Origin of the sequence: Paenibacillus sp. EKM301P (genome assembly GCF_011800295.1) — a bacterium.
GTDB lineage: Bacteria > Bacillota > Bacilli > Paenibacillales > Paenibacillaceae > Paenibacillus > Paenibacillus polymyxa.
Map to the genome: position 1 here is coordinate 1 of NZ_JAALFM010000011.1, position 57,671 is coordinate 57,671.

At 45.0% G+C, this 57,671-nt stretch carries 47 protein-coding genes (1 of these 47 running past the window's edge); 33 read left to right on the plus strand and 14 right to left on the minus strand.

Annotated features, from left to right (window positions below):
* On the plus strand, positions 1-456 hold a 456-nt coding region (locus tag HFD99_RS20400), incomplete at its 5' end, for a condensation domain-containing protein (RefSeq protein ID WP_238797249.1).
* Positions 457-621: 165 nt separating this feature from the next.
* A complete protein-coding gene (locus HFD99_RS20405; RefSeq protein WP_025364772.1) occupies positions 622-11,802 on the plus strand; it encodes a non-ribosomal peptide synthetase in 11,181 nt (3,726 codons plus the stop codon).
* Positions 11,803-11,824: 22 nt separating this feature from the next.
* Here HFD99_RS20405 and HFD99_RS20410 read toward each other — a convergent pair whose 3' ends face one another.
* Positions 11,825-11,965 carry a hypothetical protein gene (locus HFD99_RS20410; protein WP_016818937.1) on the minus strand — a complete coding sequence of 47 codons (141 nt, stop codon included), beginning with the start codon at positions 11,963-11,965 and terminating at the stop codon, positions 11,825-11,827.
* Positions 11,966-12,067: 102 nt separating this feature from the next.
* Between HFD99_RS20410 and HFD99_RS20415 the strand changes: the two genes are divergently transcribed.
* Positions 12,068-13,969: a serine hydrolase domain-containing protein gene (locus tag HFD99_RS20415; protein WP_039277231.1), complete on the plus strand. Its 1,902-nt coding sequence runs from the start codon at positions 12,068-12,070 to the stop codon at positions 13,967-13,969.
* A gap of 101 nt (positions 13,970-14,070) precedes the next feature.
* Complete coding sequence (locus tag HFD99_RS20420) at positions 14,071-17,106, plus strand: chitinase N-terminal domain-containing protein (RefSeq protein WP_039277232.1); 3,036 nt, start codon at positions 14,071-14,073, stop codon at positions 17,104-17,106.
* A 231-nt stretch (positions 17,107-17,337) separates the two neighbouring features.
* Here HFD99_RS20420 and HFD99_RS20425 read toward each other — a convergent pair whose 3' ends face one another.
* Entirely contained in the window at positions 17,338-17,685 is a 348-nt protein-coding gene (locus tag HFD99_RS20425) for a hypothetical protein (RefSeq protein WP_025364774.1), read from the minus strand.
* 369 nt (positions 17,686-18,054) lie between these two features.
* On the opposite strand from HFD99_RS20425, the gene greA reads away from it, so the two are divergent.
* Positions 18,055-18,534, plus strand: a complete 480-nt coding sequence (greA, locus tag HFD99_RS20430) for a transcription elongation factor GreA (RefSeq protein WP_016818942.1) — start codon at positions 18,055-18,057, stop codon at positions 18,532-18,534.
* Positions 18,535-18,664: 130 nt separating this feature from the next.
* Here greA and HFD99_RS20435 read toward each other — a convergent pair whose 3' ends face one another.
* Together HFD99_RS20435 and HFD99_RS20440 are read right to left on the minus strand one after the other, a co-directional pair.
* Entirely contained in the window at positions 18,665-19,204 is a 540-nt protein-coding gene (locus tag HFD99_RS20435) for a transcription repressor NadR (protein WP_016818943.1), read from the minus strand.
* The gene (locus HFD99_RS20440) at positions 19,201-20,355 is read right to left on the minus strand and encodes an IscS subfamily cysteine desulfurase (protein ID WP_025364775.1); all 1,155 of its coding nucleotides are present in this window, start codon (positions 20,353-20,355) and stop codon (positions 19,201-19,203) included. Before HFD99_RS20440 ends, HFD99_RS20435 begins: the two co-directional genes overlap by 4 nt.
* A gap of 167 nt (positions 20,356-20,522) precedes the next feature.
* Here HFD99_RS20440 and nadA point away from each other — a divergent pair, with 167 nt between their 5' ends.
* From nadA to HFD99_RS20465, 5 genes are all read left to right on the plus strand, one after another.
* Positions 20,523-21,629 carry a quinolinate synthase NadA gene (gene nadA, locus HFD99_RS20445; RefSeq protein ID WP_025364776.1) on the plus strand — a complete coding sequence of 369 codons (1,107 nt, stop codon included), beginning with the start codon at positions 20,523-20,525 and terminating at the stop codon, positions 21,627-21,629.
* Positions 21,630-21,741: 112 nt separating this feature from the next.
* Entirely contained in the window at positions 21,742-22,071 is a 330-nt protein-coding gene (locus HFD99_RS20450; RefSeq protein WP_225164879.1) for a hypothetical protein, read from the plus strand.
* Complete coding sequence (gene yidC, locus HFD99_RS20455) at positions 22,037-22,870, plus strand: membrane protein insertase YidC (RefSeq protein ID WP_016818947.1); 834 nt, start codon at positions 22,037-22,039, stop codon at positions 22,868-22,870. Before HFD99_RS20450 ends, yidC begins: the two co-directional genes overlap by 35 nt.
* A 189-nt stretch (positions 22,871-23,059) precedes the next feature.
* Positions 23,060-23,836, plus strand: coding sequence for a GNAT family N-acetyltransferase (locus HFD99_RS20460; RefSeq protein ID WP_025364778.1), 777 nt, complete (start codon positions 23,060-23,062; stop codon positions 23,834-23,836).
* A 108-nt stretch (positions 23,837-23,944) separates the two neighbouring features.
* Complete coding sequence (locus HFD99_RS20465; protein WP_016818950.1) at positions 23,945-24,616, plus strand: phosphatase PAP2 family protein; 672 nt, start codon at positions 23,945-23,947, stop codon at positions 24,614-24,616.
* A 38-nt stretch (positions 24,617-24,654) separates the two neighbouring features.
* Here the strand turns inward: HFD99_RS20465 and HFD99_RS20470 are convergent, their stop codons facing one another.
* Entirely contained in the window at positions 24,655-25,305 is a 651-nt protein-coding gene (locus tag HFD99_RS20470; protein WP_025364779.1) for an undecaprenyl-diphosphatase, read from the minus strand.
* A 147-nt stretch (positions 25,306-25,452) separates the two neighbouring features.
* Between HFD99_RS20470 and HFD99_RS20475 the strand changes: the two genes are divergently transcribed.
* Both HFD99_RS20475 and HFD99_RS20480 read left to right on the plus strand, forming a co-directional pair.
* The gene (locus tag HFD99_RS20475; protein WP_025364780.1) at positions 25,453-26,166 is read left to right on the plus strand and encodes a response regulator transcription factor; all 714 of its coding nucleotides are present in this window, start codon (positions 25,453-25,455) and stop codon (positions 26,164-26,166) included.
* Positions 26,163-27,539 carry a sensor histidine kinase gene (locus HFD99_RS20480; protein ID WP_025364781.1) on the plus strand — a complete coding sequence of 459 codons (1,377 nt, stop codon included), beginning with the start codon at positions 26,163-26,165 and terminating at the stop codon, positions 27,537-27,539. Before HFD99_RS20475 ends, HFD99_RS20480 begins: the two co-directional genes overlap by 4 nt.
* Positions 27,540-27,621: 82 nt before the next feature.
* Here HFD99_RS20480 and HFD99_RS20485 read toward each other — a convergent pair whose 3' ends face one another.
* Positions 27,622-28,095: a C40 family peptidase gene (locus HFD99_RS20485; RefSeq protein WP_017428497.1), complete on the minus strand. Its 474-nt coding sequence runs from the start codon at positions 28,093-28,095 to the stop codon at positions 27,622-27,624.
* A 353-nt stretch (positions 28,096-28,448) separates the two neighbouring features.
* Between HFD99_RS20485 and HFD99_RS20490 the strand changes: the two genes are divergently transcribed.
* Both HFD99_RS20490 and HFD99_RS20495 read left to right on the plus strand, forming a co-directional pair.
* The gene (locus tag HFD99_RS20490; RefSeq protein ID WP_025364782.1) at positions 28,449-29,483 is read left to right on the plus strand and encodes a glycosyltransferase family 4 protein; all 1,035 of its coding nucleotides are present in this window, start codon (positions 28,449-28,451) and stop codon (positions 29,481-29,483) included.
* 5 nt (positions 29,484-29,488) lie between these two features.
* Positions 29,489-30,214 carry a succinylglutamate desuccinylase/aspartoacylase family protein gene (locus HFD99_RS20495; protein ID WP_025364783.1) on the plus strand — a complete coding sequence of 242 codons (726 nt, stop codon included), beginning with the start codon at positions 29,489-29,491 and terminating at the stop codon, positions 30,212-30,214.
* Positions 30,215-30,327: 113 nt separating this feature from the next.
* Here the strand turns inward: HFD99_RS20495 and HFD99_RS20500 are convergent, their stop codons facing one another.
* Positions 30,328-31,686 (minus strand): sugar phosphate nucleotidyltransferase, encoded by a 1,359-nt coding sequence (locus HFD99_RS20500; protein WP_025364784.1) that lies wholly within the window; start codon positions 31,684-31,686, stop codon positions 30,328-30,330.
* A gap of 69 nt (positions 31,687-31,755) precedes the next feature.
* Positions 31,756-32,592, minus strand: a complete 837-nt coding sequence (locus HFD99_RS20505; protein WP_025364785.1) for a DUF6492 family protein — start codon at positions 32,590-32,592, stop codon at positions 31,756-31,758.
* Between the two features lie 209 nt (positions 32,593-32,801).
* On the opposite strand from HFD99_RS20505, the gene HFD99_RS20510 reads away from it, so the two are divergent.
* The 3 genes from HFD99_RS20510 to HFD99_RS20520 all read left to right on the plus strand — a co-directional run bounded on the left by HFD99_RS20510 (position 32,802) and on the right by HFD99_RS20520 (position 35,926).
* Positions 32,802-33,683: a YheC/YheD family protein gene (locus tag HFD99_RS20510; protein ID WP_025364786.1), complete on the plus strand. Its 882-nt coding sequence runs from the start codon at positions 32,802-32,804 to the stop codon at positions 33,681-33,683.
* A gap of 193 nt (positions 33,684-33,876) precedes the next feature.
* Complete coding sequence (locus HFD99_RS20515) at positions 33,877-34,902, plus strand: cupin domain-containing protein (RefSeq protein ID WP_025364787.1); 1,026 nt, start codon at positions 33,877-33,879, stop codon at positions 34,900-34,902.
* 244 nt (positions 34,903-35,146) lie between these two features.
* Positions 35,147-35,926 carry an ABC transporter ATP-binding protein gene (locus HFD99_RS20520; RefSeq protein ID WP_167440993.1) on the plus strand — a complete coding sequence of 260 codons (780 nt, stop codon included), beginning with the start codon at positions 35,147-35,149 and terminating at the stop codon, positions 35,924-35,926.
* A gap of 16 nt (positions 35,927-35,942) precedes the next feature.
* Here HFD99_RS20520 and HFD99_RS20525 read toward each other — a convergent pair whose 3' ends face one another.
* Both HFD99_RS20525 and trhO read right to left on the minus strand, forming a co-directional pair.
* Positions 35,943-36,869: an AEC family transporter gene (locus tag HFD99_RS20525; protein WP_025364789.1), complete on the minus strand. Its 927-nt coding sequence runs from the start codon at positions 36,867-36,869 to the stop codon at positions 35,943-35,945.
* A 207-nt stretch (positions 36,870-37,076) separates the two neighbouring features.
* Positions 37,077-37,970: an oxygen-dependent tRNA uridine(34) hydroxylase TrhO gene (trhO, locus tag HFD99_RS20530; protein ID WP_025364790.1), complete on the minus strand. Its 894-nt coding sequence runs from the start codon at positions 37,968-37,970 to the stop codon at positions 37,077-37,079.
* 210 nt (positions 37,971-38,180) lie between these two features.
* On the opposite strand from trhO, the gene HFD99_RS20535 reads away from it, so the two are divergent.
* The 4 genes from HFD99_RS20535 to HFD99_RS20550 all read left to right on the plus strand — a co-directional run bounded on the left by HFD99_RS20535 (position 38,181) and on the right by HFD99_RS20550 (position 43,615).
* The gene (locus HFD99_RS20535) at positions 38,181-39,470 is read left to right on the plus strand and encodes a glycoside hydrolase family 27 protein (protein ID WP_025364791.1); all 1,290 of its coding nucleotides are present in this window, start codon (positions 38,181-38,183) and stop codon (positions 39,468-39,470) included.
* 238 nt (positions 39,471-39,708) lie between these two features.
* Entirely contained in the window at positions 39,709-40,752 is a 1,044-nt protein-coding gene (locus tag HFD99_RS20540) for a carbohydrate kinase family protein (protein ID WP_039277235.1), read from the plus strand.
* Positions 40,753-40,850: 98 nt separating this feature from the next.
* Positions 40,851-41,546 carry an adenylate kinase gene (locus HFD99_RS20545; protein ID WP_025364793.1) on the plus strand — a complete coding sequence of 232 codons (696 nt, stop codon included), beginning with the start codon at positions 40,851-40,853 and terminating at the stop codon, positions 41,544-41,546.
* A 323-nt stretch (positions 41,547-41,869) separates the two neighbouring features.
* Positions 41,870-43,615 carry a proline--tRNA ligase gene (locus HFD99_RS20550; RefSeq protein WP_123797173.1) on the plus strand — a complete coding sequence of 582 codons (1,746 nt, stop codon included), beginning with the start codon at positions 41,870-41,872 and terminating at the stop codon, positions 43,613-43,615.
* Here the strand turns inward: HFD99_RS20550 and HFD99_RS20555 are convergent.
* Entirely contained in the window at positions 43,612-44,376 is a 765-nt protein-coding gene (locus HFD99_RS20555; protein ID WP_017428510.1) for a spermidine synthase, read from the minus strand. The genes HFD99_RS20550 and HFD99_RS20555 overlap by 4 nt on opposite strands.
* Positions 44,377-44,565: 189 nt before the next feature.
* On the opposite strand from HFD99_RS20555, the gene HFD99_RS20560 reads away from it, so the two are divergent.
* From HFD99_RS20560 to HFD99_RS20575, 4 genes are all read left to right on the plus strand, one after another.
* Positions 44,566-45,285: a YebC/PmpR family DNA-binding transcriptional regulator gene (locus HFD99_RS20560; RefSeq protein ID WP_025364795.1), complete on the plus strand. Its 720-nt coding sequence runs from the start codon at positions 44,566-44,568 to the stop codon at positions 45,283-45,285.
* A gap of 187 nt (positions 45,286-45,472) precedes the next feature.
* Positions 45,473-46,057: a TetR/AcrR family transcriptional regulator gene (locus tag HFD99_RS20565; protein WP_017428512.1), complete on the plus strand. Its 585-nt coding sequence runs from the start codon at positions 45,473-45,475 to the stop codon at positions 46,055-46,057.
* Positions 46,058-46,220: 163 nt separating this feature from the next.
* Complete coding sequence (locus HFD99_RS20570) at positions 46,221-46,649, plus strand: nuclear transport factor 2 family protein (RefSeq protein WP_039277237.1); 429 nt, start codon at positions 46,221-46,223, stop codon at positions 46,647-46,649.
* A 74-nt stretch (positions 46,650-46,723) separates the two neighbouring features.
* Positions 46,724-47,584 carry an NmrA family NAD(P)-binding protein gene (locus HFD99_RS20575; RefSeq protein WP_039277239.1) on the plus strand — a complete coding sequence of 287 codons (861 nt, stop codon included), beginning with the start codon at positions 46,724-46,726 and terminating at the stop codon, positions 47,582-47,584.
* Positions 47,585-47,597: 13 nt separating this feature from the next.
* Here the strand turns inward: HFD99_RS20575 and HFD99_RS20580 are convergent, their stop codons facing one another.
* The 3 genes from HFD99_RS20580 to HFD99_RS20590 all read right to left on the minus strand — a co-directional run bounded on the left by HFD99_RS20580 (position 47,598) and on the right by HFD99_RS20590 (position 49,709).
* On the minus strand, positions 47,598-48,788 hold the full coding sequence (locus HFD99_RS20580) for an oxalate decarboxylase family bicupin (protein WP_029514310.1): 1,191 nt from the start codon (positions 48,786-48,788) through the stop codon (positions 47,598-47,600).
* Positions 48,789-48,877: 89 nt separating this feature from the next.
* Positions 48,878-49,357: a Cys-tRNA(Pro) deacylase gene (gene ybaK / locus HFD99_RS20585; RefSeq protein ID WP_039277241.1), complete on the minus strand. Its 480-nt coding sequence runs from the start codon at positions 49,355-49,357 to the stop codon at positions 48,878-48,880.
* Between the two features lie 16 nt (positions 49,358-49,373).
* Positions 49,374-49,709: a ribosomal protein L7/L12 gene (locus HFD99_RS20590; RefSeq protein ID WP_039277379.1), complete on the minus strand. Its 336-nt coding sequence runs from the start codon at positions 49,707-49,709 to the stop codon at positions 49,374-49,376.
* A 319-nt stretch (positions 49,710-50,028) separates the two neighbouring features.
* Between HFD99_RS20590 and HFD99_RS20595 the strand changes: the two genes are divergently transcribed.
* The 8 genes from HFD99_RS20595 to HFD99_RS20630 all read left to right on the plus strand — a co-directional run.
* Positions 50,029-50,937 carry an ROK family protein gene (locus HFD99_RS20595; RefSeq protein ID WP_031463469.1) on the plus strand — a complete coding sequence of 303 codons (909 nt, stop codon included), beginning with the start codon at positions 50,029-50,031 and terminating at the stop codon, positions 50,935-50,937.
* Positions 50,938-51,196: 259 nt separating this feature from the next.
* Positions 51,197-52,612 (plus strand): glycoside hydrolase family 1 protein, encoded by a 1,416-nt coding sequence (locus HFD99_RS20600; RefSeq protein ID WP_031463470.1) that lies wholly within the window; start codon positions 51,197-51,199, stop codon positions 52,610-52,612.
* Between the two features lie 155 nt (positions 52,613-52,767).
* Entirely contained in the window at positions 52,768-53,355 is a 588-nt protein-coding gene (locus HFD99_RS20605) for a sugar O-acetyltransferase (RefSeq protein WP_025364803.1), read from the plus strand.
* 166 nt (positions 53,356-53,521) lie between these two features.
* Complete coding sequence (gene yfcE / locus HFD99_RS20610) at positions 53,522-54,073, plus strand: phosphodiesterase (RefSeq protein WP_025364804.1); 552 nt, start codon at positions 53,522-53,524, stop codon at positions 54,071-54,073.
* Between the two features lie 116 nt (positions 54,074-54,189).
* On the plus strand, positions 54,190-55,221 hold the full coding sequence (locus HFD99_RS20615) for an agmatine deiminase family protein (RefSeq protein ID WP_123797174.1): 1,032 nt from the start codon (positions 54,190-54,192) through the stop codon (positions 55,219-55,221).
* A 29-nt stretch (positions 55,222-55,250) separates the two neighbouring features.
* Positions 55,251-56,126: an N-carbamoylputrescine amidase gene (gene aguB, locus HFD99_RS20620; protein ID WP_025364806.1), complete on the plus strand. Its 876-nt coding sequence runs from the start codon at positions 55,251-55,253 to the stop codon at positions 56,124-56,126.
* 140 nt (positions 56,127-56,266) lie between these two features.
* Positions 56,267-56,797 carry a hypothetical protein gene (locus tag HFD99_RS20625; protein WP_123797175.1) on the plus strand — a complete coding sequence of 177 codons (531 nt, stop codon included), beginning with the start codon at positions 56,267-56,269 and terminating at the stop codon, positions 56,795-56,797.
* A 288-nt stretch (positions 56,798-57,085) separates the two neighbouring features.
* A protein-coding gene (locus HFD99_RS20630; protein ID WP_123797176.1) for an oxidoreductase crosses the window boundary here: on the plus strand, positions 57,086-57,671 show its 5' end (the start). The gene runs 1,436 nt beyond the window's last position; 586 of the gene's 2,022 nt are visible here — the first part of the coding sequence; its start codon is at positions 57,086-57,088; the stop codon falls past the right edge of the window.

Here is a 57,671-nt window from a genome sequence, read left to right on the forward strand (position 1 = left end):
CAAACGTTCCACAGCTACCTGCTGGAAGCCCGAGAACGTACGCTGCAAGCCTTCGAGCATCAGGATTATCCGCTTGAGGAGTTGGTGGAAAAGCTGGATGTAGCGCGGGATGCAAGCCGTAATCCGTTGTTTGACACCATGTTTGTACTGCAAAATACGGAGTCACAGGAAGCGCAGCTTGAAACACTGTCCTTTAGTCCGTATGTTCAGGAACACAGGACCTCCAAATTCGATTTGACCTTGTCCGTGAGTGATGAAGACGGGCAGATCAAGGGTTCCTTCGAATATTGCACAAAGCTGTTTGGCGCAGATGCTATTGAACGATTAACCGGAGATTTGATAGCGATCCTGTCACAGGTTGGAGCCAATCCAGATTTGCTATTAAGCGAAATTCAGGTGAACTCGGACGAGCAGCCGGAAGGCTTCTCGCCAGATTCCATCGACTTTGTTTTCTAAATCAGTTTTCTAAAAAGAAATGATTTCACTTTGCATGCGCAGAGGGCGGCGGCTTGTCCGACTGCCCTTGCCTGCAAAGTATTAATTTTCCGACACATTGCTCAATTACGTAACAAAGCACCATTCCAACAGGGGTACAGACCCCATGAAGCAGGAGGGATGTCATTGAAAGCCTTATTTGAGAAGGAAAAAAACTACTGGAGTCATAAGCTGGAATCTGAGGATCATATCACTTGCTTGCCATACACCAATCATGTGTCCAAGGATACAGCTGCAACGAGTTCTAATTTTCTTACGTACACGCTCACATTTCCATCTGAAATTTCCCAAAGAATATTATCTATAACAGGTGGAGCTCCATGGGCCGTGTTTATGGTTCTGCTGGCTGGAGTTGAAAGCTTATTGTATAAATACACAGGTGAGGAAAGTGTGCTGCTGGGCATTCCAGTAGCCAAGTCTGGCAACAGTACTGCAAAGCCGATTAACCATCTGATTTTACTGAAAAACACGCTGGATTCCTCGACAACCTTCAAAACCTTGCTGTCCCAAATCAAAACTTCTGTCAGCGAAGCAATTGAACACCAAAATATTCCTTTTTGGAACTATACCGAGGGGCTTGAAATTCCACGTAACGAGAACGATAAGCCTCTTATTCACACCACTGCATCCCTGCAAAATATCCACACTTCTTATTTTATGAATCATGTGCAATCTGAACTGGATTTTCAATTTCAATGGGAAAATGCAGTGGTTTCCCTGAATGTGACATACAGTAGCGACCGTTATGACCAGATGACGATTGAACGCTTTGTTGAGCAACTAATACGGCTGTACACCGTTGTTTTGCATCAGCCTGAGCTGGAGATTTACACAGCACAAGTGCTGTCAGAGCAAGAAGTGGAGCAATTGGTTCATACCTTCAACGATACAGTTGTGGATTATCCAAGTCATGCGTCCATTCATGAATTGTTCGAGATGCAGGCGAAGCAGGTACCACACCAGGTGGCAGTAGTATCCGGACAAGATAGCCTGACCTATGGAGAATTAAATGAAAAGGCTAACCGACTGGCTCATTCTTTACGTAAGCAGGAAATTCACACCGAGCAGACGGTCGGCATTATAGCTGAACGATCGATAGAGATGATCGTAGGTATGCTCGCGATTCTTAAAGCGGGCGGGGTGTATGTTCCGATTGACTCTGAATACCCGGACGAGCGCGTGCGCTATTTGCTGGAGGATTCCGGTGCCGAAATACTACTTGTGCAGAAAATAGAACATCGGCCCACTGATTTTAAGGGAATGGTGCTTGACCTGAGTGATGCCGCGATTTATGGAACGGATGATGCAGATCGTTACGATCCAATCTTGCCGAATGATCATGGAACAAATACGGATATGGCTGATATGGCATACGTGGACTGCCTAAATCCGTTTTACTCTATTTCCGCCAGTTCCGAACTTGCTTCTACTACAACCACCCCAACAGAAGCTACGCAATCAGAACATGCTAAACCAATACATCCGGTTTACGCAGCTGATCGTTTGGCTTACATTATGTACACTTCTGGTACAACAGGCCAGCCCAAAGGCGTTATGGTGGAGCATCGCAATGTCGTGCGTTTGGTGAAAAATACAAACTATGCACACTTGGATGCGGACACGCGCATTTTGCAGACCGGGTCTGTTGTCTTTGACGCGTCTACCTTCGAAATTTGGGGGGCGCTATTGAACGGTGGACAGCTGGTACTGGTGAGCCAGGATGTCATTTTGGACGCACCTAGACTTAAGGCAGCTGTCCGTAATCATGGCATTACCACGATGTGGCTGACCGCGCCGCTCTTTAATCAGCTTTCCCAGCAGGATTTGGAACTGTTCGAGGGAATACAGGAGTTGCTGGTCGGTGGCGATGTGCTGTCCGTACCGCATATTAACCGGGTACTGAAGGCTCATCCGAACCTGCGGATCATTAACGGCTATGGTCCTACAGAAAATACGACCTTTTCTACTACGCATGCCATTACCGGCGTCCAATCAGAAGCCGTGCCCATTGGCAGCCCGATCCATAACTCAACGGCATATGTCGTGGACCGTTCGATGCAGCTTCAGCCGATTGGAGCGTGGGGAGAACTGCTCGTTGGCGGTGACGGGGTGGCTCGTGGATACTGCAACCGCCCGGACCTGACAAGCGAAAAGTTCATCAACAGTCCGTTTCGTAACGGCGAACGCTGCTATCGAACAGGGGACCTGGTGCGGTGGAATGCGGACGGGACGCTGGAATACAAAGGGCGGATCGACGCACAAGTGAAAATCCGGGGCTATCGGATTGAATTGGGCGAGGTGGAAGCGCAGCTGTTGAAGCTGGAGGCAGTCCGAGAAGCAGTTGTGATTGCACGGGAGGATGAGCAGGGGCAAAAGCAGCTCTGCGCTTATGTGGTAACCCATGCGGATGTACAGTTAAGTGAGCTTCGCAGTGCTTTGAACCGAGAGCTACCAAGTTATATGGTGCCGTCGTATTTTGTACAGCTGGAACAATTACCCTTGACACCTAATGGCAAGGTGGATCGCCGGGCGTTGCCGCGACCCGAGGGAGGCATAAGCTCAGGCGCAGAATATGTACCTCCTCAAAATCAATTACAAGCACAACTGGTCAGCATCTGGAAAGAAGTGCTTGAAATTGAACGTATTGGCATTAAGGATAACTTTTTTGAAGCAGGAGGACATTCCCTGCGGGCGACACATGTCATATCACTCATCCATAAGCAATTGCATAAAAATGTGCAGCTAAAGGATCTATTCCAGCACCCAACCATCGAACAGTTTGCGCAGGTTATTGAAGCACTGGAGCAAACCACCTATGAATCCATCCCTGTTTCGGAGAATAAGCCATTTTATGCGGTATCTTCGGCCCAAAAACGGATGTATATTCTCAATCAGCTTGATGGAGCGGGAATTAGCTATAACATACCCGGAGCCCTGACACTGATCGGTTCACTTGATCATAAGGCACTGGATAATGCGTTCCGTCAGCTTATTGACCGCCATGAAACATTGCGAACGAGCTTTGAGACCATGAATGGTGAACCTGTCCAGCGAGTACATAACGAGGTTTCTTTTCGCGTGGAGTTGATTCATGCCCCCGGAGCTGACCAGAGGGAGACAGATGAGCTGGTGCATGGCTTTGTCCAGCCATTCAATCTTGAGCAGGCTCCGCTGTTCCGGGCTGGTCTGATTGAAATTAGTCCAGAGCATCATATTTTGCTGTTGGATATGCATCACATCATTTCTGACGGCACCTCTATAAATGTATTGATTCAGGACTTCATCCACTTATATGCAGGGGATACGCTTCCGTCGCTGCGTATTCAGTATAAGGACTACGCTGCTTGGCAGCGGGAGCAGCAACAAAGTGAACGCTATCAAGAACAGGAAGACTACTGGCTCAATACCTTCGCAGGAGAGCTGCCTGTGCTGGATATTCCGACTGATTATCCACGTCCGGCGGTGAGAAGCTTTGAAGGGGATGTACTGGAATTTACGCTCGATCAACGGCAAAGCGAAGGATTAAAAAGCATTGCGATGCAGACCGAATCGACTTTATATATGGTGCTGTTGGCTGCCTATACGACTTTGCTTAGCCAATACAGCGGGCAGGAGGATATCATTGTCGGTTCACCAATCGCGGGACGGCCTCATGCTGATCTTGGCAATCTGATCGGTATGTTCGTCAATACACTGGCAATCCGTAATTATCCGGAAGGCGGGAAAACATTCCGCGATTATGTGCTGGAGGTCAAGGATAACGCGTTAAAGGCTTTTGAACATCAGGATTATCCGTTCGAAGAGCTGGTAGAAAAGCTGGGTGTGGATCGAGATTTAAGCCGCAATCCGTTATTTGATACCATGTTTGCTCTACAAAACCTGGAACAAACAGAGCAGCAGCTGGCAGAGCTGCAATTAGCACCTTATCCAAGTGAACAAACGACGGCTAAATTTGATCTAAGTCTGTTCGCGCAGGAGGATGGGGAACAAATTGCCTGCGGTTTTCAATACGGAACCCGTTTGTACAAACGCGAAACCATCGAACGACTGGCTGTACATTTACAGCAGCTAATCAATGTGGTTATCGAACAGCCGGAGATCGCTCTTGCGGCTATAGAAATGGTTTCGACTCAAGAAAAAGAGCAGCTGGTGAAGCAATTCAGCACTACAGCAGCAGACTCTCCGTATCCACGGGATCAATTAATGCATGTGCTGTTCGAGGAACAGGTTGCACAGTCGCCAGATCGACTAGCGATCACCTTTGCGGACACACAGCTCACTTATCGCGAGCTGAATGAGCGTTCCGATCGTTTGGCATGCATCCTTACTTCCCATGGGATACGGCACGGGTCCGGAACTCAGATACAGCGAGTAGGGATAGTGGCTGAGCGTTCCATTGAAATGGTCGTGGGCATGCTGGCTATTTTGAAGGCAGGGGGGGCTTACGTTCCTATTGATCCCGAGTATCCGGAAGAGCGCATCCGATATTTACTAGAGGATTCCGGTGCCGAGCTGTTACTGTCACAGCGACGTGAGCAGGTTTCTTTTGAACCAGGTATTCCAGTCATCGATTTGAGCGATGCGCAACTATGGAGCAGCGAATTTGAAGGCTACACTCATACCCATGGATCAGATGCCATTTCAAATGGGGGATCTGCCTTAGATCTTTCGCATGTCATATACACCTCTGGTACGACAGGCAAGCCGAAAGGCGTTATGGTCAATCACCGTAATGTCGTACGATTGGTGAGGAGCACTAGCTACGCCACGCTTGACGAAAATACGCGTATGCTGCAAATGGGTGCAGTTGTATTCGATGCCTCCACATTTGAAATCTGGGGAACGCTGCTGAACGGTGGCCAATTATATGTAGTAAATCATGACACTATTTTGGATGCTGCCAAGTTCAAACAGGCGATGAATAAGTATCGGATTAACACCATGTTCATGACCACGGCTTTATTTAATCAGCATTCACAGCAAGACATTGAAGTGTTTGCATCCCTGAAGGAATTGCTCGTGGGTGGTGATGTGATGTCCGTACCACACGCTAACCGCGTGCTGAAGGAGTACCCGCACCTTCGATTGAGTAATGTTTATGGGCCGACGGAGAACACAACCTTTTCCACCACCTATGAAATTATGGAACCGCAAACTCAAGGTGTTCCCATTGGCCGTCCGATTAATCATTCCACCGTTTATGTGGTCAATCGTTCGTTAAAATTGCAGCCTGTGGGGGCATGGGGCGAACTATTTCTCGGTGGCGATGGCGTGGCACTCGGGTATCTGAATCGGCCTGAGCTTACGGCAGAAAAGTTTATTGAAAGTCCATTCCGGCCTGGAGAATATTGCTATCGTACAGGGGATTTGGTGCGTTGGCGTGCTGATGGCGTACTGGAGTACAAGGGAAGAATGGATGAGCAGGTCAAAATTCGCGGCTACCGCATCGAACTGGGTGAAGTTGAAACCCGTTTGTCCACGATTGCAGGTGTGAAGGAATCGGTTGTGATAGTACGGCAGGACGATCACGGGCAAAAGCAGCTGTGTGCCTATTTTGTAACAGACAGCGAACTAAGCGCTAGTGACTTACGTAACGCTCTATCACAGGATCTGCCGAGCTATATGGTGCCTTCTTACTTTGTACGTCTTTCCAGACTGCCTTTGACGCTAAATGGCAAAGTAGACCGCAGGGCACTACCTCTGCCTGAGCATAATCTCGATACAGGCATGGATTATGTGGCACCTGAAACGGATGTTCAACAAGCACTGGCTGCGGCTTGGGGCGCCATCCTAGGTATTCAGAAGGTTGGGATACAGGATAACTTCTTCCATTTGGGTGGCGACTCCATCAAGGCCATTCAAGTATCGTCTCGCTTGTTTCAGGCTGGATACAAGCTGGAAATGAAAGACTTGTTTAAATACCCGACAATTGCGGATCTAAGTACTTATATTCAGCCAGTTAACCGAGTAGCCGAGCAGGGCGAGGTTACCGGAAATGTTGTGCTTACACCGATTCAGCGCTGGTTCTTTGAACAGCCAACAGGTGAACCACACTATTTCAACCAATCGGTCATGCTCTATCGGCAGGAAGGCTATGACGAACAGGCACTTCGGCAGGCGCTCCATCAGATTACAACGCATCATGATGCATTGCGTATGATTTTTCGGTCGTCGGAGAACGGATATACAGCATGGAACCGAGGTGTAGATGAAGGCGAACCGTACCATTTGGAGTGCTTTGACTATAGGAACAGTGATGCTATTGAAGGGAACTTGGCGAAGATAATTGAAGCCAAATGCAATGAAATTCAATCTGGTATTTCTCTAAGCGAAGGGCCGTTGATGAGGCTCGGCCTGTTCCGTTGCCCGGATGGGGATCATCTGCTGGTCGCAATTCATCATTTGGTGGTAGATGGAGTGTCCTGGCGCATCTTATTTGAGGACTTGGCGACAGCTTATGAGCAAGCCTCCAAGGGTGAGCAGGTGATTCAGTTACCTCACAAGACGGATTCGTTCCAAACGTGGGCCGAAAAGCTGCACGCCTATGCCAACAGTCCGGCCATGGAACGTGAGCGGGCGTATTGGGAGGAGCTTGCACAAGCGGAACTGGCTCCTTTGCCGCAGGATTACGGACATAACGAGCACGATAAGCCATTGATTGGCGATAGTGAGTCGGTTACTGCTTTATGGACAAATGCAGAGACAGAGCAACTGCTCAAGCAGGCCAATCGTGCCTACCGTACAGAAATTAATGACCTGTTGCTGACTGCGGTAGGAATGGCGTTACAGGCATGGAGCGGAAATGATCGTTTCCTGATAAATCTAGAGGGACATGGACGTGAACCCATTTTATCAGAGGTGGATATTACCCGGACGATAGGGTGGTTTACAAGCCAATATCCTGTTTTACTCGATATGCCAGAAGAGACTGCTCTTTCACAGCGAATCAAACATGTGAAGGAAGGACTGCGCAGTATCCCGCAAAAAGGGATCGGCTACGGCGCACTGAAATATTTATTCGACCGTCAGACACAGGCATCGGAGGGACCTTCAGCCATATTTACGACAGCTCCTGAAATTAGTTTTAACTATTTGGGACAGTTCGATCAGGATATGAAAGGAAACGACTTGCAGTCATCCCCATATGAGGGGGGGATGCCACTTAGCCCGACCATGGCTCGGACATATACACTGGATTTTGGCGGCATCATTTCGGGAGGTCAGTTGGGGCTGACAATTAGCTATAGCCGTACCAGCTACCGACCAGAGACGATTGAGCGATTGGCGAGATTACTGGAATCGAGCTTGCGCGAAATTTTGACACATTGCACCCATAAAGAACACCCAGAGCTGACCCCAAGTGATATTTCCTATAAAGGAATGAGTGTGGAGGGCTTGGACAGCCTGTTATCTGAAATGGGCGCTGCGGGTGAGATCGACAATGTATATGCACTAACCCCGATGCAGAAAGGGATGTTGTTTCACAGCCAGCTTGATAGTCAAGCAGCCGCGAATGACGCGTATTTTGAGCAGGTTTCTTATGATATGCGGGGTCGGATGGACATCGGGAATTTTGCAGAAAGCCTGAATATGCTGGTTCGGCGACACGAGGCGCTACGTACACATTTTTATTTCGGCCGGGATACGGAGCCGTTGCAGGTGGTCTACCGAAATCGGGATTGTGGCTTCTATTACGAAGATTTACGCGAGTTGGATAGCGATACAAGGGGCATTTGGCTGAAGAACTTCAAGTTGGAAGATAAAGCAAGGGGATTTGATCTGCGTCGGGATGTCCTGATGCGTATAGCGATTTTGCGCACCGGGGAAGACAGTTACCATATTGTGTGGAGCTTCCATCATATCGTCATGGACGGCTGGTGTCTGTCCCTAATAAATAAAGAAGTGTTTGAGAGCTATGCAGCGCTTCAGGAGGGCAGAGTGCCAGAGCTGGCACCGGCAGTGCCGTACAGCCGCTTTATTGAATGGCTGGAAGCACAGGATCGCAAGGCGGCAACTGATTACTGGAGCAGCTATTTATCCGGGTATGAGCAGCAAACAGCACTACCAGCTGTAAAATCCGGCCGCAAGAGTGGAGGCTATACAGCTAGTGATTGGGTGACGGTTTTGGAGCGTGAGCTTACCCTCCGGGTGGAGGAGACGGCTAAGCGATATCAGGTAACCATGAATACGTTATTACAAACCGTATGGGGAATTGTGCTACAAAAATATAACAACCACTGTGATGTCGTATTTGGTAGTGTCGTCTCAGGCCGTCCATCGGATATTATCGGAGTCGAGGGTATTATCGGCTTGTTCATTAATACCATTCCCGTTCGCATCCTTAGTGAGGCAGGGGAATCTTTTGCAGAAGTTATGAAGAAAACGCAGGAACAGGCGCTGGCTTCTCATGCGTATGATACGTACCCACTGTTTGAAATTCAGGCATTGACTGACCAGAAACAGGATTTAATTAACCATATTATGGTGTTTGAAAATTATCCGGTGGATGAGCAGGTCGAGGAGATGGAAATTGATGGGCAGGAACTTTCCCCGATTTCCAACGTGGTAGCTCTTGAGCAGACCAACTATGATCTGAATGTAGTTGTAATGCCGGGAGAATGCGTGAAGATTCGTTTTATGTATAATGCGTTAAATTATGATCAAACAGACATTGAGCGTCTGCATGGACATTTTGTGAACCTGTTGGAGCAAACTTTGCTTAACCCAAATGTTCGCGTAGAAGAGCTGGAACTGGTTACAGCGGCGGAAAAACAGCAAATTACTGGAGAGTTTAATGACACTTCCTCTGCATATCCAGACAATCAGACGATTCATAAACTGTTTGAGGAGCAGGCAGAACGCACACCAGATCATATTGCCGTAGCTTTGGGTCATCAAACATTGACCTATCGGGAGCTCAATGAGACAGCCAATCGATTAGCGCGTACACTGCGGGATGCAGGGGTCAAACCTGATGAACCTGTTGGCATTTTGACGGAGCGCTCGTTGGATATGATTACGGGAACACTTGCCATTTTGAAGGCTGGAGGCGCGTATGTGCCGATAGATTCTCAATATCCAGAGGATCGTATCCGTTATATGCTAGAGGACTCGGGAGCCAAGCTACTGTTGGCTCAGCAGGATTTATTGGATCGGTGCTATTTTGACGGACAGATTGTCAATCTGAATGATGATAAGTCGTACAGTGCAGATGCTTCCAATCCGGGTATAGATGGAGCGAGTAATCATGCCGCTTATGTCATTTATACCTCAGGCTCAACAGGTAAGCCTAAGGGTGTCGTAGTTGAGCACCGAAGTGTTGTGCGTCTCGTCCGCAATACGGATTATGTCCCATTTGATGAATCAACCCGAATGCTGCAGACATGTGCGTTTGTATTTGATGTATCTACATTTGAAATTTGGGGTGCACTGCTGAACGGCGGTCAGCTTGTTCTCTTGCATAAGGATGATCTTTTGGACGCAGCCAAGATGAAAGAGACGATACAGGATCATCACGTCAACATGATGTGGCTGACCACACCATTATTTAATCAGCTTTCGCAGCAGGATAGTAAACTTTTTGGTGATGTGAAGTATTTGTTGGTTGGTGGTGATGTTTTGTCTGCACCCCATATTAACCGGGTCCTGCGCGATAATCCGCATATGAACATCATTAATGGCTATGGACCAACGGAAAATACAACCTTTTCGACGACATATCACATTACGGAAGAACAGCTGGATTCTGTGCCAATCGGACGTCCCATTTGCAATTCGACGGCGTATGTTGTGGACTCATCATTTAACTTGCAACCGGTCGGAGCCTGGGGTGAGCTGGTTGTTGGTGGAGACGGAGTTGCGCGTGGTTATTTGAATCGTCCTGAACTGACGGCTGAGAGATTTCTTGCTAATCCGTGGGTGGACGGAGATCGCCTGTACTGTACTGGGGACCTTGTTCGCTGGCGTGAAGACGGCATACTGGAATACGCTGGACGGATTGATCAACAGGTTAAAATTCGCGGTTACCGGATTGAGCTGGGCGAGGTGGAGACGAGACTGGCAAGTGTACCTTCTGTACGGGATAGCGTTGTTATCGCTTTGCGGGATGGAGCAGGTCAGCAGCAATTATGTGCTTACTTCACTGCCGATGAACAGCTGACCATCCGTGAGCTTCGAACTGTGATGTCGGCCAGTCTGCCGAGCTATATGATTCCGTCCGCTTTTGTACAGCTGGATCGGTTTCCACTAACGACTAACGGCAAAATTGACCGTAAAGCTTTACCTGTGCCGGACAAAGCATTGCACACGGGGATAGAATATGTCGCACCACGAACCGATGTGGAGCAGTTGCTGGCAGCTATTTGGCAGGAGGTGCTTGAAATCCCGCAAGTGGGAATCCACGATGACTTTTTCACGTTGGGTGGACATTCCTTGAAAGTACTGGAGCTTATACGCAAAGTTCGTCTTGCTACAGATATTGAGCTGCCCATCCGTAGTGTTCTGGAGTTCCCGACCATAGAAGAGCAGGCGCTCACATTATTGAAAGCCGATCTGGACTACAAGGTCGATAGTCCAATCATTCGGTTGAATGAACACGGTCCGGTTTCCATCTTCTGCTTTCCTCCTATGCTTGGATACGGACTGTCGTTCGCAGAGCTTGCAAAACAACTGGACCAAGATGCAGTTGTGTATGGATTAGAGTTCGTAGATGATGTTACGGATGAGCAGGCAATGTTGGCACGATATGTTGATTTAATCATCAGCACGCAGGCGCAAGGTCCGTATGTGCTGCTTGGTTATTCTATAGGTGGGAATCTGGCGCATAAGGTTGCCGGCACACTGGAGCACCAAGGTCATACTGTATCCGATATTTTAATGCTCGATTCGGTCAAAAGGGCAGAAGCTCTGCCTTTCACAGATGAAGAAACAGAGCAGGAAATTCATGCCATGCTGGAACAGGTTCCCGAATCCTATCGTGAGCTGTTGAATGAAACGTACCAGCGTAAAATGATCGCTTATGCGGTGTATGGCAACCAGCTTGTGAACACAGAAAATGTTCAGGCGAATATTCATGGCTTTGTTGCCGCTGGATCGGAAACGGTGAAGGGCACAGGAGATAATAAACTTTTATGGAAAGATGCTACACAAGGAAGCTATGAAGAGCATAGCTTGATTGGTAATCATTATGAACTGCTGGAACCCGGATTTATCGAAGAAAATGTAAAATGTATCCGTGCCACAATACACAAGATAACCCGGAACATGGGCAAAGACGAGACACAAGGATTGGCCCATCATAATTCTTGAAAACTTACATTCGATGATTTAACTAACTGGAATTACTAATTTTATCTGTAATGTATGAATCCTGATCGAACAGGTAAGAAGCCTTCTGCTTACGCGATTCGATCAGGATTCGCTTTATCATGCGCACTCCCGCGAGGGAAGTGCGATGATTCCATAGCGCCATGCTGATGGCTCCCATACGGAGTGTAAATATCTGCTCCGCTATGCAATCACCGCACGGTTTAAATCATGAAATCAACTTCATAGGTAAGGAGGGTACTTCAATATGAAGAATAGAGGTATTGGCTACCTATCCGCATTCTTAACAACGTTGTTTCTTTGGAATCTGCTCATTAATTCAGCATGGGCAGCAGATAGTATAACACCTAATTCAGTGGAAAAAGCAGTGGACGATATCATGAGTACAGAATTGGAAAAATTGCATATTCCGGGAGCGGCCGTCGTTGTGACCCAGGAAGACCAAATTCTTTTTAGTAAAGGATATGGATATGCAGACCTGGAGCGGAAAATGGTATTCGACCCGGCAAAGACCATTGTTCGTGTTGGCTCGCTAACCAAATCATTTAGTGCAAGTGCCACAATGCAACTGGTCGAGCAAAACAAGCTTGATTTGAATGAAGACGTGAACAGCTATCTCCACAGCTATAAAGCTTCGCAATACCAAAATCATCCTTTTAATCTGCATCAGCTTCTGACACATACTGCGGGATTAGATGAAGCGATATACGACATTAACAGCTCAACTCGCGCAGGCGTTTTACCTACAGAGCAGTATCTCAGCACGTATTTTCAAAATCAGCCACCTATCCGCAAACCTGGAATTCAGTATGAATACAGTAATGTCGCCTTCGGTCTGATCGGTAATATCGTGGAGCAAGTAACCGGTCAGGGACTGAATGATTACTTTCGTACACATCTATTCCAGCCTATGAATATGCCCAGCGCGACACTGGAGTTGCCATTAAATCATCCAGAATTGGCGCAATCGTATCAGTGGAAGCATGGAGCTTATGTGAAACAACCCTTATCGTATATCAATCTGCCGGGAGCAGGAGCGTTGAACGTCACACCCAACGAATTTTCCCACTATCTGATCACTCATTTAAACCAAGGAGAGTATGAGGGCAAAGCGGTACTCCAGCCACAAACGGTAAAAGTGATGCATGCACAGCAATTTGCAGCGGATGCCCGTCTGGATGGCTTGGGCTACGGATTTTTCCGTGGTCAACTGAAGACGGGAGTACCCATGTTGTGGGCTACTGGAGAAATTGATGATTTTATTTCCGAAATGGTACTGATTCCATCCCAAAAGATCGGTATTTTTGTGACCATCAATTCAGCTGACACAGACACCCTGCTTCATGGAAAAGTCATCAATACGATAGCTCAAATGCTGCCCGCAAAGCCGCAGGCCGCTTCTCAGTCACTGGCTCGTTCTGTCACGCAAGTGAAGCTTTCGCCAGAGATCGAGGGCGTATATCAGGTGGATACTACTCCTGTTCATGGGTGGGGAAAATGGATTCGGATACTGGGAAGCATTAAATACACCGTTCATATTCAAGATGATCATACGCTAATTGTTAAAGGAAAATACCCGGATCAGAATGAAGCAACAGACAAAGTTTTTCAAGCAGCAGGTGATGGGCTGTTTGTGGAAAAGGGGGGCCAGCTTAAAATTTTGCTGTATCAGGAAAAGGGTACGTGGATGATGATTGCCCCGGATAGTAAGACCATGAAGCAGACGACACTTTGGCACCGTACCTGGACGCTACTCGTCAGCTATGCAGCCGCATCCTTATTTTTCGTCACAACCCTACTGATATGGATCATAAGATATGTGATCAGAGTTATCCGCAAAACGAATAATCACATTTCGTCCAACCTGGCATACATCGCGTTACTAAATACGATTTTTCTCGGGGTACAGGTCGTCTATGGTAACAATCAGATGGTGTATGGCTATTCCGCCTGGTATATCTGGGGAATTTGCACGCTGCCGCTCATTTCAGCACTCATTGCCGTGTGGGTATTGATCGTGAATGGCACCAAGCTGATTACAGGGGAAAAAAGAGTCCGGGCTGCCGGGAAAATTGTATTTGCGATACTCACTTTGCTGCATACAGCCTATCTTTTTTATTGGAATTTCCTTCCTTTTCATTATTCCTAAAGATTTACAAAACAACGCATGTCCGCACATAAATGAATGCTAACATTTATATTTAGTGCCCCTCTGAGAGGGGCCTTAAACCAATTAACAGGAGGAATAGAATGGGAATCTTTCGTCGTTTTACATCCCGCAGCTTCAAATACGCAACAGCTATGGTTTTCACTTTATCGTTGTACGCCGGTGTTGTGGGCGGCATGCAACCGGCACGCGCAGAAGGCCCGGCAGACCCGGCCCCTTTCATTGCAGCCAAAGTGGTCAACGAAAACGCTGGTAAAAAAGTGTTGTTCGATAATACACATGGACAGACAGCCGGCGCAGCAGATTGGGTGATTGATGGTGGATTTTCAGATTTTGGCCAAGCCCTTGCAAACAATGGCTACGATGTTCATGAACTTCGCCAATCTACACCTATTACTTATAATGATTTAAAGAATTATGATGTATTTGTGACAGCGGAGCCCAATATCCCTTTTAAACAAAGCGAACAGGCCGCAATGGAACAGTATGTTAAAGCAGGCAATAGCATTTTTTTCATTGGTGATCATTATAACGCCGACCGCAACAAGAATCGCTGGGACGGATCGGAAAGTATCAATGGGTACCGTCGTGGTGCATGGGAAGACCCTGCAAAGGGAATGAGTGAGGAAGAAAAAGGCTCGGCAGCGATGCAGGGCGTGGTTAGCTCAGATTGGCTGGGTAACCAGTTTGGTATACGCTTTCGCTACAATGCATTAGGCGATATCACGGCTAATCAGATTGTTGAACCTGCCCAGGCGTTCGACATTACAGCAGGAGTGAGTAATGTGGCAATGCACGCAGGATCAACATTGGCGATTATTGACCCGACCAAAGCCAAGGGGATCGTATATCTGCCTAAAACCAATCAGGCTTGGGGGAATGCAGTAGATCAGGGCGTTTATAACGGAGGTGGTATAGCGGAAGGACCTTATGCAGCTGTAGCAAAAGTAGGTCTAGGCAAAGCTGCTTTTATTGGGGATTCATCTCCTGTTGAAGATGCAACGCCGAAATATCTGCGTGAAGAGACAGGAACCAAGAAGACAACGTATGACGGCTTTAAGGAGCAGGATGACGCTGTGTTACTGGTCAATATCGTCGATTGGTTGTCCAAGAAGGAGGAGTATACCAGCCTGTCGGATGTAAAAAACTTACAGCTAGATCAGCCGACGGCATTGCTGTCTTTTGAAGCTCCTCAGGCTTCCACGGAACCGCAAGCCGAGCCTTGGTCCGCTCCTGCAGCCGGCTACAAATGGTGGGATCAGCGAACGTTCAAGGCCGGCTCCTATGGCGGACTTACAGCCAGTGCGCAGCCTGTGTACAGCATCGTTCGGCAGGAGCAACTACCGAATGCACAGCCTTTTCAAATTCGCATAGTTGCCGACCAACTGGCTCCCAATAGTACGATTAGCGGATTCAGTGCAGGTATTTATGTAGCGGGCGGCAATCAAGTAGCCCAGATTCAAAATCCGGATGGAAGCTGGCCGACTTCTTACGGTTATAGCGGAACATTTAGTCTGGAATCCGACAGCAAGGGGCATGCCTATAGGGACCTGACGGTGCGGATCAAGCCGGGTACCAGCGGTGCAGCTAATCTTAGGCTGAGACAAAATGGCAGCAACCTGCTGACCCAATCGGTCGTGCTGGCAGATGTCCCAGCCCAGCCGTTGCCTGAGGAAGGCAATACAATTCCGGCTCGTATCAGTGTCGCAGAAGCACGAACTCTTTCGGCTGGCAAAGTTGTGACCTTGGAGGGAGTTGTGACGACAGAACCAGGGGCTTTTGGCGGTCAAGCCTTTTACATGCAGGATGAAAGTGGCGGCATTTATGTATATCAAAACCAAAGCGGCTTTCACCAAGGTGATCGAGTAAAGATTACAGCAAGTTTGGCACTGTACAATGGTGAAGTCGAGTTGACTGATGCAGTGGCTATTGAAAAAACGGGAGAAGGACAACTTCCGCAAGCTGTGCAAGTCACCGAGCTCAGCGATGCGAATCAAGGACAGCTGGTTGAGCTTCCTACTGCCATTATTCGTAATATAATAGATGCAACTCCTGTAGGTTCGTTTGAATTTGATGCAGTAGCGGGTGAGGTTAGCCATCATGTGCGAGTTGATGCACGTACAGGCTTAACACGGACATCTTTTCCGTATCAAGAAGGACAGCAAGTGAAGCTGAAGGGAATTTCGGCGGTTTTCAAAGGAAATTATCAGTTAAAGCCGCGCGGGCTAGATGATTTTTCAGCTCAGACAGGCGCAGCTTTGCAGGAAGTAGAGCTTTCACTGGATCAAACAACATTTAACGTTGGGGATACAGCAGCCACACATCTCAAGGGTACGCTCACAGATGGCAGCCAAGCTGATTTAAGTAATGCCTCTGTTCAGTATATCAGCAGCCATGAATCCGTTGCACTGGATACGTATGGAGAGCTTCGGGCCCTAAAAGAGGGGAGCGCCGAGATTACAGCGAGCGTCACCTTGGACGGTAAAACGGTCGTATCCAATCCAGTAACCGTTAGAGTCGAGAAAAACACTGTAGGTGAAGTGCCGGGTAAACCGGTGCTGTCTCATGATAACGGTCAGGACACCGGACTGAAGGATGGAGACTACAACATCACCATGAATCTGTGGTGGGGCACGAATGGTGATGAACTCAAGTTGTATGAAAATGACAAGCTGATTGCAACCCAATCGTTGCAAGCGGCTTCCCCTGAAGCACAGCATGCAGTCATTTCTGTTACAGGCAAGAGCAATGGAACCTACACGTATACTGCTGAGCTGATCAACGCTTCCGGTAAAACGGTTAGCGACCCGTTAACTGTCGAAGTGACCGATGCTACTCCTGGCATACCGGTGTTGTCTCATAACAATTGGGATGGTGACGGTAACTATACCCTGACAATGAACATGTGGTGGGGTACGAATGCAACCCAATACAACCTGTATGAAAATGGAGAGCTGATCGACACGCAGGTTCTGTCGAGCCAAAGTCCGCAGGCCCAAAGTGCTGTGACCAACATCCAAAATCAAAAGCCGGGTACATATGAGTATCGGGCCGAGTTAGTCAATGCTGCAGGAGAGGTTTCCAGTCAAACCATAAGTGTAGAAGTGAAGGAACGTTAATTCGAAATAATGAGCCGTTAAAAAGGAAGAGCATCTATTGACCTCGCGAGAGTCTATAGATGCTCTTTTTTGCGGGAATTAGCATTTTAGGATTGGGTTGGCGAAGCGGAAAGTCCCTCTATATCTGAGGAGCCATAGAAGATCATGGCAACTAGAATCACAATAATGATAAACTCTGCAAAAGATTCTCCATCAAACTCACTCACCACAACTATCTCCTTTCGCCACCTGTTAATTATTTATTTTCTGCGAAAAGGCTTGTATCACCTGATCCAACGTCATATTGCCGTTATCATTTAAAAATTTCACCATATTATCGACATTAGTAGGGGCAGATGCTAATGTTTTGTATTTTCCTGTGAGTCCTAAAAATAATGTTGCTTGTCTGTATAAAGTCACGGAATCGACGTTTAGTTTTCCTGTTAGTAGGAGGGCTGCGACTAGGATCTCTACATTTTTTCCTTGAAGTGCTGAAAAGATAGCCGAATTACTGTTTAATCCATTTTTCTTTTGACCGTTAGGGGGGGATTTGGATTTGCGATTCCCGTTCCCATTGCCATTCTTTCCTAAGGAAGCCATTGAATCTTCCTCCCGCCATACACTGCTCCTGCCTGATTTGCATGAAATTTGGGACAAGGGCAGTGGCACTGCACGTGCTCATTAAAATACGTTATGATCATACGATATGCGAACAAGAAAGCTTTGGTTACCATATGGATCACAGTGGTCGAAGGTAGCTGATTGCTATTTCCTGAATTTCTTTTCGCATGTTGGTCCAATTTAGAGTAAACTACAATAAAGCAAGCTAAATGAGCATTTTGCATCAATTCCAGGAGCTTTATCCAATTAGCAATAGATGGACCCTAACGGTTTAGCTCGTATATATTGTACCTTCGAGTATTGAACTTGAATTATGCAAAGTGCTGAAATAGGAGTTGAAATAAGACCATGTCGAATGAAGAAGTATTGTTAACTAAAGAGGGATTAGCCAAGCTGGAGGAAGAGCTCAAGGAACTGAAGACAGTAAAACGCAAGGAGCTAGCCGAACGCCTCAAGTTGGCCATCAGCTATGGAGATCTGAAGGAAAATAGTGAATATCACTCAGCCAAGGACGATCAGGCGTTTATGGAAACACGAATCATGGTCTTGGAAAAAATGTTGACCAAAGCTCGGATAGTGGATGAAAGTAATCTGGATCTTAAAACGGTCAGTATCGGTTCTACTGTTATTCTGAATGACATCGAATTTTCGGAGAAGGTGGAATACAAAGTTGTAAGTCCTGCGGAGGCAGATGTTCTGGACAACAAAATTTCCTATGAGAGTCCTTTAGGTAAGGCACTTTTGGGGAAAGAAGTGGGCAGTATCATTCATGTCGATGCACCTATGGCTGTAATCAAATATGAGTTGCTAGAAATTAAGCTCGCTTAGTCCATTCCCGATTCCCTTTATAAGGGGGCCGGGATTTTTCATTTCTCGCTATTTACATACCATCCCTGCGGAGTGCATTTGCACTCCACAAACTGGAAAGGATTTTTATTGCTTTGCTATCGTATTAAGATCAATCTGTCATTAGGAAGCCGGCTTGCTCCAATGCAGCACAGGCATCATTAATTTTATCTTCATCCGAAGCATGCAAGGTATGCAGGTGGATGCCTCCGGTCAGCTGGGACAAATACGTGGCTTGGGTGGAGCTGATCTTACGTATAAAATCGTCCACTTCTTTGCGAGTTCCGACCCGTATTGGAGCAGTCAGATCTCCATATACTGGATGCTCAACTATAACATCCTGCACACTGACACCGTAGTCTACAATTAGCTTTAATTCTTCTTCTGTTTGTTCAGGTCGGTGATTACACACAATAATACGAGAGGCTAAGGGAGCGGCTTGAGCCGCAGGTTCCATATAAATGTATCCTTGACTCGTTGCAAGTATAGGCTCTTGGCTTGCTTTTAACAGGGAAATATCTTGTACAATTACTTGTCTGGAAACGGAGGACCTGCGTGCCAGCTCGCTCCCGGTCAGCGGTGACTCGCTTTTGAGCCACAATAGCAGCTGTTCGCGGCGATCCGTACCTGACCGTTTTAAAGATTCAGTCAACGGGATAAGCTCCTTTCTTGTCGATGCGTCAGGTCTGTCAAAATATCTACCAGTACATTCAATTCCTCGATGGTGGTTGTCCTGCCGAAAGAAATACGGATAAATTGTAAGGCTTCACGTTCAGATGCTCCAAGTGCCTGTAAGGCAGGTGAAGGATTGTGATGTCCGGCGGCACATGCGCTTCCGGTAGATATACAGACACCGCTGCGATTACATTCCAGCATAACATATTGTCCCTCGTAACCGTGAAAAAAACATCCTACAATATGATGAAGCACTGCTTTTTTTTCGCTTTCCTCTACGACCCAACGTAATGGAATGGATCTTTCCTGAATTTTCGTAATAAAATATCTTCGCAGGGTAGCATATCGCTCCTGATGCATCTCCATCTGTTCCGTCATCATTTCTGCCGCTGTGACAAAGGCTGCAATCCCAGGAACATTAACTGTACCAGGACGAAATCCGTTTTCATGCAGTGTATCAGGATACACCGGACGCCATGGGGTTCCGGGTCTGAGATATGCAGCACCGACACCTTTGGGGCCATATACTTTATGGCTTGATATAGAGAGTGCATCCACTCCCATAGCTTCTACATCTATGTGAACATTCCCAAATGTTTGTACCGCATCACTGTGCAACATAATACCACGTTCGTGGAGCAGGGGAGACAAGGCAGCAAGATCCTGAATCAGCCCTGTCTCCGAATTGGCGTGTTGTATCGATACAAGCCCGGTGTTGTCTCTGAGATGGGGTACAAGAACTTCACGGGTTATTCGTCCTTCCTGATCCGGTTGTATAATAGTTAGCTCATAGCCCTGATGTTCTAGCAAAGTAGCAAGATTGTACATCGAGTGATGTTCCAAAGCGCTCATAATCCAATGCTTTTTGTCTGGCGGCAGCCCGTTCAGGATTGATTGCACGACCACCATATTGGATTCTGTGCCCCCTGATGTAAAATAGATGCCTTCCTTTTGCCCGCCAATCATTTTTGCCATTCGTTGCCTGCTGTAATCTAGTGTGTAGGCTGCTTGACCGCCTGCATCATGGAGGCTGCTGGCATTTCCGAACATTTCCTTATTCATTACGCTATATATATGCAAAGCTTCGTCACACATGGGTGTGGAAGCGGCGTAGTCCAGGTAAATCACAGCAAATCCTCCCCACTTAAAAATAATTCCATTCCAAAAACTCTTGAGATTATTGTAGGCATGTGTAAATATAGGTGTCAAGACACATGTAAATATGTTTTGTACACATAGCGGTTATCTATTCGTGAGCGAGGGACAGTCAGCCGCAACGATATGGAGGGAATCTAATGTCTATGCTAGACGTTTTACAAGGAAATCGTGGACTTATGCCAGAGCATTATAAAACACTGACGGTTGCTGACATGGAGCAACGCGTAGCCGAGCTGAAACAAAAATGGGGCTCAAAGCTGCTCATTCCGGGCCATCACTATCAGAAAGACGAGGTTATCCAATTTGCTGATATAACAGGAGATTCTCTACAGCTCGCTCAAATGGCGGCACAAAATCAGGAAGCGGAGTTTATTGTGTTCTGCGGGGTTCATTTTATGGCGGAGACAGCGGATATGCTGACTACCGACCGGCAAACCGTTGTTCTGCCGGATATGCGCGCAGGCTGCTCAATGGCAGATATGGCGAATATGGAGCAGACGGAACGAGCGTGGAAGCATTTGCAGGAGTTGGTTGGTGATACGATCATTCCGTTAACATATGTAAATTCCACAGCAGAGATTAAAGCCTTTGTAGGACGGCATGGCGGGGCTACAGTGACTTCTTCGAATGCCAAGCAGGTGCTAGACTGGGCACTGAAACAAAAGGAACGTATTTTATTTTTGCCGGATCAACATTTGGGACGCAATACAGCCCATGATCTTGGAATTCCGCTGGATGAAATGGCTGTATGGAATCCTATGACCGATCAGTTGGAGACTGAACGAAACCCGGCAACCGTAAAAATCGTTTTATGGAAAGGGCATTGTTCAGTTCATGAAAAATTTACGGTAGATCATATTCGCAACGTCCGTGAACGCGATAAAAATATCCGAGTCATCGTTCATCCCGAATGCTCTTATGAGGTTGTACAACTCGCAGATTGTGCTGGCTCCACCAAATTCATCATCGATACGATCCGTGCGGCAGAGCCGGGAACCCGTTGGGCCGTTGGCACAGAGATGAATCTCGTGCAACGAATTAGACAACAGCACCCTGAACAGCAGATTGAATCGCTCAATCCCGATATGTGTCCTTGTCTGACCATGAACCGGATCGATCTTCCGCATTTGCTGTGGGCAATGGAACAGATTGATCGGAGAGAGCCTGTAGGCGTAATTCGTGTGGATGCTCAGATCAGACAGGACGCTGTACAGGCACTGAATCGTATGCTTGCTATACGTTAAGTTTTACCGTTACGTAGAGCGTACTTTCTTGTGTAATCCGATCTCTATCTCTATTTAAAGATTAGTCGATTGTCCGGTTTCGTGCTATAATTGTAGCAACATACCGAAGGAGGTGAATCCCTTGTTTGAGCTTCAGGACTTACTCCCCTATTTGCTTACGATCGGATTGCTGTGCACTGTGACTTATACGTATCTTGCTCATTTGCACGGCAGCGTAGCTGAATGCTGGGTCGAAGGCGGCCCCGTTCGCTCGCATGCTTCTCCGCTGATGCCGATGTCTGCCCGCGGACAGGACATGCCTGTCCGGCTAGCACGTCACATTCGGCGGAAGGAAGCGCCAGATGAAGATGCTTCCGATTGTTCCCCCTTGTTGAAAAATGGCACAGCCAATCAACGAGGAGGAACATATGAAGCGATTCAAGGGATTCACTTTTTGGGGTAAACAAGAACGGATATTGGGTTTAATCGTAGCGTTGGCGGTGGTCATGCTGCTGTCTGGTTGTGGTGCGAATGCTGCGGAGATTAATGCACAGACACCTGGTTTTTTTAATCATTACGTGGTATTCCCACTTTCTTGGCTCATTCAGCATTTGGCGGAATGGTTTGGTGGAAGTTTTGGGCTGGCGATCATGACTTTGACATTCATTGTCCGTCTGGCCTTATTGCCGCTAATGATGCGTCAAACGCGTGCCCAGCAGGGTATGAAGCGCAAGATGAGCGCTATGCAGCCCGACTTGGACCGAATTAAAAAGAAGTATGAGAATAAAAAAGATACCACCAGCCAGCAGAGTATGCAGCAGGAAATGATGGCGCTGTACAAAGAACATCAATTCAATCCGCTCAATATCGGTTGTCTGCCTATTCTCATTCAGCTCCCGATTTTAAGCGGTATGTATACTGCCATCCGACTCACGCCGGAGTTGGCGTCACATTCATTCTTATGGTTCCGGCTCGGACAGCCGGACTGGATTCTGGCAATTGTCGTCGCAGTTGTATACTTGGCACAGGCTAAGCTTTCTCAGCAACAGATGACGGCTGACCAGCGCAAGCAATTTGCTATTATGGGTTATCTTTCACCGATTATGATGGCGGTCTTTTCCTTCAACGCTCCTGCGGCCATGCCTTTATATTGGACCGTAAGCGGCACCTTTTTGCTGCTTCAATCGCTGTGGTTCCGCAAACGCTATCCAATTGAAGAAGCAGAGAATAAGATTAAACTTGGTGAAGTCACGCCAACCTAATAAGAAGATGCTATTTGTTTGACATAGAATTGTGTTAGCAGTGTCTCACATGCAATGACAGATGCCATTCGAGCCAATAAGGCTTGAGTGGTGTCTTTTTTTTGCTGTTTTTTTCACTATATTTCGCTTGCGGTTTTGTAATCATTATGAAATCCTTATATCAATATTCATAAAGTTAGGAGAGACTAAATGGAAAATTCAACAACAACCATTGAATGGTATGAAAATCAAATAAGGGAAGACGGCTGTTTTTGCATGAGAAGCATGCAAAAAGCACCGGGATATGTACAAAAAATGAATTGGACAGAAAAAGAATTTACTCAAAATTTGACTTACATACAATTGAGAAAAGACAATAAACCAGCAGGATTTATAGAGTATGCATCGGGTGAACAAGCATGGAGAGCTGTTCATGCGGATGGATATCTAGTGATTCATTGTATCTGGATTGCTGTAACCGGCTTGGGATTAGGCTCACAGCTTATTCAACGCTGCATTCAAGATGCTATTACGTTGGGGAAGAAGGGAGTGGCAGTCGTTACAAATATAGATACCTCCTGGGCGCCAGGTCCCGAAATTTTTCTGAAAAACGGATTTCGGCATGTGGAGGATGCTCCATATTCTTTTCAGTTGTATGTTTATAAGTTTAATCAAGAGCATTCAGATCCTTATTTCCCTAATAATTGGGTTCAACGTCTGGATCATTTTAGTGAAGGCTTAACCATTTTACGAACTCATCAATGCCCTTATCTGGAAATAGCCACGCACAATGTGATTGAAGCAGCTGAGACTGTGGGGATACAACCCGAGATTATTGATATACGAGATCGTTCACTACTCATGGAACTGTCTCCGACACCGTACGGCGTATTTCACGTGATCTGTAATGGGGAATTGATTTCATATCACAGGATGACTCCTCGTTCTTTTGCCAAAAAGCTAACCATGCTTTATTCTAAAAGCTAATCTTTTTATGAAATGATACAAGAAAAGTGGGTAAAGTAAATACATGGACGATGTGAATGCTGCATTTTGTTTGATCACGGGATGAATTTCATGGAGGACCTCTAAAAAATGAAGCAAATATATACAAAGCTACCGATTTCCGTGGCTCTACTTACATGTATAGTATGTGCCCTTGGTTTTGGCTTAATCGCATTATGGGTTAGCGACCAGCAAGTACGGCATTTTGACCACAAGATCATTACGGCTATTGGACAACTGGAATCGCCTTTCATGACACGTCTTATGAAATGTTTCACTATTATCGGCAGCGGGCTTCCAGTGGTAATCATCATTTTAATTGCCATGTTCGTGCTCTATAGTGTATTGGGACACCGACGAGAATTGCTTTTTTTAGCGGTTGCTGTGCTGGGATCAGTGCTGTTGAATACGGTACTAAAAATGCTATTTCGGCGTGCGAGGCCTGAAATCAACCGTATTATCGAAGCGAATGGATATAGCTTTCCAAGCGGACATTCCATGACCGCTTTCAGTATGTATGCGGCGCTGACGTTTTTATTGTGGAAGCACGTTCCTTCCAGGATAGGTCGTATCCTTCTTGTTGTGCTCAGTAGCCTACTAATTGTAACGATCGGGACAAGCCGCATTTATTTGGGTGTTCATTATCCGAGTGACGTTGTGGGTGGCTATTTCATGAGTGGTTGCTGGATGGCAGCTTGCATTTGGTTCTACCAGCGGTATGAAGAACGAATGCTACCACTTCGTACCAAATCGACTGCATAATGAGTGCATAAATCATGAGGTTAAAAAAAGCAGACGCATTAGCGTCTGCTTTTTATTTGCACAGAGGAAGTAGATTGGGTCATCTTTGTTCTCGTCTGTTCTACAGGCTTTATTCCTAGCTTCTGCTCCCATTTTTCATAAAAAATAATAGCTGCTTGGATAAAGATGCCTGGAAGCTTCCGACTGCGAATGAATTTGTGAACACCAACTGCGCAGCCTGCCCCAATGAGCGCCCCTGCCAAAATATCTGAAGGATAATGCACACCGGTCCATACGCGGGATATCGCAATAAGCACAGCCAAGACAATCCAGAGGACACGATATTTTTGATGATGAAGCCATAGAATTGCTGCCAGAGCAAAAGCTCCAAGTGCATGGTTACTCGGAAATGAAGCATTGGGATCATGATGAATCAGCTGAATGACAGAGTGTCCGACAAAAGGCCGATCTCTGTAAAACAAATGTCCAAGACACCAGCTAATTGTAAAACCGATACAAACCGTTATAACGGCTTCTAAAACCATCATCCGATGCGGCATTTTAAAGGTGAACCAGTATAGCAGTAAAGCCACTCCAAATAAATACGGTGCATATTGCGCCAAGAAACGCATAGTTCCATTCAAAAAGGCGAGGTGATTAGCCAATTCATTGATCCAGTGAAACAAAGCAAAGTCTACATTAATTAGCATGAATAAATTACTCCTTAACCTCAAAAAATTAAATTACAAAGTTATATTATAGAGCGACTATACGGATAAAAGCTTAAAATCAAATAAAAAATGAATGGTATGTGCATTGCTTATTAGTTTTCTCTATAAAAAATAGGTGGTTTTGCAATGGAAAAATCGGTGCTGGTCATTGATGATGAAGCGAAGATATCCAGATTGCTTCAACTGGAGTTATCCCACGAAGGATATGCAGTTGAAATTGCACAGACGGGAAAAGAAGGATTGGAAAAAGCACTATCCCTTACATGGGATATTATCATACTGGATGTGATGCTGCCCGAGATGAACGGTGTCGAGGTGCTGAAGCAGATTCGAAAAGTGGACAATCATACCCCGGTAATTATGGTCACTGCACGTAACACGACTCCTGAAAAAGTTTCAGGTCTGGATGAAGGAGCTAATGATTACATTACAAAGCCCTTTGAAATTGAGGAATTATTAGCGCGGATGCGGGCCAGTATGAGGAATCAGTTGGAGCCGGCAGCTACTACTTCGCAAAAAGAGGAAAAGCAGCAGTCCAAACTTCAAGTCGATAGCCTGGTGTTGGAACCCAAGACGCGGTCCGTGGTAAGGGAAGGAAAACGTATCGAACTTACGCCCAAAGAATTTGATCTGCTTCTCTATCTGATGGAGCACAAAAATCAGGTATTGCATCGGGATCAAATGATTCAGGATGTGTGGGGGTTTGATTTTGTCGGTGATACGAATGTGGTAGATGTATATATCCGGTATGTTCGCAAAAAAATTGATCATGGATACAAAAAGAAACTGATTAAAACCGTTCGCGGTGTTGGGTACTGTATCCGGGAGGAAGAGCATTGAAGCTGCGGACCAAAATTACCCTGCTTAGTTCTATTTTAGTGATGACGATTCTCCTGTTTGTGGACGTCACGGTTCATCTATTATTTGTCAAAATTGCTACTCGTAATGAAAGAGAAGTGCTACAAAATAAATGGACCGAAATCATTGCCGAAACAGGAGCCACGATGATTCTGAAAAATGTTTGGGGGTCCAAGCTGAAAGATGAACTTTCTGCGGATACCATTCTGAGGGTATTTGATCAGCAATCTCGTCTTTTGTATGAAGTAAGCCGTCAGTCCCGCTTTAAGCTGAACGATATACATTTTAACCTTTCTCAAAGCTCTCAACTAACGGATCTACAGGATCATAAAATCCTGATTATCCATCTTCCAGTGCTTTCACCAGAAGGTAGTCAAAAGGGGACACTGGAGATCGTAGAAAAATGGGATGCGCTCGAAAACAATCTCGATATCTTAAATACAATTCTTATCACATCGACTGTTGGAGCTATGTTGCTCAGTCTGGTGGGCAGCACGATTTTGGCAAATGCGATATTGCTGCCCATTGCCAGTAGTATTCAAACGATGCAGGAAATCGAAAGAAGCTTGAAATTCAAAAAAATTCCTGCTGGCAGTCCTAATCAAGATGAATTATCCCAAATGACCGCTACTTTTAATCGAATGATGGAGAGATTGGAAGAAAGCTTTCAGAGCCAGCAGCAGTTTGTTTCCGACGCCTCACATGAACTGAATACGACATTGATGATTATTGAGGGCTATGCCAACATGCTGCGGCGGTGGGGTACGCGTGACGAGGACATACGTAAGGAATCGATTGAATCGATCTATGAAGAAACTCAGCGAATGCGTACGATGACGCAGCAATTGCTGACATTGGCCTCCTCACAGCAGCAAGATTCCGAACCGTATGAGCGGGTAGAGCTAGTCGGTTGTTGTCAACAGGTGGTAGCACATCTCAAGCCTGTACATGAGCGCCAAATTTCTATTTTTACAGAAGAGAAGGAAATTTGGCTGGATGCTAATCTTGCAAAAATCAAGCAGTTACTAGTCATCTTGCTGGATAATGCGTTAAAGTATAGCTCGGAAGAAATCGAAATATGGTTATCTACAGATGAAAAAGATGTCCACCTCCGCGTTAAGGATTACGGAATTGGCATTCCTGAGAGCGAGATCAAGCGTGTCTTTGAACGATTTTATCGAGTAGACAGCTCCAGACATCGTAAAACCGGAGGAACCGGGCTTGGGTTACCGATTGCCAAGGCAATAACAGATGCTCACCAGGGTACGATACGCATGGAAAGCGCAGAAGGCGAAGGGACGGATGTCATCGTTACGCTGCCTCAAAAACAACAGGAAAGGCTGTCCCTCCAGTAGACATCTCTACTCAAAGGAACAGCCTTTTTAATGTTATTTGTAAGTTATGCATTCGGTGGATGGGAGATCACCCAAAATGATCCTAAAGGACACGACGTGCTGTTGTATAATGGGAGCTCCACCATCCGGAATTTAGATCTGTAACCGTTACGCCGCCTTTACCAAACGTATGCAGAATTTTCCCGTCTCCCATGTAAATGGCTACATGATGAATTGGCGCATAGAAAAAGACTAAATCGCCTTTTTTGAGCTGACTACGCGGTACATAAGTGCCCACAGTTGACTGCTGTTTGGACGAACGTGGAAGCTTGATTCCATTTTGTGCAAAAACATACTGAGTGAATGAAGAGCAATCAAAAGAGCTTGTACTGCCAGCTGGAGCTCCATGTTCATAACGGACGCCCATATACTGGGAGCCTTTTGAGATAATCCGATCAGCTTTACTTGTCGAAGCGGCATGAGTGGTGTCTGGTCCAACAACGAAGCTTCCAGCGCTCAGTGCCAAAGTCATCGTAAAGCAAATACCCATCCACAATTTTTTAGAAGTACGTTTCATATATAATTTCCTCCGTTATTCGTATTGTGTTGATGTCCTGAAATGAGAATAACACAAATAAAATATCCGGAATTTACCACTCATGGTTACAATCCTGTTACCCCAACGTTTTGCACTGCTTTATTAGAAAACGATGAGAATTTTCTCCTTAACTTTAGCTTGACAAATTAAATAACTCCCCCTTATGACTAGGCTCGTATGACAAAAAGCGACTTGCAGACGATTGGCACAAGCAATCATGCAAAACATACATACCTATATACTACAATTTATAACCTGCACGGGAGTATGCTCAGATTCCCGTTGACATCGTAAAGATCACACCGTATTTCCGGTCAGGAAGGGGAATTCGTATGGCTTCAAAGCAGAGCAAAGCATTCAAAAACCGACCTTTAAACATTGTGCAGGTCATATCCAACTATCCCGATGCACAGCCTGTTCCCTCCATCAAGGGCGGAACGGAAAAGGTCGTGCATGAATTAACAGAGGAATTAGTGAGACGAGGGCATCATGTATCTCTTTTTGCCGCCCGTGGGAGCAGGAGCAGCGCGCGGTTGATTACTTATCCCAAGGGTTTGAAACATAGTCAGATCCCCCAATATGTACTTCGGCATATGCCTTCCGGCACACATATCATTCATGACCATACCTTTCGTTCTGCTGTAGCGCGTAGGAAGCTGCCCTGCTCATCATTGTGTACCGTTCATCTTCCAGTGAGAAGACACGGTAAAAACCCGGTATATGTCAGTAAACGAGCACGTCAGCTGATGGGCGGGGGCAAAGGATTTTATATCTATAACGGCATCAACACGCATGAATACGAGTTCAGCAGTGAGAAGCGCAGCTACTTGCTGTTCATGGGCAGAATTATACCGGATAAAGGTGTATTGCAGGCCATTCAGGTTGCAGAGCGAACAGGAAAAAGACTGCTTATTGCGGGTCCTATCAAAGCCCCTGTATTTTTTCGCCGAGAGATTCAGACACGAATTCAGCGCAATCCGAATATACGCTATGTGGGACCAGTTGGGGGTGATCGGAAACAGAAGCTTCTGAAACATGCAGAGTGTCTGTTGTTTCCATCACTGTGGGAAGAACCGTTCGGACTTGTAATGGTAGAGGCTATGGCTTGTGGAACACCGGTGCTGGCATTAAAAAATGGATCTGTTCCCGAGGTGCTATCAGGCTTTCCGCAGTTGATTTGCAAATCAGTTGGACAAATGGCACGAAAGGCACAGCAAAAGAATTACCCGTCACCCGCGCAGCTTCGATTGTATGTTAGCCAAAGATTTACCAACAAACAGATGACCAGCAACTACTTGAGACTATACCGTGAAATCATTCGTCGGCGAGAACAGAAGAGAGGACACCGAAAGCCTATACGGAGGTGAAGGGGATGCAGGTCAAACGATATATGCTTGGAAAGGGCTCTTCTTGGGCGACACCTTATTATGTAGCCATAGAGGGACAACAAGGTCCGTGTGCGATGGTGGTTGCAGGCATACATGGTAATGAAATAGCAAGTATACGTGCGGCTGAGAAACTGGTAAAGCTTTTGAATGAGCAAAAGCTGAGATTCAGCCATGGTAAGCTTATTATTGTGCCAATTGTGAATCAAAAGGCTTACCGCAAGCAGATTAGAGGAAAACCGGATCTGAATCGAACCTTTCCGCGCCGGAAAAAGCAGGCGGCAACACAACCGCTTTCCACTGCTCTATTCAAATTATTACAAAAGCATCACCCTGATTGGTATCTTGACTTGCATGAGGCGAATGGATTATCACAAAAGGATGCCAAGGTGCTTGGCCAAACGCTGATCTCCAATAAGGGCAACCCGATAATTCCCACGACGCGCCGGATTATTAAGCGAATGAATCGCTCGATCAAGGTGAAAGACCGCCATTTCAACATGCGGTTGCATGAGCTCCCAGGTTCCTCTCGTACCGCTGCAGACCGTATTTTAGGGGCACGTGCGGTAACCGTGGAAACAGGGTGGAGCCTGCCCCAGAAAGAACGCATACACTATCAGATGAAGATCGTGCAGCACTTTTTAAGAGAGGCCGGGATGATTAAGGCCAACAAGGTTTATTTATCTGGCAAGGTTAGAACGGTTTCCTTATGAGATGTAATATTACAAAAAAAAAATCGCTTCATGAGCAAAGGATGTTACTCACCTTGCTCAAGAGCGATTTTTTTGATGTGTGATCTTCGTGCAGAAATCGATCTGTTTAGATGTTATAACTCCGTGTTGCAGGAATCGGATTTATAGAAGGCGCTCACCAAACTGTTACCTAGGCGAACCTCGATTAGTTCCAGTTTTGAATCCAGATCGGCGCGGATCGTGTGATACGTATCGACCGGAATGCTAAATACAGAGCCGCTTGCCGCAGCAAAGCGTTCTCCGTTCAGCATAACCTCTCCCCGACCGGATACGATCGTCCATACTTTAAGTCCGCTGCCGTGAATACGTCCATTCAAGCGATGATCCGGCAACACCGTCAGTCGTATAGCTAATATGTCATTTGGGCTTCGGTGCTCAAATTCGTCCAGCACCCGGTAACTGCCCCAAGAGGTTTCACCATGCATGGGGTGAAGTTGGAGTTTGCCTAGCTGTTCCTTGATCGCGTGGGCATGGCTTTTGGATGCAATGAGAATACCGTCAAGGCTTGCAGCAGCAATAATATCCTCCACACCAATGACATGAAGTGGATAGGGCAGCTCATTGACGATGTGTGTGCCGTGAGTTTGACCACTGATTTGTCCACGCCCGATCACTCGGCTTCCTAGCTGCTCTGTTAAGGTCTGCCAGTTGCCGATGTCGTGCCATTCGCCCTCGTAAGGCAGGACAACGGCCCGTTCAGAACGCTCCGCAATCTCCTCATCGAAACTGCGAACCGGGAGGCTATCATACATTGCGCACAGTTCTTTATCGTTCAGCGGCAATTGACTTTGCTCCATACAGGACAGCATATATCGTAACGTAAAAGCATAAATACCGCAGTTCCATAGTGCGCCTTGGTTAATAAGCTGCTGCGCCCCAGAGAGATCCGGCTTTTCAGTGAAGCGAGCAACTTGTGCATAAGCCGATTTCCCTTCCTGCCTCATTTGCAGACCCGGAACGACATAGCCATATTGGTCTGAGGCATGGGTAGGCCTTGTCCCAAGCATAGCTAGATCGGCTCCGCTCTCGAGCAATAGACCGGAGAGCGCTGCTATGCTGTGGAAGAAGTCGTCGCCTGCAAACATATCTGCTGGAGCAATACAGAGAACTTCATCCAGCCCCATGCCTCTTGTGTGAAAATAAGCAGCAGCGAGTGCAGCAGCTGTGAAGGTTCCCCGTTTAGCCGGCTCGCCAAGAACAGGCAGACGACCTTCTGTATGGCGAAAGGCTAGATTTACCTGACTCTGATGAGCCAGAAGCAGGGCAGAGGAATCTAGTCCGGCTAAGGTAAGCTGACGATACACCCGGCCGAGCATAGATTCCTGCTGCCCGTCAGGAGCGGGCAACAACCGGAGAAACAGCTTTGACCGAATATCATTGGATAATGGCCACAGCCGTTTTCCGGCACCACCGCATAACAATACGATGCGCACAGACGTTTCCTCCTTCAATGCAAATCCATTAGATTGCATCAACAATTGCGGGATTTTCTATTTTAGGAACTATTTCAATGAAGATTGAATCCTTGTTTGTGGAGTTAGCTGGTACACTTTGCGTTGATGAAAAGATAAGGAGCGGTAGCTTTGGGCATAGATATCCAATTGTTTTTGTGACAGCGAAGAAGCACGACTATGAAGCGCTTTATTTAATGACTTGCGCAAAATCATCCGAGAGGGCTGATTGCTGTATAGATAGTTGGCATACGTTTCATATTCGGAAAATCCAAACTGTTTTGTCCGGTCTATACTTTGAATAATGGCGTTGTACCAAGGTTTCCCATGCTTGGCCTCAATAACTTGCTTGAGCTGGGCGAGCCGTGTTTTTTCAAAAAGCATATAGTGAGTGACAAAGGACTTTGGTGAGGGAGCTTTAGCACCCATCAGCTTACGGTAAGTTCGAAAATACTCAGGTTGACTCCAACTGCGATAGTAAAAAATTGTTTTTCCGTCTTTACGGAACGTATGTGGACGAATCAAAATGGTGTCCGCATCTATGACGAGAAAAAAAGACGATTTACTGATTTTGTCGCCATTCATTTTGAGCAATTGCTGATACAGCCAGCCTGAGCGATCCCAGCGCGTTGTTCCGTAATGAATATGCTTTTTAGTGATGGGCAACACCGTTTTTTCGTCTATAAATGTGCACTTCTTGTTTGCACATAGACTGCGAAGTTTGGTGCTTTGCGGTGAAACGATATAGATGGTTGCAATTCGGTGCTGCACGTGACGGCGCAGACTGTCAATTACTAGTGGTAGTGTAGCCAGATCTTTTTCAATTGCGGGGATTAGAACATCGATTGAGAGGGAACCCTTCTGTAGCCCATCGGATTGCGCAGACATGTTATTCACTCCCTATATGTGTAAATATACGCTACCGGTATCTCATATTATTGTATGCCTGGACAGGCGCTTTCGACCGGGCAAGGCCAACTGTCTAATTCTGTGTAGAAGAGGGCGAATGGAGCTTCGAATGGGGTTTTGGCGCATACGATAGATTGATCTTTTTTAACAGGAGCGTTCTACCCTGAGAGTAGAGAGGAGAGGGGCAAGTGAATTCTTCACAAGCGCAGGCGTTGCGTAGCAAATGGCATAAAACCCAATTGTTGCTCCAGCATGGCAGTATCAAGCCTTTTGTACCTGAAACCCGTAAATACAGCAAAATAACTGTGAAATCAATGTTGGAGAAGTATGGGATGGTCTATGTAAAGCCTGATCGAGGTACCTTTGGCAAAGGTGTGATGAAAATCGAACAGGAGGCAGGTCAGCGCTTCGCCTACCAATATGAGGAAAAACGTCTGGAATTCAAACAGTTAGATGCACTGATTACCAGCCTATCGAAACACATGGGTAAAAAAAGTTATCTCATTCAAAAGGGAATTCATTTACTGCGCCATCAAAATCGTTATTTTGATATCCGGGTCATGGTGCAGCGTAATGTAAAAGGGACATGGGAATCTACCGGAATTATTGGACGCTTGGGTCATCCCCGTAAAATCGTGACCAATTATCATAGTGGTGGTAAGCCGATGGCCTTGGAACAGCTACTGAAATCCCATTTATCGCAAAGTAAGCAGGCTGAGCTGGTTAAGAAGCTCAATGAACTGGGGATTACCATTGCCACACAACTACAAAAAACATATCCGAATTTCCGGCAAATTGGTGTGGACATTGGATTGGATCATCGCTTTATCCCGTGGATCATTGAGGTGAACACGAAGCCAGACCCATACATTTTTAACCAATTGACAGATAAGTCTATGTACCGAAAAGTAATAAGCTATTGGCGACTGGCTAATGAAAAAAAGAAAGTTATAGTCCCAAGCAAGGATAAGAAGAATAACGACAAGAATAAAGATAAAAATGCAAATAAAGTTGATCATACAAATAAAGAAACTAAATCAAATAAAGAAACTAAATCAAAAAAAGGATGAATTGTTTATGATTCATCCTTTTTCTCTTGCCTATTTACCCTAATCCTAACCGCGAGGGGGCGATTCGGACATAGTTTGATGAAAAAAATGGACAAATTTGATCTCTTTAACATTAAAAGTATATAATAGACCTGCACAGCATCAATAAGTGAATAAAGACATATGGGAAGAATGATTTTAAGGAGGAATCGCGATGAAATCATTTAAGTATGCTTTGGAGAAAAAGGAACCCAGAACCGGGCCAGGGGGTATCACACGTGGGGCTTCAGTCCATGATTTCCCTGTATCAGAAGGAATAGCAGGGGTTTCGATGCGTCTGGAGCCGGGTGGAATGCGCGAGCTTCACTGGCATGCCAATGCAGCTGAATGGGCCTATGTGATTAGCGGTTCCTGTCGGACAACTGTTATCCATCCAGACGGTACTTCCTATGTCGATATTTTTAACCCCGGTGATGTATGGTATTTCCCGCGTGGTTATGGTCACTCCATTCAAGGTCTTGGTCCTGGAGAGTGTCATTTTATCCTGATTTTCGATAATGGTGATTTTTCGGAGGACCATACGTTCAGCATTACTGATTTTATCGCTCAGACTCCCGCAGATGTTGTCATGCAGAATCTCGGATTTGCAGCCGACGAGCTCACTCTTTTGCCAAAGAAGGAAGCTTATTTTGCAAAAGGGCCTGTCCCATCTACCGCATCTCATGATGCATATCCGCGCATTTCTTCTGATCTGATTACTAAACACCGCTATCCTTTAATGGCCAAACAGCCCAGATTGGCACCGGGTGGAGGGACTCAGCGGACCGTTACAGTAGAAGATTTTCCTATTTCTTCGACGATGGCCGGATCTGTAATTGAACTGGAGCCGGGCGGATTGCGAGAAATGCACTGGCATCCCAATGCGGATGAATGGCAGTACTATTTGGACGGCAAAGCAGAAATGACTGTATTTCTGGCAGAAGGGAATGCAGTGACAGAGCAGTTTGAGGCCGGAGATGTAGGGTATGTACCTATGGGAGCCGGGCATTATATTAAAAATACCGGATCGGACGTATGCCGTATTTTGATTGGTTTTAACAGTGGTCATTACGAGGCCATTGATTTGAGTGAGTGGATGGCTGGCAACCCTGTTGATGTATTGGCAACGAATCTGAGCCTTCCTCGAGAAATAGCGCATAAACTACCTCATAAATCGGTCTTCATCGCTCCGAAATCTTAAATCTTAAATCTTAAAACAACTAAAATGCCCGCTTAGACTACCTTATTCCAAGTTAGCCTAAGCGGGCTATTGAACTTGATTCTATTTCTATTGTTTTGTAGAAAGCAATATAGTGAATTTAAAATTGAACAACCTGCAACCCTGTGCTATTCTTATATGAAAGTGAAGATTAACGTAGCAAACGTGATATATTATTACGCCTAAAAACATCTGATGATACGATGTATAGAAGGGATGTACAGCCATGAATTCTGTCATTGAGCTTAACAATGTAAGCTGGAAGAGAGATAACCGTACCATACTGGATCAAATCAATTGGCAGGTATCTGAGGGAGAGCATTGGGCTGTACTCGGCTTGAATGGATCAGGCAAAACAACGATGCTCAATATGATAAATGGCTACATATGGCCAACCACAGGTAGTGTCAGTGTATTGGGTCATACTTTTGGGGATGTAGATCTGAGGGAATTGCGCAAATCTATTGGTTGGGTCAGTTCCTCTTTACAAGAAAGGATTAATGGAAGCCAGCGTACACAGGATGTCGTCATCAGCGGTAAATTTGCCTCCATTGGACTGTATGACCAGACGACGGATACAGATTATGAAGAGGCCGTTCAGCTTATGAGCCAACTGGGCTGTGCTCATCTCGTCGATCGGTTGTATCAGGGATGCTCACAGGGAGAAAAGCAAAAAGTGCTTATTGCTCGCGCGTTAATGGCCTCGCCCAAGCTGTTGATTTTGGACGAGGCGTGCAACGGGTTGGATTTTTTCTCTAGAGAAGCATTATTGGATAGCGTTCGTCAGCTGTCCGAGACGCCGGGTTCTCCCAATTTATTGTATGTTACACACCATATTGAAGAAATTTTACCGATGTACACACATACGATTCTGATTCGCCGGGGTACGGTGTTTGCCAAAGGTAAAACGACTGATATCCTGAGCAGTGAAACGCTTAGTACTTTTTTTGAAACACCTGTGCAAGTAGACTGGAGACAGGATCGTGCATGGCTCTCTATGGTGTAGAGAGCCTTTTATCTGTCTAACCTGCTACCAGCATAATCAGAATGGGCAGAACCAGGAATGAGGCAAGCGTGCTCCACAAGATGCAGGTGGAGACCAGTTTTGGCGATGCATTAAATTTTTCGGCTAAAATGACTGCATTCACAGCCACTGGCATGGAGGCCAGAATGAAGAGAACGGAGAACAAAAGACCTGAAATTCCCAGTATCAGCATGGCAAGACAAGCCGCGAGCGGGGAAAGCAGAAGTCGGATTGTTAGTCCTGCGTAGCTGGCTTTTTTAATAGATGGCTCCAGCTTGAGTATTTTCACATAAGCCATTTGAGTACCCAGAATCGCCAGCACAACCGGAGAATAAGCAGCTGCAATCATTGAGACACTCGATTGAATGCCGGAGGGCAGATGCCAATCCAGTGCTCGAAGTCCCAGTGCGAGAAGAGCCGCATAAATTGCAGGGAGAGAAAATACCGACTTCACGGCACTTTGAACAGAAAATTCAGAGCGGGCTGCAAAATAAACGCCAATAGTATTGACCATAATCATTTGGATGACAACATATACAGAGGCTTTATCCAGACCAAGCTGCCCAAAGGCAAGTAAAATGAGCGGCAACCCATAATTTGCACTATTGGTCAGTGTGGAAATTAAGGTGAGCCCAGCCGTTTCCGGGGCGCTCAGCCTAAAGATTTTCCCTGCTAATTGTGCAATTCCCCACAATAGCAGCAGGTTGAGTAATGAAAAAGCGGCTGTCTGTGTCACATCATGCCAGGAAAGCTGCGCTTTGAGCAGTGTGTCCAGAATCATGGCAGGACTTAAAAAATATAAGTACAAAGTCGAGAGCGGTTTTGTTTCCAGCTTCATGAATTTGCCGAGTAAAAATCCGGCAATCACCGGAATGGACAGCGGAACGATAACGGATAAAAGAGTTGAAAGTACGATTTGAATCATGAATTCCACCCATCCTTTCTGTAATGACATTTTCCATTATAAGGCGCTACTTTTGGGCCCGTCCAAGATGGATAAACAATTAAGGTTATAGGTATATACTATGAAGCTTAGCGCACTTATTCTGAGAACAACAAAAGGGATGTCCACAGCCATGTTGAACGGCTAGTAGGAACATCCCTTTTATGTGAAACCGAGTATTCTAATGGTTTAAGCAGAAGCCATAGTTTTTGCTTTGGTTCGGCATTCGTCAGAGCAATAGTGTTGATGCTGTTCTTCGCAGTCTGGGCACACGATATGTTGGAGATTGCAGACCGGGCAGTTACTATAATGATCGTTTGGCGTTTCACAGTGGTAGCATTGACCGACAATAACGTCTTCATCCGTATGGTTGATCCGAACCGAAATCCGTTCGTCAAACACATAGCATTTACCGTCAAACAAACGCCCTTGTACTTCAGGGTCCTTGCTGTAAGTCACAATGCCGCCATCCAACTGGCCTACATCGTCAAAGCCTTCTTTAATCAGCAGACCGGACAGCTTTTCGCAACGAATACCTCCAGTACAGTATGTCAGGATTTTTTTATCCTTAAATTGAGTCATATTATCGCGAATCCATTGTGGAAATTCACGGAACGATTCAACTTCGGGGCGAATGGCTCCGCGGAAATGACCGATGTCATATTCGTAGTCGTTACGACCGTCCAGAACCACGACATCTTCATCTTGAAGCTGTTCATAAAACTCCTTTGGTGACAGACGCTTGCCGCTAATTACATTAGGGTCCAGCTCGTCCTCATGACGTAGCGTAACCAGTTCCTGGCGATGACGTACAAATATTTTCTTGAACGCATGACCGTCAGACTCATCTATTTTAATAACGATATCGTGGAATTTCGGATTGGCGCGCAAATCACGGATATACTGCTCCGTTTGCTCTACTGTACCGGACAGTGTTCCGTTGATTCCTTCCTCAGCAATCAAGATTCTTCCCTTGACGCCCAGCTCTTTGCAGTAAGCCAGATGCTCTGCCGTAAAGGTGGCAGGATCTTCAATATTGACATATTTGTAAAACAACAAAATTCGATAAGCATGTTCACACATGTAAAATCACCCTCTGATTCAAGTCAAAGTTTTTTAACAAGCAAGTTTAAATGTACCACATTCTTTAAGTTAGTCAACATAAATGTATAAAAAGTGGAAATGGAAAAGATGACGAGCGACAAAAGTAAGGGGTTACATTATAATGGTATTGTGGGGTTGATGAGATTTGCGGTAACAGGTTGAGGTCTAACAGATGAAAGGATGAATTCAATGGAACATCTTTTGACAGCGCATACACCACCTATGGGATGGAATAGCTGGGATTGCTATGGCGCAGCAGTAAGGGAAGAGGAAGTACGGGGAAATGCTCAATATATAGCGGAGCACCTGAAGGAGTATGGATGGGAATATGTAGTGGTGGATATTCAATGGTATGAGTCGGGAGCAGTATCTTCACAGTACCGACCATTTGTTTCATTGGAAATGGATTCATTTTCACGTCTGATTCCAGCGGTGAATCGGTTCCCTTCGGCAGCAGACGGTCGTGGGTTCCATGCTCTTGCAGAATATGTGCATAGTTTGGGATTGAAATTCGGGATACATATTATGAGGGGCATCTCTAGACAGGCGGTTCATCAGGATACCCCGATTTTGGGAACTACAGCTACGGCCAGACAAATTGCACATCCTAACTCTATTTGTCCTTGGAACACCGATATGTATGGGGTAGATGCATCCAAGGAAGGCGCACAGGAGTATTATAATTCTTTGTTTGACCTGTATGCGGAATGGGGTGTCGATTTTGTCAAAGTAGATGACATTGCTGCATCACGTCTCTATGGTATTCATTTGGCGGAAATCGAATTGATTAAGCGGGCTATCGCCCAATGCGGACGTCCGATGGTGTTAAGTCTATCGCCTGGTCCCGCACCGCTGGAACATGCATCTGATTTAATCGAAAATGCGAATATGTGGCGTATGACTGATGATTTCTGGGATGTATGGCCTTTACTGCATGGTATGTTCGAGCGTTGCGAGAAATGGGCGGGACATGTAGGTCCAGGTCACTGGCCGGATTGCGACATGTTGCCACTGGGGCATCTGGGAATTCGTTCGGTAGATTCAGTAGATTCCGGCAGTCATGATCGTTGGACACGCTTTACGAAGGATGAGCAGCTGACGATGATGACCTTATGGAGCATTTTCCGGTCTCCACTGATGTTCGGAGGAGAATTGCGTGATAATGACGCATGGACACTTTCATTGCTGACGAACAAAGAAGTGCTCGATGTTCATCACAACGGTGTGAATGCGCGACAGGTCTACAGAAAGGATGAACATATCGTTTGGACTTCTCACAATGAGGAAGGTCACGTATATGCGGCTTTATTTAATGCTGGAGATGAAGCTTCAACAGTCCGTGTATCCCTACAGGAGCTTGGAATTGAAGGGCAGGCAAGTGCGAGAGACTTGTGGAACCATGTGGATTTAGGTGTTATAGTGCAGGAACTGTCCGCAGATTTACCCCCTCATGGAGCTGCTCTATTCTCTATAAAATAACAGGATGCTAGGAAGAAGGATCTAAGCTGCAAGTTCAGTTCTAGTCATCTTATCGTAAAGTGGAGGGTATCTTTACGAAGAGGTGACTTTTTTAGCATGTGTAACTTTTTGATATTTTAACGGACTCGACATGATTCTTGGGAATTTGACATTTAGAACATGTTAGGTTTATAGAGTGCCTATTTCTGCACAAATTTAAATCATTCTAGCCGAATAGAGTCGAGAAAGGAGTCAAATGATGAAATTAAAAAAAATTCACAAAAATGAACAGGACGAGCCTTGGCCCTCTAGTGAACAAATACTGTGTATAGGAGGGGCAAATCTGGATCGTAAAATCATGGTTAAGGGTACATTTCAGCTTCACACCTCCAATCCGAGCAGCACTAGGCTGCAATCTTGCGGTGGGGTAGCACGGAATGTAGCTGAAAATTTAGGGAGGTTGAGCCGACGGGTCAGCCTGCTAACCGCAGTTGGAGATGATGCGGAAGGCGAATTTATCATCGAACAGTCTAGCCGTTACATGCATGTGATTCCTCTTCAAGTCAAAGGTGAGTCGTCAACTGGCGTTTATACTGCCTTGCTAAACGAGCATGGTGAAATGATTGTAGCGACAGCAGAAATGGAGATTTATGATCAGATTCGTCCTTCAGTAATTTTTGAAAATATTCCTTTAATCGCCTCGTCCCGACTTGTTCTGCTGGACACTAATTTCTCTATGAACGTAATAGCGGCCACCATACATGTCTGTCAGGAACATCAGGTTCCCCTTGTCGTTTCATCGGTGTCAGCTTCCAAGATGAGAAAGCTTCCCCGAAATTTGCATGGGGTGGAATGGCTGGTATGCCAACCGGAAGAGGCTGAAGCTTATTTGGGACTGGAACTTAAAGATGACCAGCAGATATTGGACGCAACTCGAGTTTTTCACAAACTAGGGGTTCAAAATGTCATTATTATCTGCAGTGCTGAGCATGTGTTGTTTGCTTCTCAGGATGGAACTCATGGACAAATCCCTATCCCTCCAGTTCAACAGGTCATTGATGTCACAGGCGCAGATGACGCGTTTATTGCCGGGATGATTTATGGAATTACCCAAGGTTATCCTATGGAGCAAGTGTGCCAGTTTGGAATCAGTTGTGTCGACTTAACCATACAAACGGATCGGACAGTCTCAGACACCATTTCTGTGAATAAACTCCATTCTAGGTTCCAGGAGCTGTACGGCACACATTCGCAAAATTTTGTATTTTTTAAGGGTGTGTATTTTAAAAAGAAAAATACATAAGTAAAGAAGAGAACACTTAACCTACAACAGCGTGTATTTAGAGCTTCACAGATGTAATGATCTCAAATATTGAATGTATAAAAGGGGCAGGTTGTCTGATGGACAGTGTGAAATACGCTATTGTTTTTCTGCCGCTGTTTCTTCTTTATTTGCTTTTAAAGGGAGGGGCTTTGGCAGTAGGATTTCTATATCGACTGATCTATTCAACGCTAACCTTACGTGGGGAAGTGAGTGACGAGCTTCTAGCTGTGCAGCATGCTAAACGTATTATCATAATCGGCTCACCGGGGAGTGGCAAGACTTTTTTGGCCAAACGACTGTCGATGTGGACTCATTTGCCGTATATTTCGTTGGATGATTTGTATTGGGGGCCGGAGTGGAAGCGGAGCACAGACAAACAATTTCATAAACAGCTGGGTGAAGTCCTGCAAGGGGAAGAGTGGATTATCGAAGGGAATTATCATGAACGTTATTTTACCGAGCGACTCCAGCGTTCCGACACAATCATCGTAATGGATGTCAGCACGATTGAGGCGATATCAGGTGTTATCACGCGTTCGCTTAACCGTTTTTTATTTTCAAAGGAGCTACCCAAAGGAGTAGAGCAAGAAGCCGTTCGTATTTGGGATATTTCACCTCGGTTTGTCCGATTTGTTCTGGGTTTTCGCAGGCGTATCCGTCCTAAAATCTGGCCGCTCATTTTGCAATATGGTAATGAAAGGAATTTGATTATCTTAAAATCTAAATATCGTTCATGTCCTTGGCTGAGCCCAGATAGACAATTATCTCCTTGACTTGAATCTGCGTTTCGTGTAAAGTGGTGAAAATTGTAATATATAGGAATAGTGTAGACCAAGGATCAAAGGTTCAATTACCCGCTGTACAGAGAAGAAACCCATGGGCTGAAAGGTTTCTCGCCGCGAATGAATGTTTTCCTGCCTTGCGAGCTGTAGCGGTGCGTAAGATAAACCGTTACCGGCCAGATGCCGTTATCTAAAGAAGGACCGTGCCGAATATGGTTACGGTCAAATGAAGGGTGGTACCACGACACATTCGTCCCTGACGGATGTGTCTTTTTTGCGTACATTTTATCGTTCTTACAAGGAGGAAGCCACACATGCGCCAAAGCCAATTATTACTGACAACCTTGCGTGAAGCACCTGCAGAGGCCGAAGTGATTAGTCATCAGCTTATGCTGCGGGCAGGATTTATCCGCCAATTGGCGGCTGGAATGTATACCTATATGCCACTGGGCAGACGGGTACTCAGAAAAGTGGAACAAATTGTACGAGATGAGATGGATCGTGCAGGAGCTGGAGAATTGCTGATGCCTGTATTACAGCCAACGGAACTGTGGCAAGAATCGGGGAGATACGATTTGTACGGTTCAGAGCTGATGCGTCTGCAAGATCGACATGATCGGGAGTTTGCATTAGGGCCTACACATGAAGAGGTCATTACGTCTTTAATACGAAATGAAGTGAATTCCTATCGGAAATTGCCTGTAACACTGTATCAAATTCAAACCAAGTTTCGGGATGAACGACGTCCTCGGTTTGGGTTGCTTCGCAGCAGAGAATTTTTGATGAAGGATGCCTATTCGTTTGATGCCAATTGGGAGGGACTAGATCACACTTATTGGGCCATGTTCCAGGCATATCAACGTATTTTCACCCGCTGCAGTCTGAATTTTCGCGCCGTCGAAGCAGATGCTGGTGCTATTGGTGGTGAAGGTGAAACCCACGAATTTATGGCGCTGGCTGATATAGGAGAGGATACCATAGTGGCGTGTACCTGCTGTGATTATGCTGCCAATCTTGAAAAGGCAGAGCCACGTTCTACGGGGAGCATAGGAATATCTTCTGTCTCCGATGAAAATGAACATGACAGCCATCCTTCTATCGATACAGATGAAATGGAAAAACTGTATACTCCAGGTCTGCGGACCATAGAACAACTGGTTGATACCCTTCACATAGAGCCCCAAGAAATCATCAAAACATTGATTTATATGGCTAACGATCAACCTATTGCTGTAGTTGTCAGGGGAGATCATGAGGTCAACGAAGTAAAAGTTAAACAAATTTTAGGTAGTGAAAAATTCGAAATAGCAAATGCAGACACCGTCACAAAGGTGACTGGAACCCCACCCGGGTCCATAGGCCCATGCGGCTTGACAATCCCTGTGTGGGTGGATTACGCCGTTGTTCAAATGTCCAGCGGTCTTGCAGGCGCGAACGAGCAGGACTACCATTATCAGCATGTGAATCCAAGGCGTGATATGGATCTTCGGCATGTGGCAGACTTGCGCAATGTTATAGAAGGGGATAGATGTCCTCGATGTGACGAAGGGAAATTGGAACTCCACCGTGGAATTGAGATTGGACACGTATTCAAACTGGGCACCAAGTACAGTGAGAAGCTAGGGGCGACCTTTCTAGATGCGTCCGGAACCGATCAAGCGATGATTATGGGCTGCTATGGTATTGGCATTTCCCGAATCCTGTCCGCCATTGTAGAGCAGAATCATGACCAGAACGGAATGATATGGCCCCACGCACTGGCTCCGTTTCAGGTTCATATCATTCCGATTTCAGTGAAAGACAGGCTTCAGATGCAAATAGCCGAGGAGCTATACTGCCAACTACAGGATCGCGGTATAGAGGTTCTTCTAGATGATCGTGACGAACGTCCAGGAGTTAAATTTAAAGATTCAGATTTAGTAGGTATTCCCGTGCGCATCGTCGTTGGTAAAGATGCTGAACACGGAAAAGTAGAATTCGTAGAGCGAAGAAACAGCAACAAAGAGTCGATTCATATCCATGATGTAGAGAGAAGAATATTGAGTCTCATACAACACTAAGCATCTGTATCCCGCAGAATATGACCTTCTCCAAGTGTAATCTCATGAAAGTCCGCCATCTGACGTGCCTGAAAACGAATAGGCTTGTCTCGACCTATCATAATGATATTTTGAATGTCGGCAACGCCTTCCGATGGTAGAGAGAATGTTGTGACATAGGCGAATTCTTCACGCAACGTTGTGTGAATGGCATGGACTAGATGATCGTGTTCACTTTTGCCCATTACATTCATAATTAGCGATCCTTCGGAATCCAGCTTTTCTTTAGCCATCTTGAAAAATTCCCAGGATACTAAATGCAAGGGTGTACCCTGCTCCGTGAAGGCGTCCAATATAATATAGTCAAAAGCATCCGGGGCCTCCTTCTCCAGGATGCGACGTCCATCGCCAATAGTCACATTGTTCTGGTCGTACCCAAAGAATGTTCGGCTGAATTCTACCACTTGCGAATCCAGCTCGGCAATCTTAAAACGTTTATCTGTAAAGTGACCCGCAATCGTGCCTATACCATGCCCGATAACAAACACGTCTTCAAATGACGGATCGTTCAGCTCCATAAGATGGATGATTGCTCTGGGATATTCGAACAGAATGCGTTGCGGATGATTCAAATCTAGCGCACCTTGGACAGCCGCATTTGAAAATTCCATCACACGAAATAACCCCTTTTCACCATACAGCTCCGTGGTTTCATATACCGTGATTTCATGGTTATTGCTCAACTTTTTATATAAGACATCCAAGTGAATAATCTCCTTCAAGTCAGACTTCCTCCTCATCTTAGACATTCATAGGATTGTTGTCCATAGATGAGGAGTATTGTAGGCAGAATTGTTTATTTTTCCATAACGGAGTGTTTGAACTTGTTCGTATGTCCTTTAGGAGATATAATATACAAGGATATAATGAAGTTCGTTGTGTATATTCATACAGGAAGAGAGCGGGATATTATGGGACGTAAGTGGAATAACATTAAAGAAAAGAAGGCATCCAAGGATGCTAATACGAGTCGTATATATGCTAAATTTGGCGTGGAAATTTATGTGGCAGCCAAACAGGGCGAGCCTGATCCTGAATCCAATCGGGTCCTAAGAGTCGTGTTAGAACGTGCAAAAACGTACAATGTACCGAAAGCGATCATTGACCGTGCTATTGAAAAAGCAAAAGGTGCTGGCGATGAAAACTACGTAGAGCTGCGCTATGAAGGTTTCGGACCGAACGGTTCCATGGTCATTGTAGATGCACTGACCAATAACGTAAACCGTACAGCATCAGATGTGCGTTCTGCTTTTACTAAAAATGGCGGTAGCCTGGGCGTGAGCGGATCTGTAGCCTATATGTTTGATTCAACAGCAGTTATTGGTCTGGTAGGTAAAACTCCAGATGAAGTGCTGGAGCTGCTGATGGAGGCAGATGTCGAAGTTCGTGACATCATTGAAGAAGATGAAGCCGTCATCGTATATGCAGAGCCTGATCAATTCCATGCTGTTCAGGAAGCTTTCAAGCAGGCAGGAGTAACGGAGTTTACCGTTGCCGAGCTCACCATGCTTGCTCAAAATGATATTACTCTTCCAGAAGATGCACAGGCTCAATTTGATAAATTGATTGATGCATTAGAAGATTTGGAGGATGTTCAGCAGGTTTACCATAACGTAGACTCTGAGGAATAGTCGGATTGCATCATTTACACCTGAGCGTTTGGATACACCTGAGCGTTTGGATAAAATAAACATTCCTAAACCATCGTATTTCGGTACGATGGTTTTTTGTGAATAAAATTATATAAAATCAATTTTATTTTCTTGACTGATCAGTCTGTAAAAATTATAATCATAAGCAAGGAGGTGAACATGAGGTTTGGGAAGAGCTAAAGAATTTGATACTGAAAGTGTTCTGCGAAAAGCTATGGCTGTATTTGGAGAGCATGGGTATGAGGGAACTTCTCTGACCATTTTACTGGATCAGCTGGGTATAGCGCGGCAAAGTCTTTATGATACCTACGGCACGAAATACGATTTGTTTTTTTCGGCTATTCAGCTTTACATACGTGACAAAACCGAAGCCGTAGTACATCTGCTCAGTCAACCTGGGAGCATTAAGGATGCAATAGCGATGATTTTTAATGAATCTGTTAGAGTCTTGATGGATAAGAGGCTGTCGAAGGAATGCTTTATTATGAACAGTGCTATTGAACAGGCTCCGCATCATCATGAGATCAAAGCTTTTATTACTGAAAACACTGAAAAGCTTGAACTTGCTTTTTACAACGCCCTAGTCCGCGCCCAAAGTGAGGGGGAGATTCATGCTACGGAATCTGAACTGTTGTCAATCGCCAGATTTCTAAATCATGCCCGATTATCGCTGACATTTACCGCCAAGACAGGCGCAAGCCCTGAGGTGCTTAGAGATGTTGTGCGTACGACGCTGTCGATTTTGGAGTGATCTTTATGAACGCTTAATAGCGTTTATTTTTTGAATATTCTAGACCAATTAGTCAAAATTTTTTTGAGTATTATAGACTGATCAATCTAGAATTCTTATGTTTAATTTCTGTCTTGAATTTGTTTTAAGCAGGAACTAAAAATAATTATGCGAGGTGTCTACCATGACAATCAATCCGAATACCGACAAAGCAAAACAGCAAGCGCAAGCAGTCATGCATAAATTTATGTGCAACATGTTAGAAGAAAATATAGAGCAATGGATTTCATTATTTGATGATCACGCTGTTTTCGAGTTCCCTTATGCGCCTAAGCATTTTGCACAAATGCTTCAAGGCAAAGCAGCGATTTACGAGTATATTAAGGAATTTCCTAATATGCTTCGGATTCAGGATTTCTCTTCACCAATTATCCATACGACAACGGACCCGGATTTATTCGTGACCGAATTTGCCTGTGAGGCGCAGGCTGTGAGCACAGGTAAACCGTATAATCAAACCTACATTTCTGTTATTAAGTTGAAGAACGGAAAAATTACTCACTACAAAGATTACTGGAACCCTTTGGTCGCTCTTGAAGCCTTGGAATCATGAATGAAAGAGTTCAAGCCTCATGGAGATATGAAAATCTAGACTAAGATAAAAAATTTAAATAGGAGATGAATTTTATGAAAGACAGAAATATAACGTTGATTACAGGGGCAAACGGCAAAACAGGCAGCCGTGTAGCTGCCAAACTTACGCAACTTCAGTATCCGGTACGTTTGGCAGGGCGTACTAAACCTGGCAATTGGGAAGAAGAAGATTATGTATATTTTGATTGGTATGATGAATCAACACATGCACAGGCACTGATGAATGTAGATAAAGTTTATTTGGTAGTACCTGTGTTGGACGTCAATCCCGCCAAAGTGATGATTCCTTTTATTGAGAGGGCCTTGAGAGAAGGAGTGCAAAGATTCGTGCTTTTAGGCAGCGCATCTGTGCCTGAGGACGGGCCAGTATTTGGACCTGTGCATCAAGCACTTCGTAGATTAGCTCCAGAGTGGGCTATATTACAGCCATCCTACTTTATGGAGAATTTCACAGAAGGCCAGCATGTGGAAACGATCAAAAACAACAAGGCCATTTATAGTGCAACCCAAAACGGGAGAATAGGCTTCGTAAGTGCAGATGACATTGCAGAAGTGGGAGTGAGGGCTCTTATTGACGATAAACCACACAACGCGGCTCATGTCATCACTGGACCTCAAACACTAACATATAACGAAGTGGCTGAAATTATTGGGAAATCAACAGTCCAACCGATCCAGCATATCTCTTTGTCTGATGAAGAGTTGAAAGCGGGCATGGTTCGCGCTGGAATGCCTGAAGAATATGCAGATATGCTGGCAGGATTGGATAGAAGGATACGTGAAAACGGAAGTGAAGACCAAGTGACTGATACCGTTAAGCTTGTCACTGGGCGCTGTCCGGTCTCATTTGAGCAGTTTGTTCTGAGCCACAGAAACAGCTGGAAGACATCATGACGAAGTGATTCCTTTATTTATTTTTAGGGTCATAAGAGTAACCAGGATACTTGACGACGGGCCATTTGACCTTTCGTAAATTAGAGATTACATCAGAACCAACATGTAAATTACTTTGAATCAGTTCTGTAGGCGTAAGAGCCATCCATTGATTTAAGGACACATCTGCAAAACGGTCACTTTTAAACATTTCAAGAAACCATAGTGTGCTGGAGCCAGTATTTTGAATGTAATGACCGTAAGCAAAAGGCACATATCCAACATCCCCGGCCCTAAAATCAAATGTCCGGGCTGCACCATTACCGCCAAAGACAGTCATCCGTCCTTGCCCTGCAAGGTAGTATTGCCATTCATCATTATTGGGGTGCCAGTGCATCTCTCGCATGGCTCCGGGCTCAATCTCAACCAGGGCAGCTGCGATAGTTTTGGAAATCGGAAAATTGGAGGAGTCGACGATCCGTACGCTTCCGCCCGGTGTTTTGATCGGGGGCTGAGCTAGTAATTCATGCTTAAAGGATAGGGGCAACGTCCCATAGGGAGAGGGAACCGCTTGACTTTGGATTGAACCGGGAACGGAATCCTGATAGATGTAGACTTGGTCTTGAGGAATGGCTGCAAAATCGGTTTCTGGAATCCCGAAATTTGCAGAAATCACCTCTTTGGGAGTATGGGCGAACCAATCTGAGATGGATAAGGTGTTCAGATCGGAAAAACTGCCATCATCGAAAACCAGCAAAAACTCACAGCCTTCTTCAAGGCCCTGTATAGAATGCGGGATGCCTGGTGGAAAGTACCAGAGATCGCCTGGGCCCACATCAGCAATAAAATTACGTCCATCTTGGTCAACTGCCGTAATCCGTGCACTTCCTAACAGCATATAAGACCATTCTGCCTGCTGATGCCAGTGAAGCTCACGGACACCGCCCGGTGTCAAACTCATGTTCACTCCGGCAAGAGTTGTGGCAATGGGTAACTCCCTTACTGTAACTTCTCTTGACCACCCACCATGATTAAGCTGCATATGAGCATCTGAAAAAGAAAACCGCATATTCGGTATGAGACCATTGTCCGTTACGGGAGGAACCAGCATATCCGGATTTTGTAAATCCCTCATCACATCACGTGGACCCTTGTCGATGCCCCCTGCACCATCACTTCTGATGGGTTGGGGGATTCCGACTTTCTTTGAGCAATCATTATGCATCATTTGATCTTCCTCTCTAGGTTGAAGCATGATGAAGCATAGGATTAAGAGAAAATACGCATAAAGATTTTATGATGACGTGATGAGTTTTATACCGTGTGCGATAGATCTGTAAACAGTGCTTGAATGATTTGAGCCAAATCGTGCGGACTCAGTTCCAGCTGAGTTCCAATTTTCCCGCCGCTTACAACGATCGTTTCCAGTTCAACTGCGGACTGGTCGATATAAGTGGGGTAGAGCTTTTTCATTCCTATGGGAGAGCAGCCACCGCGAATATATCCTGTATGCTTTTGCAACTCCTTAACAGGAAGCATTTCAATTTTTTTCTCTCCCGCAGATTTGGCAGCCTTTTTGAGATCAAGCTCTTTATGTACAGGAATGACAAAAACAAACAGATTTTGTTTGCTATGTGCAACCAAGGTTTTGAAAACGGATTCCGGTGCTCTTTGGATCTTTTCGGCTACGTTCATACCGTCTATTTTTCCATCTTGATGGTCATAACTCAAAATATTGTAGTGGATGTGTTGCCCGTCTAATATGCGCATGGCGTTTGTTTTGCTGACACTCATTTTAATTCTTCCTTTCTTAAAGCTTTTCCAAATGATCTACATAATCTTTTGCATCCTTAAGAGACAGATCCTTAGCGATTCTTAATTCTTTTATGGCTTGAATCTTATTTCCTTCCCTGATCAGTAGAAGCAGCCTTTGATTGATTTCTTTTGAAGCTTCTGTGTCTAGGAAATGTGGAGGAGGGGGAGTAATTGTACTTGACATCGATGTTTCCGTTGGTCCTGAACGGTTCTCAAGACGCTCCACATCGGATTTCAGGTTATTAAGTCGAGATTGAAGACGGTAGACCTTGAACAAAAGTATGACGGAGAGGATCAACGCAATGATTGCTACATATTCGCTAGTTGCCAATAGAATCTCCCTTTTCTTGTTAGTTTTATCACTAAATTTTTGCCTCTTATCCATAGTATATCATGATGATCGACTAATCGAATGGAGAATCATATTCTTGTGTACGGGTTGTGCAAATTGACTTATTGCAGACCGGGCGTTATATTACAGCTTATTATTAACCTTTTAATAATCACTTCAAAAGGGGTGTATTCAAATACAACCAGTCTCCAATAATACCATTCGGGTCAAACGAATTAATGTAGAGCTAGTTAAAAACACACTGAAATCCAAGGAATTTGCAACCAAGTCGTCTATAGCCAGTATTACAGGACTTAGTGTGGCAACCTGTGGGAATATTCTGAATGAGCTTCTTCAAACCGGAGAAGTATTAGAGATGGAATTGGAAGAGTCGAGTGGTGGTCGCCCGGCTAGACGGTACAAATATAACGCTGATTATTCCTATATTATTTGTTTAACTGTGAAAACAGAAGGAGGAGTACATTCTCTTACTTATGCTGTGGCCAATATGCTTGGCGATATTATCGCAGAGAATACATCCGTTGTGCCGCATATTGATTATGAAGTCATAGATGACCAAGTCGGAGAGCTAATTCATACCTATGGAAACGTCAAAGCCGTTGGTATTGGCATTCCGGGGGTTGTTCATCAAGGGGTTATTGATGTCTGTGATCTTGATCTGCTGATAGGAGTCCCTGTAGGACCACGCCTTCAAGATAAATACGGGTTAGAAGTCACCATTGAAAATGATATGCATCTGACCGTCTATGGATTTTATAACATGCAAAATTATGACGAGGACAAAACCTTTGCTATTGTTACGTTTCCCAAGGATAATTTTCCGGGAGCGGGTTTTATTGTCGATGGACATTTGTTAAAAGGAAATACCAAATTTGCTGGGGAAGTTTCCTTTTTACCCTTTGGCATAACGAGAGAGGAACAGCTTAAACAGTTAAATAGCACACAGGAATTTGTTCCTCTGGCGATCAAAACGATAACATCCATTATTGCGATTATAGACCCGGTCTCGATCGCTTTGACTGGAGAGTTATCTAAGCCAGCACTATTAGATGATATTTATAACGGCTGTCTTAAAGATGTACCCAAAGAACATATGCCTGAGATTTTTGTAAAAAACGATACGCACGATGAATACATGTATGGGTTGATTTCAGTTACCCTTGAAAGCCTGACCTACAATTTACAATTGGTGGAAAAAAGAAAATAGAGGCCTCCCGCTTTGAAGAATAGCTCACCCAGTTACAATTGGTAATTAACGGATAAATGGGTGGGGACGTTGTTATAAATATGGAAGTAAGTATTGGAGATAATACGATTATAGACTCTGCAAGTTTTTAAAATAATACTTGACATGAAACGCGTTACAAACCTTAAGATTCAATTAGAAGTACTTTATAAACATTAGCGTAGAGGTAACGTGTTTATGTCCTAGTTAATGAAAAAACATCAGCAAAGGCGGAGAAAATATGAGTACACAGTTTCCAAAAGATTTCCTGTGGGGTGGAGCAGTTGCTGCTAATCAACTCGAAGGTGCTTATCAAGAAGACGGAAAAGGCTGGTCCATTCAGGATGTAACTCCTCGTGGTGGTTGGGGGCCGGTTACGGATGTACCAACAGAAGATAATATGAAGTTGATTGGTATTGATTTTTACCATCATTATAAAGAAGATATCAAACTTTTTGCAGAAATGGGCTTTAAAGTGTTCCGTACTTCCATAGCTTGGTCACGTATCTTCCCTAAAGGTGACGAGTTGGAACCTAATGAACAAGGCTTGCAATTTTATGATGATTTGTTTGATGAACTTCATAAATATGGCATTGAGCCACTCGTTACATTATCTCACTATGAAACACCTTTACATTTGTCCAGAGAATACGATGGTTGGGTAAACCGTAAGCTTGTTGATTTCTATGAGCGCTATGCAACAACTGTATTTAATCGCTACAAAGATAAAGTAAAATACTGGTTGACATTCAATGAAATTAACTCCATTCTTGAAGCACCCTTCATGAGTGGCGGGATTAGCACACCAAAAGATCAACTTAGTGAACAAGATCTTTATCAAGCGATTCACCATGAGCTGGTAGCGAGTGCAAGAGCGGTAAAAATCGGTCATCAGATTAATCCTGATTTCAAAATTGGTTGTATGGTACTGAGTATGCCTACTTATCCGCTGACACCTAATCCAGACGATGTAATTGCAGCAATGGAATTTGATCACAGAAACATGGCATTTGCCGATATTCATGCAAGAGGTCAATATCCAGGTTACATGAAACGTTTCTTCAAAGAAAACGGAATCTCTATTCATTTTGAGCCAGGTGATGCTGAAGATCTGAAGCATACGGTTGATTTTATCTCGTTCAGCTATTACATGAGTACTTGTGAGACTGCAGACGAAGCTAAAAAAGTCAAAGGTGAAGGTAACATCCTCGGTGGGGTGAGCAATCCGCATCTCGAGGCAAGTGAGTGGGGCTGGCAAATTGATCCGCAAGGTCTGCGCTATGTGCTGAATACATTCTATGATCGCTTCCAAAAACCACTGTTCATCGTTGAAAATGGTCTGGGCGCTGTGGACGAGCTTATCACCAATGAAAAAGGTGAAAAAACGGTTGAAGATGACTACCGGATCAACTATCTGAATGATCATTTGGTTCAAGTTGGGGAGGCGATTGAAGATGGAGTAGAGGTTCTGGGCTATACATCTTGGGGCTGTATCGACCTTGTCAGCGCGTCGACTGCTCAGCTTAAAAAACGTTATGGTTACATTTATGTTGACCGTCATGATGATGGCAGCGGCACACTTGAAAGATACCGGAAAAAATCGTTCCACTGGTACAAAGAAGTTATTGCCACGAACGGTGAAAGCTTGAAACGTTAATTTATAAATAAACCAGTAACTAAGTTATAAAAACATAATGATGTTTTTACGTGGCGACCGCCTCTGCTTTATTATGGGGGAAGCGGTCGCTAATTTTTTTCATGAGCGTCATTTACCACGAGAATCTAACTACATAAACGGAGTGAGGACAAGCGATGACAGAAAAAGAAAAATCACAATTAGGACTCCTGTACAATGCTAATTATGATGAAGAGTTGATTGAGGAACGTTTATACGCTAAAGGACTCTGCTACGAATATAATCAGCTCCATCCTAGAAATATGGAAGAACGAGAAACACTCATCAAAACTTTACTAGGAAAGACAACGGATAGATTCTTGATCGAGCAGCCTTTTGTGTGTGACTATGGGTATAATATTGAAATCGGTGAAAATTTTTATAGTAATCACAATACAGTCATGCTTGATGGGGCAAAAATAGTGTTCGGTGATAATGTATTTGTTGCTCCTAACTGCGGATTTTATACTGCGGGTCATCCTCTTGATGTGGAGCAACGTAATGAAGGGTTGGAAATTGTATTTCCAATTACTGTGGGCAATAATGTTTGGATTGGTGGTAATGTTTGCGTTCTGGCGGGCGTCACGATAGGGGATAATTCAATTATTGGTGCAGGAAGCATTGTTACCAAAGATGTTCCTTCTGGTGTGATTGCCGCAGGAAACCCTTGTAAGGTCATCCGTAAAATTACCGAAGATGACAAGCACAAGTATATAAGAAATTAACCATAAAACTACAGTTCATTTGGAACTGTAGTTTTGCGTCTTTACAGAGAACTACCCAACGTAAAGAAACATTTTTGCACAGATTTGTTCAGGGAATAATGTAATAATGAACGTAAGAGGAATATTTCCAAATTACTATGGCCTATTCAGAAAGGAAGGAAAAACTATGAAATTAATGTTTATATCAGATATTCATGGCTCGCTGTACTGGTTGCAATTGGCACTGGTAAAATTCAAGGAGGAGAAAGCTGACCGTCTTGTCTTGCTTGGAGATTACATGTATCATGGACCGCGAAATCCGTTACCGGAAGGATATAACCCAGCGGAAGTGGCTTCTATGCTGAACAAGTACAAATCTCACATTGCGGTGTCGGTACGCGGGAATTGCGATGCAGAAGTGGATCAGATGTTGCTGGATTTTCCGATGATGGGTGATTATGCTTTACTGTACCATGAAGGACGGCGAATCTATATCACGCATGGACATGGTTTTAGTATCGGAAATTTACCGCCACTTGAAGCGGGTGATGTATTCATTCAAGGACACACTCATATTCCGGTAGCAGATGTGGAAAATGGGGTCTTTGTACTGAACCCTGGTTCAATCGCATTGCCAAAAGAAAACTATCCATCCTCTTATGGTGTGCTGGAGGGAGCACAATTTACCGTGAAGGATTTTGATGGCAGTACGGTGAAAGCAATCACCTTTTCAAAGTAATTTCTCAAATTTCAATGTAAATTATTAAAACTTTTCCGCTTCGATTGAGACAAAGATCATATTATTGTATGATAGGAGCGGAGTCTACATTCTGAAAAGAAAGAGAGTTTCAATACATGCAAATTAAGGATTCACATTATAAGATGCCGCCTGAATGGGCGCCACATGAACGTACGTATATTTCCTGGCCTGTAAAATCTTCAATGGTTTACCCCGATATGCATGCCGAGGTATGTAAGGGTTATGCCGAAATCGTAAGTGCTATGGCGGAATTTGAACCAGTTACCGTAGTCGTAAATCCAGATGATCTGGAGAGCGTTAAAGCGCTTGAGCTCGGGGAACGGGTAGAACTGTTACCGATAGAGCACAGCGATGCGTGGCTACGTGATAACGGTCCAACTTTTCTGACGGATGAGCAGGGTCAGTTGGCAGGTATTAACTGGAAGTTTAATGCTTGGGGCGGCAAATATGCTCCCTGGGATCTGGATGACCAGGTTGCGCCGCAAATACTGGACAAACTTGGAGTTCCGCGGTTAGATGCACCGCTTGTAATGGAAGGCGGCTCACTGCATGTAGATGGCGAAGGTACTCTAATTACAACCGAAGAGTGCTTGCTCAATCCCAACCGTAATCCGGAATTAAGCCGAGAAGAAATAGAACGGTACGTATGCGAATATACAGGTGCCGAGAAAATTATCTGGCTAAAACGTGGACTCAGTGGCGACGAAACGGATGGTCATGTGGACAATATTGCTTGCTTCGCTGCTCCTGGCAAGGTCATTATGCAAGTATGTGATGATCCTGAGGATGAAAATTATGAAATCACGCAGGAAAATCTGCGTATTCTAGAGCAAGCAACGGATGCCAAAGGTCGTAAGCTGGAAGTGATTCAAATCGGCCAACCGCCGCGTGTGGATTATGAAGACAGCCGACTGACACTGAGCTATATTAACTTCTACTTTGTGAATGGCGGCATTATTTTGCCTGTGTTTGGCGGAACTGCTGCTGAGAGTGATCTTGCAGCCCAGCAAGTGCTGTCAAAAGTATTCCCGAATCGCAAGATCCGCACTGTAGATGGTATGGCAGTTATCCGTGAAGGCGGTAACGTACACTGTACAACCCAGCAGATGCCTGCTGTAAAGCGTTGAACGATACAACATTTATAAGGAGGACTAAGGTGAGAAAAGTAAAAGTGGCAGCAACTCAAATGAGCTGTTCTACCAATATCGAAGAAAATATCAGCAAAGCAGAGAAGTTGGTACGTGAAGCGGCAGCCCAAGGTGCGCAAATTATTTTGCTGCAGGAATTGTTCGAAACTCCATACTTCTGCCAGAAGGAAAAGTCTGATTATTATGTATATGCAACTGAGTTGGAGCACAACAAAGCGGTTAACCATTTCAAGAAGATTGCCAAGGAATTGCAGGTTGTGCTGCCAATCAGCTTCTACGAGAAGAAGAACTATGCTCGTTACAACAGTCTTGCTGTTATTGATGCAGATGGTGAAGTGTTAGGTAAATACCGCAAAAGCCACATCCCGGACGGCCCTGGGTATGAGGAAAAGTTTTATTTTAATCCGGGCGACACCGGTTTTAAAGTGTGGAATACACGTTATGCCAAAATCGGAGTAGGCGTGTGCTGGGATCAATGGTATCCTGAGGCGGCCCGCTGTATGGCGCTTATGGGCGCAGAAATTTTATTTTACCCGACAGCGATTGGTTCAGAACCACAAGATTCCTCCATTGACTCTAAGGATCACTGGCAGACTTGCATGCTAGGTCATGCAGCTTCCAATCTGATTCCAGTCATTGCTTCCAACCGTATCGGAAAGGAAACCGATGAAGAATCCAGCATCAATTTCTACGGCTCATCCTTTATCGCTGGCCCTCAAGGGAATAAGTTGGCAGAGGCTGGTCGTACCGATGAGGAAGTGCTTACCGCTGAATTTGATCTGGACGAGCTGGAAGTAGGGCGGATCGAATGGGGCATTTTCCGTGACCGTCGTCCCGAACTATACAAAATGATTGCCACCTATGATGGTGATCTAAAAGTATAATCTGTATACAGATAGATATATTTCCCTTGCCGTTAAGCCGTGATGTTTCTTTTTTGAACTCACACGGCTTTTCGAGCGGGGGATTTTTGGTTTCTAAATGGGAGTACATCTTGTGATAGATCGGAGGAAGGAGAACAGCAATGAAGCATAAGAGGATAAACCAATCGTTAGCACAGTTCAAAACTTCGACAGAAGAAAATCAAGAATGGGGATACTCGCGCGCAAGAGATATGGCTATTTTGGGCTTTTGGGACGAGTACACGCTATCTGCGCAGCGTTTATGTGAACGAATGGCTACCGAAACCCATCAAATGAGACCTTCTGAGTACGTTCCGTTCCCAACTCAGTTTGAATGGCTGGAACAAGGAGAAACAGACTTGATTATAGATGGAATATGGTCAGCTGATTTACATGGTGATCATTGTCTGTTTGTGAATATTGGGGAGCATCACCCAGAACGGCATACATCGATTGAAGCTTATATTTACGATACGCAGGTGATAGATGAGGGATTCTTCCTTCAATATCTGAACACCTCTCCTAAAGCCAAAGCCTACACACCTTCATTTAGCAAAAATGGATATGCTACAATGTGTGAACTGTTGGACAGATATGTTAGGGAAGGTATATTGGAGCGTAGGCCCTACGGTTTCAAAAGAACGGATACATAGGTGAATAACGAATAAAGTATGATTTGGGTTTGAGCTGAAAGGAACATTTCTTAAAGGATGGTTCCTTTTTTTATGTAGGACTATATTTTATCTATAGACTGAAACTATGATTCAGCGTATAAAATAGCATTAGAATTTATAGATCGAATAATATAAAATCAAGTCATAAGGAATGATCGTACTCAATAAAACTTCGATATTCTTTAAAGTGAAAAAAATCACATATATGAGTTATGTAATGAAACTTGAAAATGAATGAAATTTGCAAAACTGCAAGGAGGAAGAACTATGAACCACTATCCTGCGATATTTGAACCTCTGACCATACGGCGTATGACCTTGAAGAATCGGATTGTAATGCCCCCGATGGGAACCAACTTTGCTGCCATGGATGGAAGCTTTGTTCAGGATCATATTGACTATTACGTACAACGGGCCAAAGGGGGGACCGGCCTGATTACAGTAGAAAATGTTTGTTTGGATTTCCCAATGGGCACGAACGGAACAACCCAGCTGCGGATGGATAATGATCAGTTTATTCCTGGACTGTTTAGATTAACAGAAGCTCTGCACTCTTACGGAGCATGTGTTTCTGTACAAATTAACCATGCGGGTGCTTCGGCTTATGCTGGACGACTGAACGGAGTTCAACCCGTTTCTTCTTCGAATATTCCTTCTAAAAAGGGTGGAGCGATTCCAAGACCTTTGCAAAAAGAAGAAATTTATGCCATTGTGCGTAAATACGGAGAAGCAGCGGGAAGAGCACAGCGAGCAGGATTTGACTGTGTTGAAATTCACGCGGGACATTCCTACTTGCTGAGTCAGTTTCTTTCGCCGATGTACAATAAACGTACGGATGAATTTGGCGGCAGCG

Coding starts and splice junctions, on each gene's coding strand:
- HFD99_RS20410 (WP_016818937.1), bottom strand. CDS start 11,965: ATGGCGCTATGGAATCATCGCACTTCCCTCGCGGGAGTGCGCATGATA.
- HFD99_RS20415 (WP_039277231.1), top strand. CDS start 12,068: ATGAAGAATAGAGGTATTGGCTACCTATCCGCATTCTTAACAACGTTG.
- HFD99_RS20420 (WP_039277232.1), top strand. CDS start 14,071: ATGGGAATCTTTCGTCGTTTTACATCCCGCAGCTTCAAATACGCAACA.
- HFD99_RS20425 (WP_025364774.1), bottom strand. CDS start 17,685: ATGGCTTCCTTAGGAAAGAATGGCAATGGGAACGGGAATCGCAAATCC.
- greA (WP_016818942.1), top strand. CDS start 18,055: ATGTCGAATGAAGAAGTATTGTTAACTAAAGAGGGATTAGCCAAGCTG.
- nadA (WP_025364776.1), top strand. CDS start 20,523: ATGTCTATGCTAGACGTTTTACAAGGAAATCGTGGACTTATGCCAGAG.
- yidC (WP_016818947.1), top strand. CDS start 22,037: ATGAAGCGATTCAAGGGATTCACTTTTTGGGGTAAACAAGAACGGATA.
- HFD99_RS20460 (WP_025364778.1), top strand. CDS start 23,060: ATGGAAAATTCAACAACAACCATTGAATGGTATGAAAATCAAATAAGG.
- HFD99_RS20465 (WP_016818950.1), top strand. CDS start 23,945: ATGAAGCAAATATATACAAAGCTACCGATTTCCGTGGCTCTACTTACA.
- HFD99_RS20470 (WP_025364779.1), bottom strand. CDS start 25,305: ATGCTAATTAATGTAGACTTTGCTTTGTTTCACTGGATCAATGAATTG.
- HFD99_RS20475 (WP_025364780.1), top strand. CDS start 25,453: ATGGAAAAATCGGTGCTGGTCATTGATGATGAAGCGAAGATATCCAGA.
- HFD99_RS20485 (WP_017428497.1), bottom strand. CDS start 28,095: ATGAAACGTACTTCTAAAAAATTGTGGATGGGTATTTGCTTTACGATG.
- HFD99_RS20490 (WP_025364782.1), top strand. CDS start 28,449: ATGGCTTCAAAGCAGAGCAAAGCATTCAAAAACCGACCTTTAAACATT.
- HFD99_RS20495 (WP_025364783.1), top strand. CDS start 29,489: ATGCAGGTCAAACGATATATGCTTGGAAAGGGCTCTTCTTGGGCGACA.
- HFD99_RS20505 (WP_025364785.1), bottom strand. CDS start 32,592: ATGTCTGCGCAATCCGATGGGCTACAGAAGGGTTCCCTCTCAATCGAT.
- HFD99_RS20515 (WP_025364787.1), top strand. CDS start 33,877: ATGAAATCATTTAAGTATGCTTTGGAGAAAAAGGAACCCAGAACCGGG.
- HFD99_RS20520 (WP_167440993.1), top strand. CDS start 35,147: ATGAATTCTGTCATTGAGCTTAACAATGTAAGCTGGAAGAGAGATAAC.
- HFD99_RS20525 (WP_025364789.1), bottom strand. CDS start 36,869: ATGATTCAAATCGTACTTTCAACTCTTTTATCCGTTATCGTTCCGCTG.
- trhO (WP_025364790.1), bottom strand. CDS start 37,970: ATGTGTGAACATGCTTATCGAATTTTGTTGTTTTACAAATATGTCAAT.
- HFD99_RS20535 (WP_025364791.1), top strand. CDS start 38,181: ATGGAACATCTTTTGACAGCGCATACACCACCTATGGGATGGAATAGC.
- HFD99_RS20540 (WP_039277235.1), top strand. CDS start 39,709: ATGAAATTAAAAAAAATTCACAAAAATGAACAGGACGAGCCTTGGCCC.
- HFD99_RS20545 (WP_025364793.1), top strand. CDS start 40,851: ATGGACAGTGTGAAATACGCTATTGTTTTTCTGCCGCTGTTTCTTCTT.
- HFD99_RS20550 (WP_123797173.1), top strand. CDS start 41,870: ATGCGCCAAAGCCAATTATTACTGACAACCTTGCGTGAAGCACCTGCA.
- HFD99_RS20560 (WP_025364795.1), top strand. CDS start 44,566: ATGGGACGTAAGTGGAATAACATTAAAGAAAAGAAGGCATCCAAGGAT.
- HFD99_RS20570 (WP_039277237.1), top strand. CDS start 46,221: ATGACAATCAATCCGAATACCGACAAAGCAAAACAGCAAGCGCAAGCA.
- HFD99_RS20575 (WP_039277239.1), top strand. CDS start 46,724: ATGAAAGACAGAAATATAACGTTGATTACAGGGGCAAACGGCAAAACA.
- HFD99_RS20580 (WP_029514310.1), bottom strand. CDS start 48,788: ATGCATAATGATTGCTCAAAGAAAGTCGGAATCCCCCAACCCATCAGA.
- ybaK (WP_039277241.1), bottom strand. CDS start 49,357: ATGAGTGTCAGCAAAACAAACGCCATGCGCATATTAGACGGGCAACAC.
- HFD99_RS20600 (WP_031463470.1), top strand. CDS start 51,197: ATGAGTACACAGTTTCCAAAAGATTTCCTGTGGGGTGGAGCAGTTGCT.
- HFD99_RS20605 (WP_025364803.1), top strand. CDS start 52,768: ATGACAGAAAAAGAAAAATCACAATTAGGACTCCTGTACAATGCTAAT.
- yfcE (WP_025364804.1), top strand. CDS start 53,522: ATGAAATTAATGTTTATATCAGATATTCATGGCTCGCTGTACTGGTTG.
- HFD99_RS20615 (WP_123797174.1), top strand. CDS start 54,190: ATGCAAATTAAGGATTCACATTATAAGATGCCGCCTGAATGGGCGCCA.
- HFD99_RS20625 (WP_123797175.1), top strand. CDS start 56,267: ATGAAGCATAAGAGGATAAACCAATCGTTAGCACAGTTCAAAACTTCG.